Genomic DNA, 48,817 nt, shown 5'->3' with positions numbered 1-48,817 from the left:
CCCCGGGTTCCGGGCGTCAGAAGATCCTGGGTGTAGCAACTGGCCGAGGCCACCGAAACCGGAATTCCGGCGAAGGTGGCCGTGGTGGAGTAGTGCAGGTGCCCGGCGAGGATGCTGCGCACATCGGTGCCGCGCAGGACTCGTGCCAGTGGTGTTTGGTCGCGCAGCTCCACCAGCGCGGCCAGATCCTGCACGCTGGGAATCGGCGGATGGTGCATCGCAAGGATGGTGCCGAAAGGTGCGGGTTCGGCCAGTTGCGTGGCGAGCCACTGCAACTGCTCGGGCGCGATCTCGCCGTGGTGATGGCCCGGAACGGAAGTGTCCAAGACGATTACACGTAAACCGGCGACCTGGTAGACCCGGTCCATCGGCGCCATCGTCGGGGCCTCGCGCAACAGGTGTTCGCGCAACGCCGCTCGGTCGTCGTGATTACCCATCACCCAAATGGCCTCAGCGCCAAGGCGATCGGCCAATGGTTCGACCAGGTTGCGCAGCTTGCGATAGGCGTCGGGTTGACCGGTGTCGGCGAGGTCGCCGGTGAAGATCAACGCATCGGGTCGTGTCTGGGAAGCCTCGAGCCGCTCAATCAGCTCGGATAATCGGCCCTCCGCGTCGACGTCGCCGTACAGGTCGCCGTCGCCGGCTATGAGATGGGTGTCGCTGATGTGCGCGATGACGTGGTCCGGCCGCGGGTGCTCCGCGACCCTGGCTCTGTCCACAGGACTGGAGAAGCCTTTCTGACGACTGTGCTCGCGGAAAGGAGCAACCCCATCTTAGCGGAGTAGCCGGGGTGCACCCGCGGACCACGCCACCCAGACGGTGACGTTTGGGCCACTCGCGGCGGGGGTTCCGCACCAGTTGCCCATACAACCAGTACGCTCGAATTGTGCAGCGGCGGATTATGGGCATCGAGACCGAATTCGGTGTCACCTGCACATTCCACGGTCATCGACGGCTGTCGCCGGATGAGGTCGCCCGTTACCTGTTCCGTCGGGTGGTCTCCTGGGGGCGCAGCTCCAACGTTTTCCTGCGCAACGGCGCACGGCTGTACCTCGACGTGGGCAGCCATCCGGAATACGCGACCGCCGAATGCGACAGCCTGGTGCAGCTGGTCACCCACGACCGTGCCGGCGAGCGGGTGCTGGAAGACCTCCTCGTCGACGCCGAGCAGCGGCTCGCCGACGAAGGCATCGGCGGCGACATCTATCTGTTCAAGAACAACACCGATTCGGCCGGCAACTCATACGGCTGCCATGAGAACTACCTGATCGTGCGGGCGGGCGAGTTCTCCCGCATCTCCGATGTGCTGCTGCCGTTCCTGGTCACCCGCCAGCTCATCTGCGGCGCAGGCAAGGTGCTGCAGACCCCGAAGGCCGCCACGTTCTGCCTGTCGCAACGCGCCGAGCACATCTGGGAGGGCGTCTCGTCGGCCACCACCCGTAGCCGGCCGATCATCAACACCCGCGACGAGCCACATGCAGACGCCGAGAAGTACCGGCGCCTACACGTCATCGTCGGCGACTCCAACATGTGCGAGACCACCACCATGCTCAAAGTCGGCACCGCCGCGCTAGTGCTGGAAATGATCGAAGCGGGCGTGGCGTTCCGCGACTTCTCGCTGGACAACCCCATCCGGGCCATCCGTGAAGTCAGCCACGACGGCACCGGCCGACGGCCGGTGCGCCTGGCCGGCGGCCGTCAGGCCAGCGCCCTGGACATCCAGCGGGAGTACTACGCGCGCGCCGTCGAGCATCTGCAGACCCGCGAAGCCAACGCGCAGATCGAGCAGGTCGTCGACCTGTGGGGTCGCCAGCTCGACGCCGTGGAAAGCCAGGACTTCGCCAAGGTCGACACCGAAATCGACTGGGTGATCAAGCGCAAGCTGTTCCAGCGCTACCAGGACCGCTACGACATGGAGTTGTCCGACCCGAAGATTGCCCAGCTGGATCTCGCCTACCACGACATCAAGCGCGGCCGCGGCGTCTTCGATCTGCTGCAACGCAAGGGTTTGGCGTCGCGCATCACCACCGATGAAGAAATCGAGGAAGCCGTCGATCGGCCGCCGCAGACCACCCGCGCGCGGCTGCGCGGCGAATTCATCAGCGCAGCCCAGGCTGCCGGCCGGGATTTCACCGTGGACTGGGTGCACCTCAAACTCAACGATCAAGCCCAGCGCACCGTGCTGTGCAAGGACCCGTTCCGATCGGTCGACGAGCGAGTCAAGAGACTGATCGCCAGTATGTAGCCCGACGACGATGCAGCCCGCCCGCAGGGCAGGGTCGGGCAATGAATGTGGTCGGCTTCACCGGTTCAAAGGTCTGGTCGTGACGGCATCTCGGGCCGCATTTGGCCTTCGCGGATGAGCTCAGTGACGGCCTCATCCCAGCGTCTGAGCTGGGCCGGGGTGAAGAACGGTTCGGGGATGTGGCGCTCGATGTGGACCCGAAGGATGACCGCGCCCAGGCGCAGCATGAGCGGATTGAGCGCGACCCAGACAGGGTCAAGATCGGGGTCGACCTGGTTTCGTTCAGTGAGTAGCCGCTCTTGGGCCCTACTGATGCCAACCAGAGCGTCGAAGATCTCCGACCCGATCGAGTCGCCCTCCACTAACGCTCGCCCCAGGTAATCGAAGACTTCGGGCTGTGCAGCCATCGCTGTTGTCAGCCTGCGGCCCATCTCGGCCAGGGGATCTTCTGGCGGCGCGGGCAGCGGGGCCGATTCCACAGCATCACTGATGACCTGAATGACGTAGTTGTCAACGGCGGCAATCAACGCGGCTTTCGTGCCGTAGTAGTGCTGTACCAACCCGATCGAAGTACCCGCGGCCTCGGCGACCGTTCGTAGCGACGTAGCTGCGATGCCATGTGCGGCGAAGCTCTTCAGGGCAGCATCGCGAATCCGCTCCGTGCTCGACGGCTCGGTTCGGGCAGATTGACGCGGGACCAAGAACCGCTTCACGGCTGATTCAGCAATGGAAGCAATTTAGCAGTATTGTGTAACAATATGTACGTATCGGATCACGATATGGTTATATCGGTCGGGCTGGCAACAGCCACGCTGGCCCGATTCGGCCATGCCATCGGTCATCCAGATCGCCATCGGCGCCAAGGCGACGCTGGCGCTCGCTTAGGCGAGCTGTCATGTGCAGTGGCCGCCCTGTCAAACGCGACGAGGGAGGAGTGAACGTGCCCAAGATGGTCGATATGTCTCGCTCGCTGGCAAAGCCGCCTTGCCTCGATGACGCAGACCGCTGGGTCGACGGCGGCGACGACCCGGAACTGAAGGTGTTGTGCCGCGCCTGCCCGCGGCGATGGCTCTGCGCCAAGGAAGCGCTGGAGACCCCTGGCGCCCTGGGCATGTGGTCGGGTGTGAACATCCCCGAACACGGACGTGATCGCGCGTTTGCGATGCGCCAGCTGCGCTCCCTTGCGGCCTACGGCGGGCTGCGGCCGCGACGGTGATCGCGTCGGCGGACTCTCCCCGATCACGGGCACCTGCCGTGGAGTGCTGTGGTCCGTTGACGTTCCCGCGCAACGCGGTGCCCTAATCTCGTAGAGGTGGCGGTTTCCAAAGTCGAGCGCTTGCTGAACCTCGTTATCGCGCTGCTGTCCACGCGCGGCTACATCACCGCCGAGAAAATCCGGGCGAGCGTGGCGGGCTATTCGGATACCGCGAGCGACGAAGCGTTCTCGCGAATGTTCGAGCGGGACAAGAACGAACTGCGCGATCTGGGCATTCCGCTGGAAACCGGCAAGGTGTCGTCGTTCGATCCGGTCGAGGGTTACCGCATCAACCGCGAGGCGTACGCCCTGCCGGCCGTCGAGCTGACCGCCGACGAGGCGGCAGCCGTGGCCGTCGCCACCCAGCTGTGGGAGTCGCCGGAACTCATCACCGCCACCCAGGGTGCGCTGCTCAAGCTGCGTGCCGCCGGCGTCGACGTCGACCCCGACGCGCAGGTCGCGATTGCGTCGCCGGCCGGGACCCTGGGACTACGCGGCTCGGAGGACGTTCTCGGAGCGTTGCTGTCGGCGATCGATTCCGTTCAGGTCGTGCAATTTCCGCACCGGCCATCACGCGCCGAGCCGTACACCGTGCGAACGGTCGAGCCGTGGGGCGTCGTAACTGAGAAGGGCCGCTGGTATCTCGTGGGGCACGACCGCGACCGCGGCGCCACCCGAACGTTCCGGCTGTCCAGGATCGGCGACGAGGTGACTCTGATCGGCTCACAAGGTGCCTTCATGAGGCCCGAGCACGTCGACCTGCGCAAGATCGTGGCCGAGGCGACGGGAGACGCGCCGACGGGCGTGCGGGCTCAGGTCTGGGTCGCCGCCGGGCGGGCCACCGCGCTGCGGCGTGCCGGGACCTCGCTGGGGCCGCGGCAATTGTCCGGCCGCGACGGCGAAGTCATCGAGCTCGACATCGGAACCACTGACCGGCTGGCGCGCGACATCACCGGTTACGCCGCCGACGCCGTCGTGCTGGAACCTGCCACGTTGCGCGACGAGGTGCTGGATCGGTTGCGCGCCCACGCCGGGGAGGAGCGGCGCATATGACGCGCGCCGGCGACGATGCAGAGCGAAGCGATGAGGAGGAGCGGCGCATATGACACCCGTGTCCACGCGGCTGGTGCGGCTGCTCAACATGGTGCCGTACTTCCAGGCCAACCCACGCGTCACCCGTGCGCAGGCCGCCGCTGACCTCGGCGTTTCGGTCAAGCAGCTGGGCGAGGACCTTGACCAGCTGTGGCTGTGCGGCCTGCCCGGTTACGGCCCAGGCGACCTGATCGACTTCGCATTCGAGGGCGACACGGTCGAGGTGACGTTCTCGGCCGGCATGGACACGCCGCTCCAGCTGAGTTCCCCGGAAGCCACCGGCCTGCTGGTGGCCCTGCGAGCGCTGGCGGACATTCCCGGTGTGGTCGATCCGGAGGCCGCACGCAGCGCGATCGCCAAAATCGAAGCAGCGGCCGGGGCCGCTGGACACGGGCCTGACGTCGCCGCGGTGGACGAGCCCGCGCCGGTCGAGAGTCAGGCCGCGGCCGCGGTGCGGTCCGCGGTCGTCGACGGTCGCGCGCTGAGCATCGACTACTACGCGGCCTCGCACGACACGCTGTCCACCCGGATCGTCGACCCGATCCGGATCGTGCTGGTCGGCGACCACAGCTACCTGGAGGCGTGGTCGCGCGACGCCGAAGGGGTGCGGCTGTTCCGGTTCGACCGCATTGTCGACGCGGCCGCGCTCGACGAGCCGTCCGCGCCGCCGGAACCAGCGCTTGCGGCGCCGCCGGACACCTCGCTGTTCGACGCCGATCCATCGCTGCCGTCGGCCACGCTGCGGCTGGCGCCGACGGCGTCGTGGATGTTCGAGTACTACCCGATGCGTCTGCTGCGCGAGCTGCCCGATGGCTATTGCGAGGCGGCAATGACCTACGCCTCGGAGGAGTGGATGGCCCGCCAAGTGCTCGGCCTGGGGTCGGCCGTCCGCGTCCTGGCGCCTGAGTCGCTGGCCAAGCGGGTGCGCGACGCCGCCGCGGCCGCACTGGAGTCGTACCAAGCCGCGGCGCGCTCCGGCTAGTCGCACGGCTGCTGCGGTAGCATCATGGGGACGTCTGGAGGTGACCAAAGTGAACGCTCTTACCCCGGGCCACTTGGCGATTATTGCGGTCGTGTTGACCGTGCTGTTCGGCGCCAAGAGGCTCCCCGATGCGGCACGTTCGCTGGGTAAGTCGCTACGGATCTTCAAGTCTGAGGTTCGTGAGCTGCAGGGCGAAAACAAATCGGAGACGCCTGCCGCGCCGGCCACACCGGTGCAGTCTGAGCGGGTCGAACCGCCTGCTGCTGACGGACGATCGGCCTAGCCTGGCATCGCCGCCGCGGCGCCCGAGCGCCTATTGACTGTGCGCACCACCGGTTTATTCAGGCGGCTAGATCCGCGACTTCGTCGCAGCCGCACCAATCCCGACGGCACCATGTCGCTTGTCGATCATCTGACCGAACTGCGGGCTCGGCTGTTGATCTCGCTGGCGGCCATCGCGGTGACCACGATCTTCGGGTTCATCTGGTATTCGCACTCGGTGTTCGGGCTGGAAAGCCTCGGCGAATGGCTTCGGCATCCCTACTGCTCGCTGCCACCGTCGGCGCGGGCGAATCTCAGCGCCGACGGCCAGTGCCGCCTGCTGGCCACCGCACCCTTCGACCAGTTCATGCTGCGGCTGAAGGTCGGGCTGACCGCCGGGATCGTGCTGGCCTGCCCGATGTGGTTCTACCAACTCTGGGCGTTCATCACGCCGGGCTTGTACAAGAAGGAGCGCCGTTTCGCGGTGGCATTCGTCATCCCGGCGGCGATGCTGTTCGTCACCGGGTCGGTGCTGGCCTATCTGGTGCTGGCCAAAGCGCTGCACTTCCTGTTGACCGTAGGCAGCGACGTGCAGATAACCGCGCTGTCCGGCGACCGGTACTTCGGCTTCTTGATCAACCTGCTGCTGGTCTTCGGCATCAGCTTCGAGTTCCCGCTGCTGATCGTGATGCTCAACTTCGTCGGCGTGCTCAGCTACGTACGGCTACGGTCCTGGCGACGCGGGCTGATATTCGTGATGTTCGTGTTCGCAGCGGTTTTCACGCCGGGTTCTGATCCGTTCTCGATGACGGCCCTGGGACTGGCGCTCACGGTGCTGCTCGAATTGGCCATCCAGATCGCCCGGATACACGACAAGCGGAAAGCCAAACGCGAAGCGCTCACTGCCATCCCCGACGACGAAGCCTCGGTGATCGACCCGCCGTCCGCGGTCGGGGCACCGTCGAGCATCGCCGGACTCCATGACGACGTCACCTGATCCCCCCGCGACGACGCAGAGCGAATTGGCCCGGTTCGCTGCGGACCTCGCGTTCGGACTCGACGGCTTTCAGCAGCAGGCCTGCGCGGCGCTGGAAAGCGGCCACGGTGTTCTGGTGTGCGCGCCAACCGGAGCCGGCAAGACCGTCGTCGGCGAGTTCGCAGTGCATCTGGCACTGGCGGCCGGCGGCAAATGTTTTTACACGACGCCGTTGAAGGCGTTGAGCAACCAGAAGCACACCGATTTCGTCGCCCGTTACGGCAAGGATCAGATCGGATTGCTCACCGGCGACCTGTCAGTCAACGCGAACGCCCCGGTTGTGGTGATGACCACCGAGGTGCTACGCAACATGCTTTACGCTGATTCGCCTGTGCTGCAAGGACTTTCCTATGTCGTGATGGACGAGGTACATTTCCTCGCCGATCGCATGCGTGGTGCGGTGTGGGAGGAGGTCATCCTGCATCTGCCCGATGAGGTGCGCCTGGTCAGCCTGTCGGCAACGGTGAGCAACGCCGAGGAGTTCGGCGGCTGGATCCAGACCGTTCGCGGCGACACGACGGTGGTCGTCGATGACCACCGACCGGTCCCGCTATGGCAGCACATGCTGGTGGGCAAACGCATTTTCGACTTGTTCGACTATGCCGCCAACGGAGCGGGCGACCGGCGGCAGCCGATCGTCGACCCGAATCTCTTGCGCCACATCGCCCATCGCCGCGAGGCTGATCGGCTCTCGGATTGGCGTGGCCCGCGCCGCCAGGCGGGAAGGGGAGGTCCGGGACGCTCGGGCCGGCCGAGTTTCTACCGACCGCCGTCGCGGCCCGACGTGATTCAGCTGCTCGACTCCGAGGGCCTGCTGCCGGCGATCACCTTCGTGTTTTCCCGCGCTGGTTGCGACGCCGCGGTCGCGCAGTGCCTGCGGTCGCCGTTGCGGCTGACCACCGAGGAGGACCGGGCAAAGATCGCTGAGGTGATCGAGCACCGCTGTGGCGACCTGCAGGACACCGACTTGGCCGTACTCGGCTACTACGAGTGGCGGGAGGGACTGCTGCGCGGTATTGCCGCCCACCACGCGGGGCTGCTGCCGGTATTCCGGCACACGGTCGAGGAGCTGTTCACTGCGGGGCTGATCAAGGCGGTCTTCGCCACCGAAACCCTGGCGCTCGGCATCAACATGCCGGCCCGCACCGTGGTGCTGGAACGGCTGGTGAAGTTCAATGGCGAAGAGCACGTCCCGCTGACGCCGGGGGAGTACACCCAGCTCACCGGGCGGGCCGGCAGGCGGGGCATCGACGTCGAAGGCCACGCCGTGGTGCTCTGGCACCCCGGTGAAAGCACCAGCGAACCGGCAGAGGTCGCCGGCCTGGCCTCCACCCGCACCTTCCCGCTCCGTAGCTCGTTCGCCCCGTCGTACAACATGACGATCAACCTGGTGAACCGGGTAGGCCCCGAGCAGGCTCACCGGCTGCTGGAACAGTCGTTCGCGCAGTATCAGGCCGACCGGTCGGTGGTGAGCCTGGTCCGCGGCGTCGAGCGCGGACAGCGGATGCTGGACGAGGTCGCGGCCGAGCTCGGTGGAGATGACGCGCCGATCCTCGAGTACGCCCGGCTGCGGGACCAGATCAGCCAGCACGAGCGGGCCCAGGCCCGCGCGTCGCGACTGCAGCGCCGGCAGGCGGTCAACGACGCGTTGACGGCGCTGCGGCGCGGCGACATCATCACGATCACGCACGGCCGCCGGGGCGGCCTGGCCGTCGTGCTGGAACCTGCCCGCGACGGCGATGACCCGCGGCCGTTGGTGTTGACCGAAAACCGCTGGGCCGGCCGGATTTCGTCGGCCGACTATTCCGGTGCGTCGGCGCCGGTGGGCTCGATGACATTGCCCAAGCGGGTCGAACACCGACAGCCCCGAGTTCGCCGCGATCTGGCTTCGGCGCTACGTTCGGCGGCCGTGGGATTGCGGATTCCCGACGGCCGCCGCGGCGGCGGCCGCCACACCGAACAGCGCGATCTCGACCCCGAGCTGGTCTCGCTGCGCGACCAGATGCGCCGTCATCCCGCGCATCTCGAACCCGATCGGGAGACCCAAGTCCGGCTTGCGGAGCGCTATCTGCGCATCGAACGGGACAACGAAGCGTTGCAAAAGAAGGTGGCCGCCGCCACCAACTCGTTGGCCCGGACCTTCGACCGGATCGTCGGGCTGCTGACCGAGCGCGGATTTATCCGCGTCGACGATGGCGACCCCACGGTGACCGACGACGGGCGATTGCTGGCCCGGATTTACAGCGAGAGCGACCTTTTGGTGGCCGAATGCCTGCGCACCGGCGCCTGGACAGGTCTGCGCGACCCCGAGCTGGCCGCCGTGCTCTCGGCGGTGGTGTACGAGTCGCGCGGCGGCGACGGCCCGGGGCCACCGCGAAACGCCGAGGTGCCGACCGCGCAGTTACGGCAGGCGCTGCACCGCACGCGTCGGTTGTCGGCGGAGTTGCGCGCCGATGAGCAGCAGCATCGCATCGCGCTGAGTCGCGAGCCTGACGATGGTTTCGTCGCGGCCATCTACCGATGGGCCAGCAATGGAGACTTGGTCGCCGCCTTGGCCGCCGCTGACTCGGAGAACAGCGGTTCACCGCTATTGCCGGGGGATTTCGTGCGCTGGTGCCGACAGGTGCTTGATTTGCTGGACCAGGTCCGCAACGCCGCCCCGCAACCGGAGTTGCGGGCGACGGCAAAACGCGCGATCGACGCGATTCGGCGCGGCGTCGTAGCAGTTGACGCCGGGTAGGCTGAGCCGAAGCTACGGTTGCATTCGACGACCGATGCGAGCACGGCAATCAGGACGGAAGGGACAGACACACGATGAGCGGACCGCAGGGGCCCGATCCGACGAACCCGTGGCAGCAGCCGCCGCAGGGTGAAGGTCAGCAATCCGGCGAGGACTCGACCCAGCACGTGTCACCTTGGCAGCAGCCGTCCGGCGAGCAGACGTGGCAGGCCGCCGGGGAGCAGCCGACTTGGCATCCGCCTGCGTACACGCCCACGGAATACGGGCAGTACCAGCAGCCGCCCGCGCAGTACTACCCGTCTCAGCCGTTCCCGCAACCCACGGGCTACCCGCAGCAAGACCAGTACGGCGCCCCGACCGGCGAGTACGGCGCGCAGACCGCTCACTACGGCCAACCCGGCGCCTACCCGCAGCCCGGTCAGTACGGTCAGCCGGGTCAGTACGGTCAGCCCGGTCAGTACGGTCAACCCGGTCAGTACGGCCAGTACCCGGGATCTTATGGTCAGCCGCCCGCGGGCGGCCCGAAGCGGTCGCGGGCGGTCATCGGCACGGTGGCCGGCGTGTTCGCCGCGATCCTGGTGGCGGTCGTCTTGGTGCTGGGCTTCTGGGCGCCCGGGTTTTTCGTCACCACCAAGCTGGACGTCAGTAAGGCGCAAGTCGGTGTGCAGCAGATCCTCACCGACGAGACCAACGGCTACGGCGCGAAGAACGTCAAAGACGTTAAGTGCAACAACGGGCAGAATCCGACGGTCAAAAAGGGCAGCACCTTCGACTGCGACGTCAGCATCGACGGCACCAAGCGTCAGGTCACGGTGACTTTCCAGGACAACAAGGGCACTTACGAGGTGGGGCGGCCCAAGTAGCACGGTTAGGTCACGACGCGGGCAGCGCGTCGAGCGCCTTCTGCAGCCGCGCGATCGGTGACCCGACCCCGAGCCGGGTCGCCAGCTCCGCGGTACGCCTCGGGTGGGCCGCGACCAGCGGCATGGCGTCGGTCGGCGTCGACAGCGTGACGGGCGCGTCGGTGGCCACCCGTACCACCGGGCCGGCGGCCTCGATGTAGTCGGCGGCCTTGCGCAGCTTGGCCCGCACGCCCTTGGACAGCGAGGATTTGGGGTCGTCGACGGCAGCCAGGACGCCCGCCAGGGAGCCGTGCTGCGCGAGTAGCGCCGCGGCGGTCTTCTCGCCGATTCCGGGCACGCCCGGAAGTCCGTCGGACGGGTCCCCGCGCAGCAGCGCCAGCTCGGCATAGCCGACGCCGGCCCGATCGGCGGGCACGCCGTATCGTTCGGCCACCTCGCGCGGACCCATCAGCGTGGCGTTGGTCAGCCCGCGGCCGAGGTAGAGCACCCGAACAGGCACCGGATCGTCGCCGACCACCTGCAACAGGTCGCGGTCCCCGGTGACGACGATGACCGGGTCACGCCGTTCCTGAGCGGCCAGAGTGCCGATCACGTCATCGGCTTCGAAGCCCGCTGCGCCGCCGGTGCAGATGCCGAACGCGTCGAGGATCTCCCCGATCATTTCGACCTGAGGAGACAACTCGTCGGGCACCTCCTCGACATCGGTTTGCCCATCGGGGTGCTCTTCCTCGACGCGATGCGCCTTGTACGACGGGATGCGGTCCACCCGGAATTGGGGGCGCCAGTCCAAGTCCAGGCACACCACCAAGCGGCCGGGGCGCTGTCGGGTGATCAGCATGGCCACCGAGTCCACGAATCCGCGGACCGCGTTCACCGGCCGGCCGTCAGGCGATGTGATCGAGGACGGGACGCCGTAGTAGGAGCGAAACCACATGCTGGCGCCATCAAGCAGCAGCAGCGGCGCGGACATGCCCGCCATCCTGCCAGCACGGGCCCGGCTAGGTCCGATTGCCGGGCTCGCCCCCTCGCCGCCGCGCGGCTGGGGGTGCCCCCACCTCATCGCGCTGCGCGCTCTGCATCGTCGCCCGGCTAGCCTGAATGCCATGGGTTCTCACCGATTCGATGCAGGGGTATACAGCCGCCGGATCGCGGCCGCGACGGCTGCCACCGCCGAGGCCGGCCTGGCCGGTTTGGTGATCACCCCGGGCTACGACTTGCGGTATCTGCTCGGCTCGCGCGCGCAGACCTTTGAGCGGCTCACCGCGCTGGTGCTGCCGGTCTCCGGTGACCCGACCGTGGTAGTGCCGCGATTGGAGCTGGCCTCGCTGAAACAATCCGCTGTCGCGGAACTGGGCCTGACGGTACGGGATTGGGTCGACGGCGACGACCCATACACACTGGTCGCCGCAGCCATGGGGGGTGCGCCCGCGGCGACTGCCGTGACCGATTCGATGCCTGCCATGCACCTGTTGCCTTTGACCGACGTCCTCGGTGTCCTGCCGGTCTTGGCCACCGGCGTGCTGCGGGGACTGCGGATGGTCAAGGATGCTTCCGAGATCGACGCGCTGCGCAAGGCCGGCGCGGCTATCGATCGCGTGCATTCCCGGGTGCCGGAGTTCCTGGCCCCCGGTCGAACGGAGGCCGACGTTGCCGCGGATATCGCTGAAGCCATTGTCGCCGAAGGACATTCGGAGGTGGCATTCGTCATCGTCGGTTCCGGGCCGCACGCTGCGGACCCGCATCACGAGTACTCGGATCGGGAACTTCGGGTGGGTGACATCGTCGTCGTCGACATCGGCGGTGCGTACCAGCCCGGATACCATTCCGACTCGACGCGTACCTACAGCATTGGTGAGCCCAGCGCGGAAGTGGCGCAGCAGTATTCAGTGCTGCAACGGGCGCAGCGGGCGGCCGTCGACGCGGTGCGTCCTGGGGTGACCGCCGAAGATGTGGACGCCGCGGCCCGCGACGTGCTGGCCGAGGCCGGGCTCGCCGAATATTTCGTGCACCGCACCGGGCACGGCATCGGATTGTCGGTGCACGAAGAGCCCTACATCGTTGCGGGCAATGCCTTACCGCTACAAGCGGGGATGGCGTTTTCGGTTGAGCCGGGGATCTATTTCCCCGGCCGGTGGGGGGCGCGTATCGAAGACATCGTGGTGGTGGCTGAAGACGGCGCTCTGCCGGTCAACCACCGTCCGCACGAGCTGATCGTCGTCCCCGTTTAGCCATCGCAGCGGGTGCCACGCGCTGACCCTCGCCCGCGTATTACGCTCGTGCGATGACCGACCACGACCGCGCCGCCGCCCGCCGAGAAATCACCGACGCCCTGCTCACCGCGCTGGAACGTCGACACGAGGTGCTCGACCTAATCGTGGAAGCCGACGACCGGCCATCGGCGGTCGACGGCATCGTCACCTTGCTCAACACGTCACGGCTGGGTGCCGAGGCGGTGATCGGCATGTCGTTCGATCAACTGACCAAGAACTCGCGTAAGAAGATCGCCGCCGAGCTCGAAGACCTGAACAACATATTGAGCTTCACCTTCAAAGACCGACCCGCCAGCTCAGGCGACACCTTGGTGCTCCGCCCGTTTTCCGGCACTTCCGACCGCGATATTTTCGCCGCACGTACCGAGGACATCGGCGCCAAGGGCGACGGCTCCGGCGCCCCGGCGGGTGGTCTCGATGACGAGATCCGCGCCGCAAAGGAACGGTTCCACGCCGAAGAGGCCGCCTGGTTCGTCGCGGTCGATGGCGACGACAAGGTCGGCATGATCTTCGGTGAACTCGAAGGCCAAGAAGTCCATGTCCGGATCTGGATTCATCCTGACTACCGGCACCGCGGCTATGGCACCGCCGCGCTGGCCAAATCGCGACCGGAGTTGGCGGCCTACTTCCCGGCGGTGCCGCTGGTGATTCGGGCGCCCGGCGCCACGCTCGTCTAGCGGCCGGCCGCCGGCAGCTAGACGGATTTTCGACTCAGCAGATCCGAGGACCCCAGCACCCGCTCCACCTGCACCTCGATGACCACGCGTCGGGGGTTGACTCGCGGTGTTCGGTAGCGCTGCGCATAGCGCAATTCCGCGTCGCGCACGGCGTCGACCTGGCTGTTGACGCTGGCGCGTCCCTCCAGCGACAGCCAGCGGGCGCCGTCGACCTGGCTGAGCACCGCGACCCCGCCACGGTCGGCGTTGACCGCCTTCTGCGAGCCGCCGGTGGTGATCACCCGTGCGATGTGTGTCTTGGGGTCGAAGGTGAAACCCACCGCCACCACGTGCGGGGAATTGTCGATGCGCAGCGTGGTCAGCATGGCCAGATGGCGCTCCGTGAGAAACGCCAGTGCGTCGTTGGTCAGCCGCGCGGTGGTGTTTGCCATCACCGCCCACGCTAGCGCAGGAGATAATCGCAGCCGTGAATGACACGGGCGCCGCGACGGTGCTGATCCTCGGCGGCCGCAGTGAGATCGGTATTGAACTCGCGCGGCGCCTGGCTGCCGGGGCGACGGTGATACTGGCGGCCCGCAAAGCCGACGAGCTGGCCGACCAGGTCGCGGCCCTGGTCAGCGCCGGCGCGACGGGCGTGCACACCAGGGAGTTCGACGCGGACGACCTCGACTCGCACGGACCGCTCGTCGCGTCCGTCATCGCGGATCACGGTCCCATTGACACCGCGGTGCTGGCCTTCGGAATCCTCGGCGACCAGGCCCGCGCCGAGACCGACGCCGCGCACGCGGTGGCCGTCGTCCACACCGACTACGTCGCGCAGGTCAGCCTGCTTACCCATCTTGCGGCGGCCATGCGTGTGGCCGGCCGAGGATCGCTGGTGGTGTTCTCCTCGATCGCCGGGGCGCGCGTGCGTCGGGCGAACTACGTGTACGGCTCGGCCAAGGCCGGGTTGGATGGCTTCGCCAGCGGGTTGGCCGATGCGCTGCATGGAACCGGCGTGCGATTGTTGATCGCTCGGCCAGGGTTCGTGATCGGGCGGATGACACGGGGTATGACGCCCGCCCCGCTATCCAGCACGCCTGACCAGGTGGCCGCGGGCACCGCCCGAGCGCTCGCCAAAGGCCGGCGCACCGTGTGGATCCCCTGGGCGTTGGGGCCGGCGTCCGTCGCGATGCGGTTGCTGCCGCAATTCGTGTGGCGAAGGATGCCGCGATGATCATCATCGTTGGCATCGGGGCCGACGGCATGGCCGGGCTTTCGCGGCCGTCACTTAGCGAACTACAAAGGGCCACAGTGATTTACGGGTCCAAGCGGCAGCTTGACCTGCTCGACGAAACAATCGCAGCGCCCCGTCGGGAGTGGCCGTCGCCCATGCTGCCCGCATTGCAAAGCTTGCTCGACGACCACCCCGAGGACATCCACGTCGTGGCCAGCGGTGACCCGTTGATGCACGGCATCGGCGGCACGCTGCTCCGATTGTTCGGGCCCGATCAGGTCACCGTCTTGCCGCAGGTGTCTTCGGTGGCGCTGGCCTGCGCGCGGATGGGCTGGACCGGGCAGGACATCGACGTGATCAGTTTGGTGACCGCCGCGCCGCAGACCGCTGTGCGCCGCGGCGGCCGGGCGATCGTGCTCTCGCGCGACCGGTCCACGCCCACGACGCTGGCGAAGCTGCTCGACGCATACGGCCGTGGCGACTCGGAGCTCACCGTGCTCGAGCAACTCGGGGGTCCCAGAGAGCATCGTCACGAAGGCACTGCCCAGCAGTGGGCCGCCCACCCGCCCCCCGGCGTCGACGATCTCAACGTGATCGCGGTCCGCTATTTGCCCGACGAGCGGGTGTCTTCGTTGCCCGACGACGCCTTTGTCCACGACGGGCAGATCACCAAACACCCGGTTCGCGCCCTCACATTGGCGGCGTTGGCGCCGCGGCCGGGGCAGCTGTTGTGGGATGTCGGCGCCGGCTCGGGCAGCATCGCCGTGGAGTGGTGTCGCAGCTGGCCCGACTGCACCGCGGTGGCGTTCGAACGCGACGAGTCGCGCCGCGCCAATGTGGGATTCAACGCCGCGGCCTGCGGTGTCAGCGTCGAGCTGCGCGGCGAAGCGCCCGCCGCGTTCGACGGCGCCGCAGCGCCATCGGCGATCTTCATCGGTGGTGGCCTCACCCAGCCTGGCCTGCTGGACGCCTGCCTGGCGCAGCTGCCCGTCGGTGGACGGCTGGTCGCCAACGCCGTCACCGTGGAATCAGAAGCCATTGTGGCGCAGGCGTATTCGCGGCTGGGAGGCGAGCTGCAGCGGTTCCAGCACTATCACGGGGAGCCGTTGAGCGGCTTCACCGGCTGGCGACCGCGGCTGCCGATCACGCAGTGGGAGGTGACCAAGCGGTGACGGTGTACTTCATCGGCGCCGGCCCCGGCGCGGCCGATCTGATCACCGTCCGTGGGCAGCGGCTGCTCAGCCGGTGCCCGGTATGCCTGTACGCCGGATCGATCATGCCGGATGACCTGTTGGCGCTCTGCCCGCCCGATGCACGAATCGTCGACACCGGCCCGCTGCGCCTGGAGCAGATCGTCATTGAGATCGCGGACGCCGACTCCGCCGGCCATGACGTGGCCCGGCTGCATTCCGGCGACCCGTCGCTCTACAGCGCGCTGGCCGAGCAGTGCCGCCGACTCGATGCGCTGGACATCGGTTACGAAATCGTGCCTGGCGTACCGGCTTTCGCCGCCGCCGCCGCGGCGCTGGGCCGCGAGCTTACCGTGCCCGGCTTGGCGCAGACGGTGACGCTGACCCGAATCGCGACGTTGTCGACGCCCATGCCCGCCGGTGAAGACCTGACCACTCTTGCGCAGTCGGGGGCGACCCTGGTGTTGCACCTTGCCGCCGCCCAGATCGACGTCATCGTGCCCGCGTTGCTGGCCGGCGGCTACCGGCCTGAAACACCGGCGGCGGTAGTGGCTTACGCCAGCTGGCCGCAACAGACGGTGCTGCGCGGCACGCTGGCCGATATCGCTAATCAGATGCACGACGCGGCGATCACCAAGACCGCGGTCATCGTCGTCGGCGATGTGCTGGCCGCCGAGGGATTCACGGACAGCTACCTGTATTCCGCCGGACGCAGCCGGGGCGGTAGACACTGATGCGGGTGTTGTTGCTCGGCGGCACCGCCGAGGCGCGCGCACTGGCCGCGCGGCTGCACTCCCACGTCGACGTCGTCAGTTCGTTGGCCGGACGCGTCCCGGATCCGGCGCTACCGATGGGCGCTGTGCGAATCGGCGGGTTCGGCGGAGTCGACGGGCTGCGAAAGTGGCTGCGCGAGGAGCATATCGACGCCGTCGTCGACGCCACCCACCCTTTCGCGGCCACCATCACCGCGCATGCGGCTGAAGCCTGCGGGGAGTTGCGCCTAGCCCATCTGCTGCTGGCTCGCCCGGCTTGGGATCCCGGTGGCGCCATCGTGGTGACATCCGATGTCCAGGCAGCCGAAGTCGTTGCTCGTCAACAGTTCTCACGGGTATTTCACACCACGGGCAGATCCGGTGTTGCGGCGTTCGCCGACAGCGATGCGTGGTTTTTGATCCGCGCAGTCACCGCGCCGAACCCAGATATGTTGCCGCGTCGCCACCAGCTGGTGTTATCTCGCGGTCCATATCGCTACGACGGGGAATGCGCCCTGCTGCGCGAGCACCGCATCGACGCGTTGGTGACGAAGAACAGCGGCGGTGAGATGACCCGGCCGAAGCTGGATGCCGCGGCGACACTTGATATCCCGGTCGTGATGGTGAGTCGCCCGCCGCTGCCGCCCGGAGTGGCGACGGTAGGCAGTGTCGATGAGGCGGTCGAATGGGTTGCTAGACATGCGCCGATGGGTAACGGCGCGGGGTGAAGACCCGATCCGTCGAGCCGACCAGGTGCCACTGCGTCTGCGAGGACCCGACGATCAGCAGGCAGCGCATGTCGACATCGGCCGCGTCGAGCTCATCCAGCCGGACCACAGTCATCCGCTCAGCGGGCCCAGACACATCCCGCCCGATCACCACCGGAGTGCCCGGGTCACGATGGGCCAGGAGCAAGTCCCGCATGGCCCCGACCTGCCAGGTCCGCGTCTTCGACGCCGGGTTGTAGATGGCCAGCACCAGGTCGGCGGCGGCCGCCGCGGCGAGGCGCTCGGCGATCACACTCCACGGCTTGAGCCGGTCTGACAGCGAGATCACCGCGTAGTCGTGACCCAGCGGTGCGCCGACCCTGCTCGCGACAGCCTGCGCGGCGGTCATCGCTGGAACCACTCGCACCTGCACTTCGGGCCACTGTTTGGCCTCCTCGAGAACGGCGGTAGCCATCGCGAACACCCCGGGATCACCCGAGGACACCACGGCGACCGCGTGTCCCTGCTCGGCGAGTGCGCAGGCCAGCCGTGCCCGGGCCGGTTCGTCGGTGTTGTCGCTGGGGTGACGACGCTGACCGTCCCGGGCGGGGATGCGCTCGAGGTAGGGCCCGTAGCCGATCAGGTCGGTGGCTGCGGCCAGCTCACGTCGGCTTTCCGGTGTCATCCAGTCGCTGTGTCCCGGGCCCAGACCGACCACCGCCACGCCGGCGCGCCGGGTCGCCGGTGGCCGGCCTCCGGGCAGCAGTGCCAGCGAAAAGTACGGCACGGTGGCGGCGTCGACGTCGGCCGCGGGCAGCACCCGCTGCCCGGCGGTGCTGGCCCGTTCCACATACAGTGCGCCGTCAAGCTGGCCGGCTGCCGAAAGCGCCTCCCGCACGGCCGGATACGAGCGTCCCAGTTTGAGTATCACGGCGGCGTCGGAGTCGGCGAGCCGGCGAGCCAATTCCTCGGGCGGCAACGTTCCCGGCAGCACCGACAGCACCTCGTCACCGGCGACCAGCGGCGTCGCGATCGCGGCTGAGGCCGCGCTGACCGACGTCACCCCCGGCACGATCACGGCGTCGAACCGCTGCGTCAGCCGGGTATGCAGATGCATGTACGAGCTGTAGAACAGCGGATCACCTTCGGCGAGCAGCGCCACGTCACGGCCGGCGTCCAGATGCTCGGCGATGCGCTGTGTGGCACCGGTGTAGAAGTCTTCCATTGCGCCGGCATAGCCGCCGGGATGGTCGGTTGTCTCGGTGGTGACCGGGTAGACCAGGTGCTCCTCGATCTGCCCGGGCCGCAGGTAGGGTTCGGCGATGCCGCGGGCGATGCTGCGCCCGTGCCGGGCGCTGTGGTACGCCACCACATCGGCTTCGCCGATCACCCGGGCTGCCTTGACCGTCACCAGTTCTGGATCGCCGGGTCCCAGCCCGACACCGAAAAGCGTTCCGCGCCTGGTCATTCTGTGCGGGCCGCTATCGCGTTGACGGCCGCGGCGGCCATCGCACTGCCGCCGCGACGGCCCCGCACCACCAGGTAGGACATCCCGCGCGGACGGTCGATGAGTTCTTGTTTGGACTGCGCCGAGCCGACGAAGCCGACCGGCCCGCCCAGCACCGCGGCCGGTGCCGGGTAGCCCTCGTCGACCAGTTCGAGCAGGCGGAACAACGCGGTGGGCGCATTGCCGATGGCCACCACCGCACCGGCCAGCCGATCCGCCCACACCTGGACCCCGGCCGCCGAGCGGGTGGTGTGCAGCCGGTCCGCCAGCTCCGCTGCCCGCGGATCGGCGACCAGCGAGACGACCTGGGTCTGGGCGGGCAGCCGCGAGACGGTGATGCCGGCTGCCACCATCGATGAATCGCAGAGCACCGCAGCGCCCCCCGCCAGCGCCGCGGCGGCGCGGGTGACGACATCGTCGGTGTAGGCGACATGCTCGGCAACGTCAATCTGGCCGCAGGTGTGGATCAGCCGGACCACCACGCGCTCGACGTCGGCCGGGAATCGGCTCAGGTCCGCTTCGGCGCGGATCGTCGCGAACGACTGCCGGTAGATCTCGGCGGCGTCGCGAAGGTAGTCGAGCACGTGCTCACCCTAAGACTTCAGTGGTCGGTATCCGTCCCGGGTAGCGACCAGCACCTCACCGGCCGGCGGGCTGCCGCAGGCGCGTTCGCAGCCGACGAAGTGTCGGTGCACACCAGTGCCGGTGTGCAGCGATTGCGCGGCGTCGGCGCGCACGTCGGCGATCGAGCGCGCACAGCCCGGGCTGCCGACACAGGCGCTGACCGCCAGCCAGGGTGAGTTCTCATCGAAGACCAGGCCCAGCGGGGCCAGCACGCGTAGCGCCGTATCGGCGACGCCGTCGTTCAGGTCACACACCAGCACCGACCGCCACGGCGTGATGATCAACGGCGCCTCGATCGCGGCCAGGTACTCCGCGACGCGTGCCGACAGCACACCCAGCGGCACCGCGGCACCCAACGCGATCCGGCCGTCGTCCTGCTCGATCCAGCCCACCGGCGGCCGGGTGACCGGGGGAAAGCCGCCGCCCAGTTCGGCGCCGGGCCAGAGCCCGGCAACATCGACTAATTCACTTACTCGCCAAGCGTTTCCGCGGATCTCAGTGAACCGCACCGCGGCGCCGACCAACGCCTCGACTACTTCGGGTGCGGCTAACCGGACACCGGTGTCACGGCCGGCGAGCAGCAGGGCGACGCCATCCTCCAGGACATGGACTCCGACGTCAGCGCCCAGGCCCGAGACGTCGCCGCGGCCGTCGTCGAGACTGAACCAAAATCGACCACCCAGCTCCGCGAGCCGGGGTTCGGCGCAGATCGCCGCGTCCAGGTCGGCGACCCAGCCGCGCACGTCGATACGGCCGCCGGCCCGACCGGACAACGGGGACGCGACGATGTTGCGGACCCGCTCATGCGTTGCCGACGGCAATAGTCCGGCCGCAGCGATCGCGTCGGCCACCGCAGCCACGTCCGTGATCGCGCGGATCTGCACGTTGCCGCGCGCGGTCAGCTCCAGGGTTCCGGATCCCAGGCAATCCGACGTCTCGGCCAGGGCCGCTAGCTGGGCCGCAGTGAGGACGCCGCCGGGCAGCCGGATGCGGGCCAGCGCGCCGTCGGCGGCCTGGTGCACCTGCAGTGCACCCGGGCAGGCATCGGTGTCGCGGACCCTGGCCATGCGTCCACGGTAAGGGTCTTTAGCCGCAAATAGGAACGTCGCGACTTCGGCTAACGTTCTTTGAGTATGAATGGCGGTCCTGCCAAGTGGTCGACGGTCTGCACGGTGCTACTGTCCGCCGCCGCGCTGCTTTCAGCGGCGCCAGCGTCAGCAGATCAAACCGACGATGCATTCCTTGCGGCCCTTGCCAAGGAGGGGATCGCCGTTGCTGATCGCAACAGCACGATTGCGATGGCCCATACCGTGTGCGCCGGATTCGACAAAAACAACAAATCGAGCATTATGGCGATGAGGCTGATGAAGGACACCGACCTCTCGCTGAAGCAATCTGGCTACTTCGTCGGCGTTTCCATCGCGGCCTACTGCCCGCAGTACATCGGGCAGACCGACAACTCGACGTACTGGCTCAACCCGGGGCCCGTTTATGTGAAGTAACCAGCGAGCGTCGCCTGGCCAGTGATGAACGTGCATGCCACGGTCCACTCCGACAGACCTGGTCGCAGGCATCGATAAGCCGAGGCCAACGGCGTAACGTGCAGGCCAGCGAGAGGGCCGGGTGGTTGCCATGACGCAAAATCGGTCGCTGAAGATCGCGATAATCGGGGCTGGGATGTCGGGCATCTGCATGGCGGTCAAACTGCAAGACGCCGGCATCGACTCGTTCGAGATTTTCGAGAAGGCCGACGACGTCGGCGGCACCTGGCGCGACAACACATATCCCGGACTTACCTGCGACGTCCCGTCGCGCTACTACTCCTACTCGTTCCGGCCGAACCCCGACTGGTCACACCTGCTGCCGCCGGGTCCTGAGATACAAGCCTATTTCCAGCGGGTGGCCGACGAACGGGGCATCCGTCGGCACATCCGGTTCGGCGCCGACGTCACCGGCGCGCGATACGACGGCGGGAAGTGGCGACTGACCACCGGCGACGGCGAGGAAACGTTCGACGTGCTTGTCACCGCGACCGGAGTCCTGCGGGTACCTCGTTATCCAGACATCCCCGGACGGGACACGTTCGCTGGGCCCGCGTTCCATTCGTCGCGCTGGGACCACTCGGTCTCCCTGCCGGACAAGCGGATCGGCTTGATCGGGACGGGCTCGACCGGTGTCCAGATCGTCGCCGCGCTCGGCGGCGAGGTGCGCCAATTGAAAGTCTTCCAGCGGACCGCGCAGTGGATCTACCCCTTCCCCAATGTGCGTTACTCCCAGCTGACCCGAAGGGTGTTGTCCAGGTGGGCGGCGTTGAACGGTCTGGGTTATCGCTTCTGGGGGTGGTACATCAGGCAAACGTTGGGCCGCGCGACGATCCGTCCGGGATGGCAGCGCCGCCTGATCCAGGCTCAGTGCCGATGGAACCTGCGGCTGTCGGTACGCGACCACCAGTTGCGGGCCAAGCTCACCCCGAAGGATCTGCCGATGTGCAAGCGGCAGGTTCTCGCCGGGCATTTCTATCGTTCCGTGCAGCAACCCGGCGTCGAGGTGATCAGCGACCCAATCGATCACATCGAGTCGCGCGGCGTTGTCACCGGCGACGGCACCCTCCATGAACTGGACCTGCTGGTGTACGCCACTGGGTTTGACGCGCGAGCCTACGTGCGCCCACTGGAGGTGATTGGAGAGGGCGGGCTCACCCTGGACGAGGCCTGGGCCGACGGCCCGAAGGCGTATCGGTCGGTGGCGGTGCCGGGATTCCCCAACCTCTTCATGCTGATGGGTCCGCATTCGCCGATCGGCAACCAGTCACTGGTCCCGATCGCCGAGGACCAGGCCGACTACGCGATGTGGTGGATCAACCAGCTTCGTGATGGTGTTGTGCACGCTGCCGCACCGACCGAAGCGGCAACCAAGGAATACAACGAGAGCATGAAAGCCGCGATGCCTCAGACGATATGGGTCACCGGTTGCAGCAGCTGGTACCTGGGCAAGGATGGTCTGCCCGAGCTGTTCCCCTGGACACCGGAGACTCATCGCCAGCTCTTGCGGCAACCCGTGCTTGCCGACTTCGACGTACGCACCGATTGAGGATCACGACGTACCCGCGCGCCGAGCATAGGCCGCGCGCTTGTCGACGTCGACGTCGGTGGTGAATACGCGGTCCGAACCCAGTGCGCGTCCTATCGCCTCGGACATGCGCTGCGGCAAGTGCCGCTGGGTCGACACGACGACGCCAAACGAACGGGGAACGAACGCCCGTGCCTTCGGTTTGGCGATCACGCTGGCGATTGTCCGCGCCACGTCGTCGGGCTCGGCATTCTTGAAGCCCTTCACGTGTCCGGCGCCGGCGATCATGTCGGTGTTGGTCAGCGTCGGCAGAATGGCCGAGAAGTGGACACCACTGCGACGGTTTTCCATCCGAACGGTGTCGGTGTAGCCGAGCACGGCATGCTTTGTGGCGCAATAGGTTGCGATGCCTTCGACGGGCTGCACGCTACCGACTGACGCGATGTTGATGATATGGCCGTGGCCGCGGGGCAGCATCCGCTTGGCGGCCAGCTTGGTGCCCAGGATCACGCCGTAAACGTTGACGTCGAGCACTCGCTCGGTGACAGCGTCGGCCTCCTCAATGGCGCTGCCGACCGCGACGATGCCGGCGTTGTTCACCAAGACGTCGACGGGCCCCAGCTGATCTTCAACAGTGTCGAGAAAATCGGTGAAGGAGCGCCGATCCGCCACATCCAGCCGGCGGGCGACCTTGAGGCCCAACGTGCTGCCCGCCTCCCTGACAGCCGATCTGTCGATATCGCCGATCGCGACCACGGCGCCCAAACCATGCAGAAGCGTGGCGGTGGCCAGCCCGATCCCGCGCGCCCCACCGGTGATGGCAATGACCTTCTCTGCAACAGACACGCGCTTCATCGCTCAGTGCTCCTCTTGGCCGGGCTTAAAGCTTAGGCGCTCGATGCGGTACGAATGACAGATGGCCGAGCCGACGATCTTGCTGGTGTCCACCTCCGACACCGACCTGATCACCGCCCGCGCCACCGGCGCCAACTATCGGTGGGCCAACCCCGCGCGGTTACTGCCCGGCGAACTCACCGAGTTGATCGACGCCGTCGACATGGTGGTGGTCCGCATCCTGGGCGGCTACCGCGCCTGGCAGGACGGCATCGACACGGTGCTGGCCAGCGGTATTCCCGCCGTCGTGGTCAGCGGCGAACAATCGCCCGATGCCGATCTGACCGAACGGTCGACCGTGCCTGCGGGCGTTGCGCTGCAAGCGCATATCTACCTGGCCCAGGGGGGTGTGTCCAACTTGCGCCAGTTGCACGCCTTCCTGTCGGACACCATGCTGATGACTGGCTTCGGGTTCACCGAGCCGGTGAGCACGCCGACGTGGGGAGTGCTGGAACGCGCAGCCATCGACGTCGCAGGCCCGACGATTGGGGTGCTGTACTACCGGGCGCAGCACCTGGCCGGCAACACCGGCTACGTCGAAGCCCTGTGTCGAGCGATCGAAGGTGGCGGCGGGCGGGCGCTGCCGCTGTACTGCGCCTCACTGCGGACCGCTGAACCGGACATGCTGCACACGCTCGGGCAGGCCGATGCGATGGTGGTCACCGTACTGGCCGCCGGGGGAGTCAAGCCGGCGACGGCATCGGCCGGTGGCGATGACGACAGCTGGAACGTCGCACACCTCGCCGCACTGGACATCCCGATCATGCAGGGCCTGTGCCTGACCAGTTCGCGTTCGCAGTGGTGCGACAACGACGACGGGCTCAGCCCGCTCGACGTCGCCAGCCAGGTTGCGGTTCCCGAGTTCGACGGACGCATCATCACGGTTCCGTTCTCGTTCAAGGAGATTGACGACGAGGGGCTGATCTCCTACGTCGCCGATCCGGAGCGCTGCGAGCGGGTCGCCGGCCTGGCGCTCGCCCACGCCCGGCTGCGGCACGTCGCACCTGTCGACAAGCGGGTGGCGGTGGTGTTCTCTGCCTACCCGACGAAGCACTCCCGGATCGGCAACGCGGTCGGCCTGGACACCCCGGCCAGCGCGGTGGCGCTGCTGAGGGCGATGCGCGACCGTGGCTATCAGGTGGGTGAGTTACCCGGCGTCGAATCCGCCGATGGCGATGCGCTGATCCACGCGCTGATCGAACGCGGTGGACAGGATCCCGAGTGGCTCACCGACGGTCAGTTGGCCGGCAACCCGATCCGGGTGTCCGCCAACGACTATCGGGCATGGTTCGCCACCCTGCCCGCCAAGTTGGCCGACGCCGTGCAGGCGCATTGGGGACCTCCGCCGGGCGAGCTTTTCGTCGACCGTTCCAAAGATCCGGACGGCGAGATCATCATCGCCGCAATGCAATCCGGCAACGTGGTGCTGATGGTGCAGCCCCCGCGTGGTTTCGGCGAGAACCCGGTCGCGATCTACCACGACCCGGATCTGCCGCCCAGTCATCACTACCTGGCCGCCTATCAGTGGTTGGGCCGCGGATTCGGCAACAGCTTTGATGCCGATGCCGTCGTGCATCTCGGCAAGCACGGCAACCTCGAATGGCTGCCCGGCAAGACGCTGGGCATGTCGGCGGCCTGCGGGTCCGATGCCGCCTTGGGCGATCTGCCGCTCATCTATCCGTTTTTGGTCAACGACCCAGGCGAGGGCACCCAAGCCAAACGGCGCGCCCACGCCGTGCTCGTCGACCACCTGATCCCGCCGATGGCACGTGCCGAAACCTACGGGGACATCGCCCGTTTGGAGCAACTGCTCGACGAACACGCCAGCGTCGCCGCGCTCGACCCCGGCAAGCTGCCCGCCATCCGGCAGCAGATCTGGACGCTGATCCGGGCGGCCAAGATGGATCACGATCTGGGACTTGCCGAGCGGCCGGAAGACGATTCGTTCGACGACATGCTGCTGCACGTCGACGGATGGCTGTGCGAAATCAAGGACGTTCAGATCCGCGACGGCCTGCACGTCCTCGCCCAGGTCCCACAAGGCGAGCAGGAACTGGACCTGGTGCTGGCCGTGCTGCGCGCCCGCCAACTCTTCGGCGGCGACCAGTCGGTGCCCGGTTTGCGTCAAGCACTTGGCCTGGCCGAGGACGGCACCGACGAGCGGCGATCGGTCGACGCGGCCGAAGACCAGGCGCGTCAGCTGGTCGCGGCGCTGCAGGCCAGCGGGTGGGACCCGGCCGTCGCCATGCGTCTCAGCGACGATCCCGCGGTCACCTCCGTATTGCGATTCGCCGCCACCGAGGTGGTGCCCCGGCTGGCCGGCACCGCAGGGGAGATCGACCAAATACTGCGGGCATTGGACGGCCGTTTCATCGCCGCCGGACCATCGGGCTCCCCGCTGCGCGGGTTGGTCAATGTGCTGCCCACCGGACGCAACTTCTATTCCGTCGACCCGAAAGCGGTGCCGTCGCGGCTGGCTTGGGAAACCGGTGTGGCCATGGCGGATTCACTGCTGGCCCGCTACCGCGAGGACTACGGAACCTGGCCGCAGTCAGTCGGCCTGTCGGTATGGGGCACCTCGGCGATGCGCACATCCGGTGATGATATCGCCGAAGTCCTTGCGCTGCTGGGTGTTCGACCCGTCTGGGACGATGCCTCGCGACGTGTCGTCGACCTGGCGCCGATCCCGTTGACCGAGCTGGGTCGGCCTCGCATCGACGTCACGGTGCGCATCTCGGGATTTTTCCGTGACGCGTTCCCGCACGTGGTGACGATGCTCGACGACGCGGTGCGGTTGGTCGCCGACCTCGACGAGTCGGCCGACGACAATTACGTGCGCGCGCACGCCCAAACAGACCTGGCACAGCACGGCGACCAACGTCGAGCTACCACAAGGATTTTCGGATCGAAGCCGGGCACCTACGGCGCCGGGCTGCTGCAGCTGATCGACAGCCGCAATTGGCGCGACGACGCCGACCTGGCGCAGGTGTATACCGCCTGGGGCGGCTTCGCCTACGGGCGCGGCCTTGATGGCCGGGCCGCTACCGACGACATGAACCGGCAGTACCGGCGAATCGCGGTCGCCGCCAAAAACACCGATACCCGTGAGCACGACATCGCCGACTCTGACGACTACTTCCAATACCACGGCGGCATGGTGGCCACCGTGCGAGCACTGACCGGACAGGCACCCGCCGCCTACATCGGCGACAACACTCGCCCCGACTCCGTCCGCACGCGCACGTTATCCGAGGAGACCACCCGGGTCTTTCGCGCCCGTGTCGTCAACCCGCGGTGGATGACCGCGATGCGCCGGCACGGCTACAAGGGCGCATTCGAGATGGCCGCCACCGTCGACTACCTGTTCGGCTACGACGCCACCGCGGGGGTGATGGCTGACTGGATGTACGAGCAGCTCACCGAGTCCTATGTGCTGGATCTTCAGAACCGCAAGTTCATGACCGAGTCCAACCCATGGGCGCTGCATGGAATGGCCGAACGGTTGCTGGAGGCCGTCAGCCGCGGGATGTGGGCCGACCCGCAACCGGCCACGCTCGACGCGCTGCGCCAGGTGCTGTTGGAAACCGAAGGCGACCTCGAAGGCCGTTAGACGACTCAGACGAAGTCTGAACCACCGTCTACGTTCACGGTTGCGCCGGTGACGTAGCCGTTGCGGCGGGACGCCAGGTACGCGGTAAGCGACGCGACCTCTTCGGGGAGTCCGGCGCGGCCGAGGTCGCAGGGCTGGTGAAAGTTGTTGTCGATCCAGGTCATAACGTCACGTGGGTCGGTGGCGTCCAAGCCGTCCGCGGCGAGGATATCTTTGAGGTTCTCGGTGAAGCTGGCGGTCACGATGGTGCCTGGGCAGACGCAGTTAACCAGAATGTCGTCCTTGGCGAGGCTCTTGGACAAATTCTTGGTGACGCTGGCCAGCGCCGCTTTTGATGCCGTATAGGCGACAATGCGTGGGCTCTGCCGCTGAATAGAGTGCGCCGACAGCGTCACAATTCGGGCCCAGTCCGCAGACCGCAGCAGGGGCAAGGCGGCGCGGATCGACCGCACCGCCGACATCGTGCCGAGCGCAAACGTGGCGTCCCACTGGCCGTCGTCCATCTGCTCGAAATAACCGTCGCCCGGTCCAATGGTGTGGACCAGGCAATTGAGTTGTCCCCAACGCTCGGCGACCGCGGCAAAGCCGGCGGCGATCGACTCGGCGTCCGCCATGTCCACGCCGATCCCCACGGCGTCCGGCGCCCCGGCTTCGCGCAGCGACGTGACAGCGGCGTCGCGCGCTTGTTGGCCTCGCGCCATCACCGCCACGCGGGCCCCTTCGGCCGCAAGGGTTTCCGCGATGGACAGTCCCATCCCTTTGCTACCGCCCGTGACCACAGCCGTCGATCCGGCGAAGCCTAGATCCATGATTATCTCCCTTAGTCGGTTGGCGTCACACGCCCAGCCCGCGCAGGACGAAATGCAGAATGCGCTGTCGAAGCTCGTCGCGGTCACATTCGCCGGTCGTCCATTGTCGGTCGATGCCGACCCACACCACGCCATGGATGAATTGGGCGCCGGTGACCGGCTCGACGTCGCGAAATACCCCGCTGCGCAGTCCGCGCTGCAGTGCCTGCACAAGCGGTGTGAGCATCTCTGCGTACGCGGGCTGGATCAGACTGGGGGAGGCGAACGTCTGCGACTGAGCCTCCAGCGAGAGGCGCCGCAGATCGGATCCGATGCTCTCGTCGAATGCCAAATCGAGGCGTCCGTCGATCCACGCCGTTACCGCCTCGATCTCCGTCGTGGCAGCGGCCATTCGGCGTCGGAGGCGTCGCTTCTCGACGCGTGCGGCCTCCAGAAACACGGCGGCAACCAGTTCGTCCTTGGATTCGAAATGCCGATAGAACGCCCGGGTGCTCAATCCCGCTCGTTCCAGGACCCCGGCAATGCTGAGCCCGCGAACACCCTGCTCTCGCAACGTTGTTGACGCAGCGGCCAGAATCTCGCGGCGCACAGCGGGATCAGGACCCAGCTTGTCGCGTCGCCGCGCGCGAGGAGCGCTCGCGTCGTCAGCCAGTTGCGTCATAGCGGGCCAGGTAATCAGCGAATCGCTCGCGAACGCTGTCGGGTGTCAGGCCGTAGTCGGCCAGGTCATAGTCGTGTGCGCCGCGCGATCCGGGTTGATGCGCTTGGGCCCACTGGTTGACGGACGCACTTGTCGCCTCGGTGAAGCTCAAACCCAGACGCGCGTAGCTGGTTTGCAGTGTGCCGACCGGATCGCTTTGCAGATCGGCGAAGGATACGTCGGCGAACCGGTCGTCGCCCGTCCGGCTGCGGAAATCCATTGCCCGCCGGACACCTTCAACCCAGCAGTCTACTTGCTCGGCGCCAAGTTCCTCAGCGTCGTTGCGGTCGCTGCTCCAGCTGCGCACGTACTGGATGAGGCTGCACACCGAGCCCATCACCTTGGCCGGATCGCGATGGCTCCAAAGGAATTTGGCGTTCGGGTAGGCCTCGATAAGCGCGTCGAGGGCGAACATGTGCACGGGGGTCTTGAGGTGCCATAACACCGGTGGGCAATGCCACTGCAGCAGCCTGAGCACGCGACGGTGAAACGTGTAGGTCTCGCGCATGTCGCAGTCCATCACCCACGCCAGATACCCGGGTGCGCGCACGGCACCGTCGAAGTGGAAGGTACGGAAACTCATTCCCATCAGGTCTTGGCATTCGGTCGGGGCCCCTGCCTCGGAGTTATGCATCGTCTTCATCAACGGGAACATGTCGTCGAGCATCTTCAGCCCGGCCTCGGCCTGCGCGATGCGTGGATCGGTTTCTTGGGTGGCGCTCTCCGGCGGTGGGGTGGGCGCCTGGGATTCCCACATCCGCAGGGATCGGAATTGTGGATCTGCCGCCACGAGTTGGCTCAACGCGGTGGTGCCGGTGCGGGGTAACCCGATCACGAAGACGGGGCCGCCGACCACCTGATCGTCGATCTCGGGGTGCTGGCGGTAGGTGTGCTCAACCTTCAGGCGCTGGATCAGGGCGTTGCTGACGGTGGCATGCTGGATGACGCTGCCCAAGTCGTTGAGGTCTGCCTCGGTATTCAGCGCTTCAACGATACGTTCGAGTCCCTCGCGATAGTAGGACGAACCGAAATCCTCGAGACCCGTTGCGGCGCAGGCGCCGGCCTCTAATTCGTCCGCATCGAACATCAGTGCCCGAACCTCTCGCGCACGGCGCGGCGTCGTGCCGTAAGGATGGACGACCGCTCTTGTGGAGTGACTCTGGTGGTGTCCGAAGGCAACTCTGCGGCGACTTGCTCGAACGGCACGATGCGGGTGGTCGGTGTCGGTGCGGTCTTGGTGCGCACGCAGCGCAGGATGATCGGACCGTTGCTATGGCCGGCGGTGTCGAGCCAGTTCGCGACCCCAGGGTCCCCCTCGCACAGCACAACTCGCACCAGGCCGTCGGAATCCACCGCTACTTGATGAGCGTTCAGGCTGGATTGATGACGCCCATAGTGAATGGTTTCCCACCACGGGTTGCCAATGGAGAAACTCCAGTAGATTCCTTCGGGTGGTTCAACTTCGACGATGAGTGCCTCGTCGGGGCGCAGCTCCCACCGACCGATCACCGGCTTGTTCTCTGCGGCTGCGCCCATGTCAGTGCGGTCGATGGGTGGCAGGAAACCGTTTAGCGGCGGCGCGGCCCCGAACTGCAAGAAGAATGCCAGGTTGTCATGGACGAAGTCGCCGAGGGCGACGAGTTGACGCGACACCGCGATCTTCCGATCGACCGAGCCGCCGTTGGCTGCCACCGCGTCGCCGAGTCGTTCGATGCGCAGCGACGAAGCCACCTCGATATCCCAGTCGTAGAAGAAGTGCCGCACCGTCAGCGTGGGATGGTCGCCGTCAATCCGCATCCAATTTCCGGCTCGCTCTTCGGCTGACAGCACCACTTCGAAGTTCCCGTCTCCATCCACCTCGAGTTCGTCGACGAGTTCGTTGGCCGTCGCCGCGATTCCGTTCATCGTCTGCAACCCGACGTAGCGGGCGGTCCCGCGATTGCCGAACAGTCGGTAACTCTCCCCGCCGCGCAGCACGGCCCGGGTGTAAATGCAGTCCGGGCATTCCATTCCCCAGGTCACGAGGTCGTCGGTACTGGTCGGTTGGACGCACAGGATCGGATCGGGATCAAAGCGCAACACTTCGTCGATACCCGCGGCGAGCAGCACGAGCAGGTGCCGCATGCCCGCAGCGAGATCGACCCGATTTTGGCTCGCCGGATCGGATTCCACGACCTCCGCCGCCCCGCGAAGGCGGTCCAACAGATACGACCAGGCCCGTGGCAACTCGAGGGTGTGGCCGTCGTCGGAGAAGGCCGACTCGGCTATCGAGAACGGCAACCACGCCATCGGCCGCGTCGGATCGCTCACATTTCCCTCGTTTCGACGAGCACTTAAGTGAAAACGATATTTTCACTTAACGGCGGAGGATGTCAACGTCGAGTTTGTTCACCGGGGTAGGGTTGCGCTGTGTCACCGACTTTCGCCGACGTCGCCAAGGCGCAGTACGTCCTGCTGACCACTTTCACCAAGGACGGCCGGCCCAAGCCGACTCCGGTCTGGGCCGCTCCCGACGGTGACCGCTTGCTGGTCATCAGCGAGGAGAAGGCTTGGAAGGTGAAGCGGATCCGCAACACCGCGCGGGTGACGTTGGCCGTCTGCGATATCCGCGGCCGCGCGAAAAGCGATGCCATCGAGGCGACCGCGGCGATCCTCGACAAATCGCACACTGGCGCCGTTTACGACGCGATCGGCCGGGAGTACGGCCTCATCGGTCGGGTGTTCAACCTTGTCAGCAAGCTGCGCGGCGGCATGCAGAACAACGTCGGTCTGGAACTTCGCTCGGCCGAGTAGCGGCGCATGGCTGCACTTACGTCAAGGGCGCGCGCCACGGTGTCGTGCGCGTCTTGATGTGCCATGAATATGCGGGAGCGATGGCGTAGCCACAGGCGGCCGTGCACAGCAGCGTCCACGTGACTGCGGCCGGATAGCCAGCTATCACGCGTGAAGCTACAACGGAGCTAAGACAACCCAAGTCGATGGTGATGGCGGCGATGTAGATGTTGGCGGTGACGGTCGAGCGTGGGTCGCGCCGCACCACCCACAGCAGTCTCAAGACAGGGATTAATAGATAAGTTGCGCTGGTGCATAGCGCCAGCCAATAAAGAGTCATCCACCCGGTTACCGGAGCCCGGAAAAGATCCGGCCAATGCTTCCCGGGTGTGCCAACGATGAATAGCCCGATAAGCAGCGGCAGCGCGATCGCGATAGGGGCCTCCAGGCGGCGGCGCAAGAACCGTTCCGGGTCATCAAGATTGGTTCGCTTCGCCAGCGTCTGGGCGAGTGTGACGAGCCCGGCCAGATAGGCTAGGTGGCCCAGCAGGTCCTCGATGTTCCACAGCCCGGTGAGATCGTGTAAGGGTGCGGACAATGTAAGGGACAGCGCGGGATTCATCAGGAGGACGCAGGCGAACATTGACGCCGCGGTGATGCTGCTACCCAGCTCCCAGCGACAATTCCATGCGTCACGCCGCACCCATACGCAGTAGCCCGTAATTATGACGGCGGCTATGGTGGCGGCGGCGATCATCTTGATGCAAACCGTCTAAAGGGCCGGAACGTCGGTACGCGGATCGGCATTCCGGAGCTTGGTGGGGCCGGTCACCACCTCCGTGTGAGTTGTGCTCCGTCCAAAATTGGGCTCCGAGCCTACAAAGTCACTCACCGCCTCAGCGGCAACCAGATTGAAGCGGGTCAATAGCCCAATGGGGTTCAGGTCGAAGTGCTTCGCCACCCGTATGACGTTGTCAGCCGTGATCAGGCGACCTTCGTGCCACGCTTTGGTGTAGCCCGACCGACTCAAGCCGAACGCCTGGTAGATTTCGGTGGAACTCAGCCGGCGACCCACCAGGTACATGATGACGACCGCCGGATCCCTGTCGACGTCCTCCATGGTGGGGACAATAGTGCCGCAATCGGGGCCATCACAATACGAAACATAGATGAGTTGTCCACATCTGGTACCTATCGTCTACTTTTCTGGCATAAGGTGACTCTTCCAGAGCACATTTTGCGTAAACGATGGTGGAGCGGTGGCGGCCGTCGACATCCCGGGAGGTCTGTCGGGTGCAAACCGAAAGCCGGCCGAGCTGGCCGATAGTGGCTCGCGACGACGAGTTTCGTCGCGCGTTGGCGGCACTCGACGGCACCACGGAGTGTCACGGCGTCGCGCTGGTCGGTGACAGCGGCGTTGGCAAATCGACACTGGCTCGCGCCCTCGCCCAGGCTGTCGAGTCCCGTGGGCGGACGGTGCGGTTCGTGTTGGGCACTCAAACGGGTTATGCCGTGCCACTCGGGGCCTTCTCTCGGTCGGTGACTGTCAACGGAGCACATGGGCCCGCCGCGATGCTCGCCGCCGCCCATAAGACTCTGGAGCAGGAGGGCGACCTCGTCGTCGTCGATGACGCTCAGTTGCTCGACCCATTGTCGGCCACATTGGTTCATCAGCTGGCGGCCAACGGCAGTGCGCGATTAGTCGTGGCAATCCGGTCGGGAGAACCCGTACCGGACGCGGTGGCCTCGCTGTGCAAAGAGCGGCTGTTGCTCACTTTGCATATTGACCCGCTCACCGGCGAGCAGACCGGCGAACTCGCCCGTCGTGTGCTCGGCGGTGTAGTGGCGCCCCGACTGGTCGACGAGTTACACGGCCGTAGCGGTGGAAATCTGCTGCTGTTGCGTGGCTTGCTGAGCGCAGGCCGGGAAAATGGGGTCCTGGTTCACACCGAAGACGGCTGGCAACTCCGAGGCCCACTGCACCCGGACCGAGAACTCTACGACCTTTTGGAGTTTCGACTGCGGTCCCTTGCTCCAGAAGAGTTGGAAGCAGTAGAGCTGTTGGCGGCTGGGGAGTTGCTGGACTGGGAGATCCTGCGCGGACTTTGCGACGCCGACGCGGCGGCACGACTCGAGCAGCGCGGCTTGATCCAATTGGTTGCCGACGGATCCGCCCTGGTGGCCCAGCTCAATCATCCCCTCATCGGCGAAGCGGCACTCCGACTCGCGGGAGTGGTGCGCACACGGCAACTCAATGGCCGGCTGGCGCAAGCTCTTCGGCAGCACGCGCTGGAGGGACGACGGTCACGGCTGCCCGATGTGCGAGGTCAGATCCGGCTGGCACAGTTCATGATGCGCAGCGACCTGCCGCCGGACCTCGATGTGATCATCGATGCGGCGGCAAACGCAATGGCAATGTCGGATATTGGTGAAGGCGAAGAGCTGTCGCGCTTTGCGTTCGACCGCGGCGGTGGACTGCCGGCCGCGATCCTGCTTGCCGACGCGATGAGTTGGCAGGGGCGCGGCGACGAGGTCGAGGCCGTCCTAGGCGAGTGCGACCTCGAGGGTGCCGATGAGTTTGTAATCGCGCGGTGGGGCTGTCAGCGCGCGCTAAACCTGTTCTTTGGTTGCGGGCAGACGGAGCAGGCACAGCGGCTACTCGCCGGCATTAAGGATCGTGTCGATTCCGAGCCGATGGTCGGCCTCATCACAGCGGCCGAGGCGACCATTGCGTGCTTCTCCGGCGACCTTTCCAACGCCATCGAGGCGGGGCTTACGCTGTTTGCGTCGGATGTGCCGCCGTTGGCGACGGTGTGGGCCGCCGCGTCGACGTGTTGGGCGCTGGCGCTGTCTGGGCAGTTCGGCGAACTTCACCACACAGCTGATCGGGGACTGCGAGCGGCTTCGCTTGCTCAACCGGGAGTCGTGCCTTTTGTCATTGGGTTGGCCGAGGTCACGGCGTTGACGGCGGTCGGTGACCTGTCCGCGGCCGAGCGGGCTTGGCAACGCTACGCCGCGATGGCTGCAGGTGCACATGAGGCGGATGCACTCGTGCACGCGATGCTCGGGCTTGTGGAGCTCGCTCGCGGTGCGCTGCCAGCTGCCTGTATTGCGCTCCAGGACTCGATCTCGGCAATGTCACGCGGTTTCCCGTCGGGCTGGTTGATGCTGGTAGCCGCATGGTCCGCACAGGTCGAGGGCCGCCGTGGAAACGCCAAGGCGGCCGCTGCCGCGCTCCGCAGGTCGGAAGAAGCCTATGGACCGCAGGCCGCCCTGTTCTTGCCTGAACTCGAACTTGCCCGGGCCTGGGAGCGGGCGGCCGCCGGCCAGACCTCGACCGCTCGAATGCATGCTGCGCGTGCCGCGCAGATCGCACGTCGGTCCGGGATGCACGCGGTGGAGATGCGTGCTCTGCACACAACCGTCCGGTTCGGCGATCCTGCGCACGCCGGACGGCTGCAGCAGCTGGCAAAAACCCTCGACACACCCATGTCGGCGACGGTTGCTGCGCATGCGCGTGGGCTGGTCGTCCATGACGGCGCTTTGCTCGACGCCGCGGCTGATCAGTTCGCCGAGATGGGCGCGTTGGGCCTTGCTGCCGACGCGACAGCGCAAGCAGCGCGCATGCACGCGCGCACGGGCAACCACGGCAAGGAGGTGGCGGCGTCGACCCGAGCGGATTGGCTGGCCAGCAAATGCGAAATACGAACGCCGGCAGTTAATGCCGGGGCACGGCCCCTGCCGATCACCGATCGCGAACGCGAAGTCGCGATGCTTGTCGCGGGTGGTTTGTCCAACCGTCAGATCGCTGATCGGTTGTTTGTATCGGTGCGAACCGTGGATGGGCATTTGTACCGAACTTTCGCCAAACTCGGGATCGAACGCCGCGATCAGCTCATCCACCTGGTCAGCGGGGCGCGGTTACCGACCTCGAGCAACGGCTAGTTTATGCAGTGGCCATATTGGCAGCCATACCCGCAGCAATTCATATCTGACGAACAACACTCATCTCTGCATCGGAAATAACCTGACGGGCAAGTTCCTTGCGGTCCTACCGGTGGCCTCACGGGATCGGGCGGAGATGGCGTATACGGGCCAAATGACGGATACGTACACGCCCCATCGATGCAGAACATATTGCCAGGGCAGCATGCGCCATTGCAACAAAATTCATCTTTTTCACAGCATTTTCCCGAACAAACAATTTGGCCACGAGGGCAACACCCCTGCCGTGCATTCGGATCGTCGATCGCCACGCAACTCTCACCCTTGTCGCAACAATTGTCGCCCGGCGAAAAGGGATTGGGAATACCACAGGAGTTCGGGCAACAGTCATCGCTGATGGCGCAATCCGTTATGCATCCCCAGCTGGTTAGATTGCATGTTGCCTGCGCTGCCGCGGCAATGGCAATGGCGGCCGGACATGCGGGTAGGAATATGCAGCCGGCCAACGGTGCTGCAGCAAGTGCGCTGCAGATACCCAAGCTTCTCGCGCAGCTGCCGAGGCACGTGTTGCACGATGCGTTGGTAGTAGTCGGGTGCCTGGCGAGAACTACCGACTGCCCGGCGCCGTCAATCGCCGGCGTAGACCCGTACCGATTTCGCGTCGGAAATAGAGCCGCCTCTGCACTGAAACGTGGAATCATTGCTCATCCTCGAAGATTTAGGTACGGTCGTAAAACGGCGATAGTTTCTTGGCAAGGAATGGAAATTCATCCGTGACATCTACCCTCACGAAATATTGTTCGGTCGTGCCAAATTTGCGGTGGACGTACCCGAAAATCACGTCAACAAGAGCCCGGCCTCCATTAATGGGTGATTCGCGTACCTCCACGCTGCTCAGCGAATAATCTAAAGAAAACTGTTGCGCAGTTTTTGAGTAAATCGCCGGATACCGCATCGCTAGATAATTTAGTGCCCGATGTGGCGGTGTCGACCCCGTGTTATCGCGTATAAGAGTAAGCCTCTCAAACACTTCCTCAGCAACGGGTCGAAACTGTTTTTCCGTAGATCCCTCTGGCACGGGGATTGCTTTGATAAGGGCATCTCGGCTGAAAGAATAGAGTTGGTCGAATACGACGATGGGAAGTGTCAGACCGTTGCACATCTGGGGCGGTGCAATCGGGCCAAGCGTACCGATAGCGACATCTGTGTCCTGGGATCCTGGAACCTCTCGAATCGCTTCAATCAAAATATCGAAATCGGTTAGATCGCGGGGCATGATTATGTAGGTGTCGAGTCCCTGCACGGCAAAGACCCAACAAAGTTGTCGGGCAAGGTATCGATATTCGCGCTTTGAAAGGACATTAAAGTACAGCTGTCGATCGCTCATACCGGAGGAATCGATATGCGCACATACCTGCACAAATTCTTTCTCAACTGAGATGCTAGGAAAGCGCGGGTCCACGCGTCCGATGGCGTACACGTACGATAAACTCTGCGGACGGTCATTTGCAGCAAGAATATCCGCCGGGAGCTCTGCGGGATCAGTTGTATGAGAAGTGCAACCACATCCGCGGTTGCCGCTAGCAATCGCTAAATACTGAGACTCATGACCGTCTGGGCTTTCGTCGAGAGTCGTTGCCGTGCTTTTATCCGTCACTTCACTTCCTTGCGTTGATTCACGAAAGAGTGGGGATAACATTCATCTAGACGGCCGCCCTGTGAATGTAACCCACCGATTGAGTATTTGCGCACGCTTCTCGCAGCCGGAGCATGGTTTAATGCCTAGGGCGTAGGTTGTCTTCTTAACTACATCTCCCAGTCCGATATCGTCGTCGCTGAGCAGTCCTGGCAATCTCAGACGGTGTTTTGGCTTGCTCTCACGATTCTCCTTCCGCTCATTCTCCGAAGAACTGACCGTCATAACCGCTCCCTTCTTTTGTCGTTTGAGGCAATGCTCAAGCGCTTTGCAAGAGGTATTTATAGGATGCTTCGGCATCGAGGATTGGTGGCAGAATTGATGTGCGGCGATGTGACGTGGCGGAAGTTAGTGCGAACTTGATCTCTTCGGGCCGCGCGTGCCGGAATACTGACCACAGCAGCGCGATCGCACCGGTGACGAATGGGACTGCAACACTTGTCCCTGCCAGGCTAATTTGCTTGCCCGACGGCGATATACTTACGATTCCCCTTCCAGGTGCCATCAGTCCGCCGAGCCCAATTGAGGACGCAAGGTTCGATTCTGGTGTCGGCCGTCCCCGCTGATCACATGCCACCACGGGTATTACTGAATGATGTCGAGTTATTACAGAGCTCACGACTCCTCCCTGATTGCCACCGGCTGCCACGACCACCACACCCTTCTTGGCCCCTGCGTCAAGAACTTGTTTAATCATGCGATCCTGGCGGTCGCCGAATTTGGTGAGAGCAGCGCTCAGGTTGATAATCTTCGCGTTATGCTGCATGCATTCGGTCATGGCCTCAGCGAGTTCTTCGGGAGTGGTTTGCGGGATTACGCACGACTCCGCGTCTTTGTCATCGAAGATGGGCCGTATAACGAGTGTGCATCCGGGGCAGATGGCAGGCGCGGAAAACCCACGTTCTGCAGCTAGGATCCCCGCGATAAATGTGCCGTGAATCGCGACGCTTCCTTGCTTTTCGCGGGACGCCGGATAAGTGCTGACGTCGATTGTGTTCTTTCGGTCGAGTATGGAGTTGTTTGCGACAGGGCCGTCGATTAGGCCGATGCGGACCTCGGGTGCCCCCGCCGAACGCGCCATCAGCGGTGTGAGATTGACCAAATCTAAAGGCAGCATGGGATCCTAGGGTGACTCGTGGTCCAGGCCTCCACACCGCCTGTGTTACGGCGGTGACAGGTTGACTATCCCGCCGCCCCGAACCGGCGGGATAGAGTAACCGCATACCTCAATAATCGAAGGGGAGCCGCGAGAATTCGCGTCTTGTGACGGTACGGCGGCAGGCGGCGTCGGTGAACCGGCCCGGCAGGCTAGCTGTTTCGCAGGTGTTCGCCGAAGAACGTGAAGACCCGCGCCCACGCGTCCTCGGTGGCGGCCTGGTCGTAGCCGAATCCGGCGATCCGCAGCAGTGGCTGCGCGGGAAGCTTGTTGGCGAAGCTGTGGCCGGCGTGCGGGTAGACCTTGACGTCGTTGGTGATGCCTTTTTGGTCGAGAACCTGCTGGAGTTTTTCGGGCGCCCCTTTGCCGCCCAGGTCACGGGCGCCGAAGCTGGCCACTACCGGGCATGCCCCGTCCAGGGTTTCGTTGAGCTCGCGCGGCAGCGGAGTGCCGTAGAACGGTGCCGAGGCGCTGAAGCCCTTGGGCGACATGACTAACGCGAACTGGCCCCCCATGCAGAACCCCGCGACGCCGACTCGGCCGGTGCATTGTGGCAGGGCTTGCAGGTGGTCGCGGGCGGCCAGCACGTCATCGAGTGCGGGCCCCCGCTTGCTCGAGAGATCGCGCATGACTTTGATGACGCACCTTGCCCAGCCGCCGCGGGCGAACAAGTTCGGGGTCAGCGCGACATATCCGGCTCGGGCGATCCGGGCGTTGATCGACTCTTTGTCCGATCCGTAGCCGATCGCGTCGTGAATAACCACCACGCCCGGCCAGGGCCCTTGGCCCTCGGGAATATCGAGCAGCGCATCGATGGGGCCGGCCGGGGTATCGATCTCGATGGTCGTCACGTCAGCCATCTAACCGTGCGGCAGCGACTCGCGGAACTTGAGCGGGCGCCCACGACGTTGGCGTCTCATGGTGTCGCGACTGTTTCTGGTCTACGTCGTCGTCGAGCTCGCCGTGGTGGTGGCGCTGGCGTCGACGATCGGGCTGGGCTGGACTCTCTTGGTGTTACTGGCCGCGTTTGCCGGCGGCCTGGCCTTGGCGGGTTCGCAACTAAAGCGCCAGCTCACGCGGCTGCGGTCCGGCCTGAACACCGGGCAGTCACAGCCGGCCACCGACGGCGTGTTGATCGCGCTGGGCACCGTGCTTGTGGTGGTTCCCGGCTTGGTCACCACCACCGCCGGGCTGTTGCTGCTGTTTCCACCGACGCGGGCGGCGGCCCGCCCGGCGCTGACGGCCATGGCTGTCCGCGGCATCGGTCGACGCGCGCCGCTGATCACCGTCACTACTGTCGGCGCGGATCGATACGCCTCGGCGCCCCGATCCCGGCCGGATTACATCGACGGCGAGGTGATCGACGTCACCGATGCCGCTGGTGTCACGGTGGTCGACCCGCCGGCCTTGCCGGGACGGCCTGAGTAAAACCATCCCCGCCCCGTAGGTTTGCTGCGTGAGTCAGGTCCCCACGACGCTGTTGATGCACGGCCGGGTTCACAGCCCGACCCATCCCGACGCGACCGCGATGGCGGTCCGCGACGGTGTCGTGGTGTGGCTGGGCAGCGACGACGTTGGTCGAGGCCAGTTCCAGGGTGCCGAGGTGATCGATCTCGACGGTGGCTTCGTCGCGCCCGGCTTTGTCGACAGCCACATCCATCTGACCGCCACCGGTCTGACGCTGACCGGACTCGATTTGCGGGCCTCGACGTCGCGTCGGCATTGCCTCCAGCTGATCGGCGGCTATGCGGCCGCCCACCCCGGGCAGCCGGTCTGGGGTCACGGTTGGGACGAATCCTCGTGGCCGGAGGATGCCGCGCCGAGCACCGCGGACCTAGACGCGGTGTTGGGTGGCCGGCCCGCCTACCTGGCCCGCGTCGATGTGCACTCGGCGCTGGCCTCGACCGGTCTGCGCGAGCGGGTGGCGGGACTCCCGTCGGCGACCGGATTCGCCGAACAGCAACCCTTGGTCGGCGACGCCCATCACCTGGTCCGCGCCGCCGCGCGCGACCTGTTGACGGATGTCCAGCGCGCCGAAGCGCGTCTGGCCGCACTGGACGCCGCCGCCGCCAGCGGGATCGTCGCGGTACACGAATGCGCCGGCCCCGAGATCGGCGGGCTCGACGACTGGCGGCAACTGTGTGCCGTCAACCACGGCGTCCAGGTCACCGGGTACTGGGGCGAGGCGGTGACCAGCGCCGCGCAGGCACGTGCGCTCGTCGAGGACACCGGTGCAGCCGGGCTGGCCGGTGACCTCTTCGTCGACGGCGCCCTGGGCTCACGCACCGCCTGGCTGCACGAGCCCTATGCCGATGCCCCGGACCGGGTCGGGACCTGCTACGTGGATCCAGAGGTCGTCACCGCCCATGTGAAAGCGTGTACCCAGGCCGGCGTGACGGCGGGTTTCCACGTCATCGGCGACGCCGGCGTCGCGGCTGTCGTCGCCGCTTTTGAGGGCGTCGTCGAAAAACTCGGCGTGGCCGCGGTGGCCCGCTGCGGGCACCGCTTGGAGCACCTGGAGATGGTCACCGCAGATCAGGCAGCCAAGCTGGGGGCGTGGGGTGTCATCGCCAGCATGCAGCCCAATTTCGACGCACTCTGGGGCGGCCAGCGCGGCATGTACGCCCGTCGTCTCGGAGTCGACCGAGCAGCGGCTCTCAACCCGTTTGCGCTGTTAGCATCCCAAGGCGTGGCCCTCGCGTTCGGATCCGACGCCCCGGTTACCGGCCTCGACCCATGGGCGACCGTTCGCGCAGCCGCCAACCACCACACACCGGGCAGCGCGGTGTCGGTGCGAGCGGCCTTCGCCGCGGCGACCCGCGGCGGCTGGCGGGCCGGCGGTGTGAAGGACGGGCTGATGGGCACCTTGGTCCCTGGCGCGCCGGCGTCCTACGCCGTCTGGGACGTCGCCGGCCACAGCGAACTCGAAGCCAGCGCGCCGAGCGACGCCGTCCGGCGGTGGTCTACCGATCCGCGGTCGCGGGTGCCCGGACTGCCGCGTCTGGGCCCGACCAACACGTTGCCCCGTTGTCGGCAAACCGTGCACAGGGGCACAGTCATCCATGGCTAGGGGCATCAGGCGGTTCGACCGCTGGATGCGGCCCGGCGAGGACACCGAGGTCATTCCGGTGGTCGACGACGACGCCACCGGCGAAATCCCCGTGCAAAACGATGACGACCACGATCAAAACGATCAGGACGATCAGCACGCCGAGCTCGAAACCGGCCTCGAGCCGCAGGACGGCGGCACCGACCGCGAGCCAGAGCACGGCGATGATCGGCTTGCGAGGTTCGGCAATCGCGCCCGTGAAGTCGGGGCCGATGTAGGGCAGCGACTGCTCCAGCTGAGCGCTGCGCTGCTGATCTGGCTCGGCAACGAGCTGCGAAAGCGGCTACCGCAGTTCGCCAGGGCCTTGCGGCCGCGCCTGACGCGCCTCGGCGCGGCAAGCCTTGCCGGTTTGCTGCTCTGTTCGAGCTATCCCGGGTTCAACTGGTGGTGGGCCGCCGTCATCGCGTTCGCGGTGCTGGCCTGGGTGCTGACCCGCCCGGCCACCACACCGTTGGGCGGCTTTGGCTACGGCTTCCTGTTCGGCTTGGCGTTCTACCTGCCGTTGATCCACTGGGTCAGCATCCTGGTGGGCGTCGTACCCCTGGTGGCGCTGGTGCTGGTATGCGCGCTGTTTCCGGGGATTTTCGGTCTGCTGGCCGTCGTGGTGCGGCAGCTTCCCGGCTGGCCGATCTGGTTCGCGGTGTTGTGGGCCGCCCAGGAATGGTTGAAGTGCACGGTCCCATTCGGCGGATTCCCCTGGGGCGTGGTGGCCGCCGGCCAGACCGATGGCCCATTTCTGCCGTTGGTCCGGCTCGGCAGCGTTCCGCTGCTGTCGTTGGCGATCGTGTTGGTCGGTTGCAGCGCCACCGCGATCGCGTTGGAGATCGGGTCGTGGCTGGCGTCCCGCCAGCCGCACACCGTTGACCGGCCGCCAGCGGTGGTGCTGCCGGCGATCTGCATCTGCCTGGTGTTTTTCGCCACGGCGGCGATCTGGCCGCAAGTACGCCATTCCGGCACCGGCTCGGGGAACGAACCCGTCGTCAGCGCCGCAGTGGTCCAGGGCAACGTGCCCCGGCTCGGCCTGGAGTTCAACGCGCAACGTCTTGCGGTGCTGGGCAACGACGTCCGGGAGACCCGCCACCTGGCCGACGACGTGCACGCCGGTCGTGCGCCCCAACCCGACTTCGTCGTGTGGCCCGAGGACGCCTCGGAAGTCGATCCGCTGACCAACCCGGACGCGGCGCAGCAGATCGTGCTGGCCGTCGAGGCGATCGGCGCGCCGATTCTGGTCGGTACGGTGCTCGACGTCGCGGGCCGGGCGCCGGACGCCCCGGCGCAGACCAACACGGTGATCGTCTGGAATCCGAAGACGGGACCGGGCGACCGCCACGACAAGCGGATCGTGCAGCCGTTCGGGGAATACCTGCCTTGGCGTGGTTTCTTCCGCCATCTGTCCGGGCTCACCGACTTGGCGGGCTATATCGTCCCGGGCAACGGAACCGGGGTAGTGCGTGCCGCGGGTGTTCCGGTTGGGGTCGCAACCTGCTGGGAAGTGATATTCGACCGCGCGCTGCGCGACTCGGTCCGCAACGGCGCTGAGCTGCTCGCGGTGCCCGCCAACAACGCCAACTTCAACCAGACCATGAGTGAGCAGCAGCTGGCCTTCTCGAAGGTTCGCGCGGTGGAGCTCGACCGCTACGCCGTCGTAGCCAGCAACGTGGGAATCTCCGCCCTGGTGACGCCCGATGGCCGCGAGCTGGGCCGGACGAGGTTCTTCGAGCCGGCCTACCTGGACAACCAGGTGCGCCGCAAAACAACGCTGACGCCGGCAGCCGAATGGGGCCCGATCGTGCAGGGAAGCCTGGTCGTGGCCGCTGTCGCGGTCCTTCTCGCGGCAATGCTGCACAATGGATGGTTCACGGATATAAACCGTCGTCTGTCGGAGCTGGCGAAGAACGTCAGCGCAGCGAAGGAGAAATCCGACGACGAGCCGCTCGGCGACGATGAAGTAGCCGACGAAAACGACGTAGACGACACAGTAGCCGACCCCGAGCTTGTCGATGACGCCGCTCTCGACGGGGGCGGCCGACACTCAGCCTCCATACTTGACCAGCGGAAAGAAAAAGGAGAAACATGACCACCGGCGATCCGGTGTCGCGGGTTGCGGGCGATCGCCCCACCCAGCGCACCCTGGTGATCATCCCCACCTATAACGAGCGGGAGAACCTCCCGCTGATCCTCCAGCGCCTCCAACACGCCCGTCCTGACGTGCACGTGCTGGTCGTCGACGACAACAGCCCGGACGGCACCGGACAGCTCGCCGAAGAGCTGGCCTCGGCCGACCCCGACCGGATCCATGTCATGCACCGCACCGTCAAGGATGGTCTGGGTGCGGCATACCTGGCGGGCTTCGCCTGGGGGCTGAGTCGGAACTACTCGACGCTGGTGGAGATGGACGCCGACGGTAGTCACGCGCCCGAACAGCTGCATCTACTGCTGGACGCGGTCGATGCCGGAGCCGACTTGGCCATCGGTTCGCGCTACGTCGACGGCGGGGACGTACAGAACTGGCCGTGGCGGCGCTGGGCGCTGTCCTGGACGGCCAACACGTATGCGCGGTTGGCACTGGGCATTGGCATACATGACATCACCGCCGGCTACCGCGCCTACCGTCGGGAAGTTCTGCAAAAGATCGACCTGGACGCCATCGACTCGAAGGGTTACTGCTTCCAGATCGATCTGACCTGGCGCGCCATCAACAGCGGCTTCGTGGTCGCCGAGGTGCCGATCACGTTCACCGAGCGTGAGCTCGGAGTATCCAAGATGAGCGGATCCAACATCCGCGAAGCGCTGGTTAAAGTCGCTCAGTGGGGGATCGACGGGCGCCGCAACCGCAACCGCGCGGTCTCGGTCACCAAGTGAGCTTGTCGGGCGCTGTGATCAGCTGCCGCGACGGCGCGTCCTGATCAAGTCCAGACGCTCCTTGAGCAATTCGTCGAGCTCCTCAACGGAGCGGCGCTCGAGCAGCATGTCCCAGTGCGTGCGGGGCGGCTTCACCTTTTTGGGCTCCGGCAGGTCACCCTCGATCAGGGTGCCTTCCATACCGTTGCGGCACAGCCACGTGCCGGGGATCTCGGCGTCGTCCGCAAACGGTACGTCGAACTCCTCGCCGTTTTCGGTGCGATAACGCGCGATCTGGCGTGGCGCCAAGTCGTGATTGCGGTCGGTCTCGTAACTTACGGCTCCAAGGCGACTGCCTCTTAGGACACGATCAGCCATTGGTACCCACTCCTCTTAACGTCTTCTCAGCAGCTAGCGCTTTGATCAACGCCAGGGCGGTCCGCAGAGTTCCCAGGATTTTCCCGGGCCCATGCGACTCGACGGTCCATGATACCGGGATCCCGGTCTAACCCCGACTAAAGTCGGCCGCGTGACACGTCGCGTCCGCCCGCAGCCGTGCCGTTGGTGCGGACGTGCCATCCTGTCCCGCGATAGCGGTATGGGCCGTCGCCGCCAGTACTGCAGGCAATCGTGTCGGCAGCGGGCCTACGAGCAGCGGACCTCGATCAACGGCGGGCAAGGTGCATCTTTGCCCCCGGACGCGGTGGTGCTGTCCGCTGACGAAGCCGCTGACCTGTCCGACCGCGTCTATCAGGTGCGATGCGCGGCGGAAGATGTTGCGACGGCGCTGGACGAAGGAGCCGAGGCAACCGAACTGCGCGAACTGTGCGATGCGCTGGTACGAGCCGCCGCGGCCGCCGACGGCTGGCGCTGACCGCGTAGACCGGCGAAAGCCGGGTTACCACGCGCTTAACCCCGGCTGACCGTTGACGGGTACAGTCTCGCCATGGATCGCTGGACAACGCCGGAATTGGCTGCGGACCCAGGCCACGAATCGGGTGAGCAAGTCGGCGCGTAGCGCGACTTCTCCGGGTACGAAGCCGGGAGTATCGGAAGTATTGGGAACCCTGTCGAAGTTGGCCACCCACGCCAACGATGTTCTCCGGTCGAAGAGCAGGTACGAAGCCGTTCTGGTCGTTCGTGCCGCGCTTGACCCGGCTCCTGCGCTCAGGGCCGCATTCCGGATTCGGCGACGACCGACGTTAGGCGAGGGGTAACGACATGGCTGACCAACTTCAGCATGCGACTGAAGCATTGCGGAAAGCGCTGGTCCAGGTCGAGCGCCTCAAGCGTAAGAACCGTGCGCTGCTGGAGCGGTCGAGCGAGCCGATCGCGATCGTCGGGATGGCATGCCGCTTCCCCGGTGGAGTGGATTCCCCCGAGGGCCTGTGGGACATGGTGGCCCAGCGCCGCGACGTGATGTCGGAATTCCCGAACGACCGCGGCTGGGATCTGGCCGGCTTATTCGACGCGGATCCCGACGCGCCGCACAAGTGCTATGCGCGTGCCGGTGGGTTCGTCGACGATGTCGCGGGTTTTGACGCAGCGTTCTTTGGCGTGGGGCCATCCGAGGCGCTGGCGACCGATCCGCAGCACCGGATGCTGTTGGAGTTGTCGTGGGAGGCGTTGGAGCGGGCGGGGGTTGACCCGACCACGTTGCGGGGGAGCGCCACCGGTGTATTCGCCGGAATCATCGCTCAGGGCTACGGCATGCTCGCCGAGGAGATCGAGGGCTACCGACTGACCGGCATGACGTCCAGTGTGGCCACCGGCCGGGTGGCGTATGTGCTGGGGTTGGAGGGCCCCGCGGTGTCGGTGGATACCGCGTGCTCCTCGTCGCTGGTGGCCCTGCATATGGCGGTGCAGTCGTTGCGGTCGGGGGAGTGCGACCTGGCGCTGGCCGGCGGTGCGACCGTCAACGCCACGCCAACCGTGTTCGTCGAATTCAGCCGGCACCGCGGCTTGTCGCCGGATGGCCGGTGCAAGCCCTTTTCTTCGGCTGCCGACGGTGTCGGCTGGTCCGAGGGCGGCGCGATGCTGGTGGTGGAGCGGCTCTCGGATGCGCAGCGGTTGGGGCATCCGGTGTTGGCGGTCGTCCGGGGTTCGGCGGTCAATCAGGACGGGGCGTCGAATGGGTTGACCGCGCCGAATGGTCCGTCGCAGCAGCGGGTGGTGCGCGCGGCGCTGGCCAATGCCGGACTTTCGGCCGCCGAGGTCGATGTGGTGGAGGGCCACGGCACGGGCACCACGTTGGGTGATCCGATTGAGGCGCAGGCGTTGTTGGCGACCTATGGGCAGGACCGTAGCGCGCCGCTGTGGTTGGGGTCGATCAAGTCGAACATGGGTCACACCCAGGCCGCGGCGGGGGTGGCCGGGGTGATCAAGATGGTGCAGGCGATGCGCCATGAGACGTTGCCGGCAACACTGCATGTGGACGCGCCTTCTCCGCATGTGGATTGGTCGGCGGGGTCGGTGGAATTATTGGCCGAACCGCAGCCATGGAAGGCCGAGTCGGCCAATGGTCGGGGTCGTCGTGCGGGGGTGTCGTCGTTTGGGATCAGTGGCACCAATGCGCATGTGATTATCGAGGCGCCCCCAGCCGTCGAGGTGGCATCGGAGCGGGCGGCCCAGCCGCCGATCGTGCCGTGGGTGGTTTCGGCGAAGAGCGCGGGGGCGCTTTCGGCTCAGGCATCGCGGTTGGGTGAATTCTTGGCTGCCCGTGAGCAGTTGGACGCCGTTGATGTGGGCTGGTCGTTGGCGGGGCGCTCGACGTTTGAGCATCGGGCGGTGGTGCTTGGTGCCGACCGTGAGGATTTGCTGGCAGGGTTGGCTGAGTTTGCTGATGGGCTGCCGGGTGGTTCGGTGGTCTGCGGGCACAGCGCCCCGGCGGGCAAGACCGTGTTCGTCTTCCCCGGCCAAGGCTCCCAATGGCTCGGCATGGGCGTTGAATTACTTGACACTGCACCGGTTTTCGCTGATCAGATCAACGCATGCGCGGAGGCATTCACCGAATTCGTCGACTGGTCACTGATCGACGTGCTGCGCGGCGCGCCGGGTGCGCCGGGTCTGGACCGCGTCGACGTGGTCCAACCGGTGCTGTTCGCGGTGATGGTCTCGCTCGCCGAATTGTGGCGATCGATCGGCGTACGTCCCGACGCCGTGATCGGCCATTCTCAAGGCGAAATCGCCGCCGCCTACGTCGCGGGGGCGCTCTCGCTGCGCGACGCCGCGCGGGTGGTGACACTGCGCAGCAAACTGCTGCTGGCGCTGGCCGGACGCGGCGGCATGGTATCGCTGGCGTGCGGTCCCGAGCGAGCTCGAGAGTTGTTGGCTCCCTTCGGGGAAAAGATCAGCATCGCCGCGATCAATGGACACTCCGCCGTTGTGGTGTCCGGTGATGTCCCCGCACTCGACGAGCTGGTGCAACAATGCGCCGAAATTGAGCTCCGTGCCCGCAAGATCGACGTCGACTACGCCTCACACTCCGTTGACGTCGAGGGCATCCAGGAGCAGCTTGCCGACGTCCTTTCCGGCCTCGAGCCAGGTGCCTCGCGCGCCGCGTTCTTTTCCACGCTCACCGGCGGTCTGCTGGACACCGCAGGGTTGGACGCCGACTACTGGTATCGCAACATTCGCCAAACCGTGCAATTCGACCAGGCCGTGCGCGGCGCATGCCAACAGGGCTACCGCACCTTCATCGAATGCAGCCCGCATCCCGCACTGATTGCCGGTATCGAGGACACCTTCAACGACTGCGTCGACAGCGGTGCCGAACCGATCGTCATTCCCACCCTTGGCCGAGACGACGGTGGCATCCGGCGGTTCCTCACCTCGGCCGCGCAGGCCTTCGTGTCGGGCGTGGGCGTCGATTGGCGTGCGGTGCTGCCCGGGGCTGAATATGTCGAGTTGCCGACGTATGCCTTTGAGCGGCGGCGGTTCTGGCTCTCCGGTGACGGCGCTGCTCTCGACGCCGCGGGCCTGGGGTTGGGCGCCAGTGAACACGCGTTGCTGGGTGCGGTGGTGGAGCTGCCGGACACGGGTGGGGTGGTGCTGACTGGTCGGCTCTCGCCGGCATCGCAGGGATGGTTGGGCGACCACGCCGTTGACGGCCTGGTGGTGTTCCCGGGTGCCGGATTTGTCGAGCTGGCGATCCGCGCCGGCGACGAAGTCGGCTGCTCGGCCGTCGACGAACTGACGTTGCAGTCGCCGTTGATGCTGCCGGCTTCGGGTCCGGTTGCGGTGCAGGTGGTCGTGGGACCAGCCGACGAATCCGGCCAGCGCGACGTGTCCGTGTACTCCCGCGCCGATGCCAATTCCGACTCGGGTTGGACCTGCCACGCCGCCGGGCAGTTGGGTCCGAAATCGATTGAGCCGGGCGCGGATTTGTCGGTATGGCCGCCCGAAGGCGCGGCTCCGGTCGATCTGGCTGATGGTTACCAGCGGTTGGCCGCGCGCGGGTATGACTATGGCCCGGCGTTTCAAGGGTTGACCACGCTGTGGCGTCGCGGCGACGAGCTTTTCGCCGAGGTTACGCTGCCGGAGGCGGCTGGGGGCGTAGGCGGATTCGGTGTGCATCCGGTGCTATTGGATGCGGCGCTGCACGCGGCGGTGATGGCCCACGACGCGGCCGAGGTTGCCTTGCCGTTCTCTTGGCAGGGCGTGTCGTTGCATGCGGCGGGGGCGTCGGCGGTGCGGGCGCGGATTGCGCCGTCGGGTCCGTCGTCGGTGTCGGTGGAGTTGGCCGACGGGTTGGGGTTGCCGGTGTTGTCGGTGGCGTCGATGGTGGCTCGTCCGGTGTC

General features: G+C 66.0%; 41 protein-coding genes and 1 pseudogene. 24 read left to right on the top strand and 18 right to left on the bottom strand.

Going from position 1 to position 48,817, the window contains the following annotated elements; genetic code table 11:
* Positions 1-719: phosphodiesterase (locus VNW74_RS13555; protein ID WP_325677587.1), on the bottom strand; the 719-nt coding region annotated here is incomplete at its 3' end.
* Positions 720-886: 167 nt separating this feature from the next.
* Between VNW74_RS13555 and pafA the strand changes: the two genes are divergently transcribed.
* Complete coding sequence (gene pafA, locus VNW74_RS13550) at positions 887-2,245, top strand: Pup--protein ligase (protein WP_325677585.1); 1,359 nt, start codon at positions 887-889, stop codon at positions 2,243-2,245.
* Positions 2,246-2,310: 65 nt separating this feature from the next.
* Here pafA and VNW74_RS13545 read toward each other — a convergent pair whose 3' ends face one another.
* Positions 2,311-2,958, bottom strand: coding sequence for a helix-turn-helix domain-containing protein (locus tag VNW74_RS13545; RefSeq protein ID WP_325677583.1), 648 nt, complete (start codon positions 2,956-2,958; stop codon positions 2,311-2,313).
* 236 nt (positions 2,959-3,194) lie between these two features.
* Here VNW74_RS13545 and VNW74_RS13540 point away from each other — a divergent pair, with 236 nt between their 5' ends.
* The 7 genes from VNW74_RS13540 to VNW74_RS13510 all read left to right on the top strand — a co-directional run bounded on the left by VNW74_RS13540 (position 3,195) and on the right by VNW74_RS13510 (position 10,474).
* Positions 3,195-3,461 (top strand): WhiB family transcriptional regulator, encoded by a 267-nt coding sequence (locus VNW74_RS13540; protein WP_325677595.1) that lies wholly within the window; start codon positions 3,195-3,197, stop codon positions 3,459-3,461.
* Between the two features lie 96 nt (positions 3,462-3,557).
* Positions 3,558-4,553, top strand: a complete 996-nt coding sequence (locus tag VNW74_RS13535) for a YafY family protein (RefSeq protein ID WP_325677581.1) — start codon at positions 3,558-3,560, stop codon at positions 4,551-4,553.
* 49 nt (positions 4,554-4,602) lie between these two features.
* Positions 4,603-5,574, top strand: coding sequence for a YafY family protein (locus VNW74_RS13530; RefSeq protein ID WP_325677579.1), 972 nt, complete (start codon positions 4,603-4,605; stop codon positions 5,572-5,574).
* A gap of 49 nt (positions 5,575-5,623) precedes the next feature.
* Entirely contained in the window at positions 5,624-5,857 is a 234-nt protein-coding gene (gene tatA, locus VNW74_RS13525) for a Sec-independent protein translocase subunit TatA (protein WP_325677577.1), read from the top strand.
* Positions 5,858-5,896: 39 nt separating this feature from the next.
* Positions 5,897-6,832: a twin-arginine translocase subunit TatC gene (tatC, locus tag VNW74_RS13520; RefSeq protein ID WP_325677575.1), complete on the top strand. Its 936-nt coding sequence runs from the start codon at positions 5,897-5,899 to the stop codon at positions 6,830-6,832.
* Complete coding sequence (locus VNW74_RS13515; RefSeq protein WP_325677573.1) at positions 6,816-9,611, top strand: RNA helicase; 2,796 nt, start codon at positions 6,816-6,818, stop codon at positions 9,609-9,611. Before tatC ends, VNW74_RS13515 begins: the two co-directional genes overlap by 17 nt.
* Positions 9,612-9,685: 74 nt before the next feature.
* Entirely contained in the window at positions 9,686-10,474 is a 789-nt protein-coding gene (locus VNW74_RS13510; protein ID WP_325677571.1) for a DUF4333 domain-containing protein, read from the top strand.
* Positions 10,475-10,484: 10 nt separating this feature from the next.
* Here VNW74_RS13510 and VNW74_RS13505 read toward each other — a convergent pair whose 3' ends face one another.
* The gene (locus tag VNW74_RS13505) at positions 10,485-11,444 is read right to left on the bottom strand and encodes a 5'-3' exonuclease (RefSeq protein WP_325677569.1); all 960 of its coding nucleotides are present in this window, start codon (positions 11,442-11,444) and stop codon (positions 10,485-10,487) included.
* 133 nt (positions 11,445-11,577) lie between these two features.
* Between VNW74_RS13505 and VNW74_RS13500 the strand changes: the two genes are divergently transcribed.
* Positions 11,578-12,702, top strand: a complete 1,125-nt coding sequence (locus tag VNW74_RS13500; protein ID WP_325677567.1) for a Xaa-Pro peptidase family protein — start codon at positions 11,578-11,580, stop codon at positions 12,700-12,702.
* Positions 12,703-12,755: 53 nt separating this feature from the next.
* On the top strand, positions 12,756-13,421 hold the full coding sequence (locus VNW74_RS13495; protein WP_325677565.1) for a GNAT family N-acetyltransferase: 666 nt from the start codon (positions 12,756-12,758) through the stop codon (positions 13,419-13,421).
* Between the two features lie 17 nt (positions 13,422-13,438).
* Here VNW74_RS13495 and VNW74_RS13490 read toward each other — a convergent pair whose 3' ends face one another.
* Positions 13,439-13,852: a F420-dependent biliverdin reductase gene (locus VNW74_RS13490; protein ID WP_325677563.1), complete on the bottom strand. Its 414-nt coding sequence runs from the start codon at positions 13,850-13,852 to the stop codon at positions 13,439-13,441.
* 35 nt (positions 13,853-13,887) lie between these two features.
* Between VNW74_RS13490 and VNW74_RS13485 the strand changes: the two genes are divergently transcribed.
* From VNW74_RS13485 to VNW74_RS13470, 4 genes are read left to right on the top strand one after another with little or no spacing between them, the layout of a single operon-like run.
* Positions 13,888-14,637 (top strand): SDR family NAD(P)-dependent oxidoreductase, encoded by a 750-nt coding sequence (locus VNW74_RS13485; protein WP_325677561.1) that lies wholly within the window; start codon positions 13,888-13,890, stop codon positions 14,635-14,637.
* On the top strand, positions 14,634-15,809 hold the full coding sequence (gene cbiE / locus VNW74_RS13480) for a precorrin-6y C5,15-methyltransferase (decarboxylating) subunit CbiE (protein WP_325677559.1): 1,176 nt from the start codon (positions 14,634-14,636) through the stop codon (positions 15,807-15,809). Before VNW74_RS13485 ends, cbiE begins: the two co-directional genes overlap by 4 nt.
* Complete coding sequence (cobM, locus tag VNW74_RS13475; protein ID WP_325677557.1) at positions 15,806-16,561, top strand: precorrin-4 C(11)-methyltransferase; 756 nt, start codon at positions 15,806-15,808, stop codon at positions 16,559-16,561. Before cbiE ends, cobM begins: the two co-directional genes overlap by 4 nt.
* Positions 16,561-17,307, top strand: coding sequence for a cobalt-precorrin-6A reductase (locus VNW74_RS13470; protein ID WP_325677555.1), 747 nt, complete (start codon positions 16,561-16,563; stop codon positions 17,305-17,307). The genes cobM and VNW74_RS13470 overlap by 1 nt, the downstream gene beginning before the upstream one ends.
* Here the strand turns inward: VNW74_RS13470 and VNW74_RS13465 are convergent.
* Genes VNW74_RS13465 through cobG form a run of 3 tightly spaced genes read right to left on the bottom strand, consistent with a single transcriptional unit; the run spans position 17,273 to position 20,484 of the window.
* Positions 17,273-18,754 carry a precorrin-2 C(20)-methyltransferase gene (locus tag VNW74_RS13465; protein ID WP_325677553.1) on the bottom strand — a complete coding sequence of 494 codons (1,482 nt, stop codon included), beginning with the start codon at positions 18,752-18,754 and terminating at the stop codon, positions 17,273-17,275. The genes VNW74_RS13470 and VNW74_RS13465 overlap by 35 nt on opposite strands.
* Positions 18,751-19,377 carry a precorrin-8X methylmutase gene (locus VNW74_RS13460; protein ID WP_325677551.1) on the bottom strand — a complete coding sequence of 209 codons (627 nt, stop codon included), beginning with the start codon at positions 19,375-19,377 and terminating at the stop codon, positions 18,751-18,753. Before VNW74_RS13460 ends, VNW74_RS13465 begins: the two co-directional genes overlap by 4 nt.
* A gap of 9 nt (positions 19,378-19,386) precedes the next feature.
* Positions 19,387-20,484 (bottom strand): precorrin-3B synthase, encoded by a 1,098-nt coding sequence (cobG, locus tag VNW74_RS13455; protein ID WP_325677549.1) that lies wholly within the window; start codon positions 20,482-20,484, stop codon positions 19,387-19,389.
* A gap of 105 nt (positions 20,485-20,589) precedes the next feature.
* On the opposite strand from cobG, the gene VNW74_RS13450 reads away from it, so the two are divergent.
* On the top strand, positions 20,590-20,919 hold the full coding sequence (locus tag VNW74_RS13450) for a DUF732 domain-containing protein (RefSeq protein ID WP_414686677.1): 330 nt from the start codon (positions 20,590-20,592) through the stop codon (positions 20,917-20,919).
* A gap of 130 nt (positions 20,920-21,049) precedes the next feature.
* Positions 21,050-22,507 carry an NAD(P)/FAD-dependent oxidoreductase gene (locus tag VNW74_RS13445; protein WP_325677545.1) on the top strand — a complete coding sequence of 486 codons (1,458 nt, stop codon included), beginning with the start codon at positions 21,050-21,052 and terminating at the stop codon, positions 22,505-22,507.
* A 3-nt stretch (positions 22,508-22,510) separates the two neighbouring features.
* Here the strand turns inward: VNW74_RS13445 and VNW74_RS13440 are convergent, their stop codons facing one another.
* Positions 22,511-23,341 carry an SDR family oxidoreductase gene (locus VNW74_RS13440; RefSeq protein WP_325677543.1) on the bottom strand — a complete coding sequence of 277 codons (831 nt, stop codon included), beginning with the start codon at positions 23,339-23,341 and terminating at the stop codon, positions 22,511-22,513.
* A 61-nt stretch (positions 23,342-23,402) separates the two neighbouring features.
* On the opposite strand from VNW74_RS13440, the gene cobN reads away from it, so the two are divergent.
* Entirely contained in the window at positions 23,403-26,990 is a 3,588-nt protein-coding gene (cobN, locus tag VNW74_RS13435) for a cobaltochelatase subunit CobN (protein WP_325677542.1), read from the top strand.
* 5 nt (positions 26,991-26,995) lie between these two features.
* On the opposite strand, the gene VNW74_RS13430 is transcribed toward cobN, so the two are convergent.
* The 4 genes from VNW74_RS13430 to VNW74_RS13415 are packed head-to-tail and all read right to left on the bottom strand — an operon-like array spanning position 26,996 to position 30,788.
* Positions 26,996-27,799, bottom strand: a complete 804-nt coding sequence (locus VNW74_RS13430) for an SDR family NAD(P)-dependent oxidoreductase (RefSeq protein ID WP_325677541.1) — start codon at positions 27,797-27,799, stop codon at positions 26,996-26,998.
* A 25-nt stretch (positions 27,800-27,824) separates the two neighbouring features.
* Positions 27,825-28,460: a TetR/AcrR family transcriptional regulator gene (locus VNW74_RS13425; RefSeq protein ID WP_325677540.1), complete on the bottom strand. Its 636-nt coding sequence runs from the start codon at positions 28,458-28,460 to the stop codon at positions 27,825-27,827.
* Positions 28,444-29,589, bottom strand: coding sequence for a sulfotransferase (locus tag VNW74_RS13420; protein WP_325677593.1), 1,146 nt, complete (start codon positions 29,587-29,589; stop codon positions 28,444-28,446). The genes VNW74_RS13425 and VNW74_RS13420 overlap by 17 nt, the downstream gene beginning before the upstream one ends.
* The gene (locus tag VNW74_RS13415; RefSeq protein ID WP_414686679.1) at positions 29,586-30,788 is read right to left on the bottom strand and encodes a hypothetical protein; all 1,203 of its coding nucleotides are present in this window, start codon (positions 30,786-30,788) and stop codon (positions 29,586-29,588) included. Before VNW74_RS13415 ends, VNW74_RS13420 begins: the two co-directional genes overlap by 4 nt.
* A 120-nt stretch (positions 30,789-30,908) precedes the next feature.
* On the opposite strand from VNW74_RS13415, the gene VNW74_RS13410 reads away from it, so the two are divergent.
* Positions 30,909-31,292, top strand: a complete 384-nt coding sequence (locus tag VNW74_RS13410) for a PPOX class F420-dependent oxidoreductase (RefSeq protein WP_325677536.1) — start codon at positions 30,909-30,911, stop codon at positions 31,290-31,292.
* A 16-nt stretch (positions 31,293-31,308) separates the two neighbouring features.
* Here VNW74_RS13410 and VNW74_RS13405 read toward each other — a convergent pair whose 3' ends face one another.
* A complete protein-coding gene (locus VNW74_RS13405; protein ID WP_325677534.1) occupies positions 31,309-32,028 on the bottom strand; it encodes a hypothetical protein in 720 nt (239 codons plus the stop codon).
* A 15-nt stretch (positions 32,029-32,043) separates the two neighbouring features.
* The gene (locus VNW74_RS13400; RefSeq protein ID WP_325677532.1) at positions 32,044-32,391 is read right to left on the bottom strand and encodes a hypothetical protein; all 348 of its coding nucleotides are present in this window, start codon (positions 32,389-32,391) and stop codon (positions 32,044-32,046) included.
* A 206-nt stretch (positions 32,392-32,597) separates the two neighbouring features.
* On the opposite strand from VNW74_RS13400, the gene VNW74_RS13395 reads away from it, so the two are divergent.
* Positions 32,598-35,216 (top strand): helix-turn-helix transcriptional regulator, encoded by a 2,619-nt coding sequence (locus VNW74_RS13395; protein ID WP_414686678.1) that lies wholly within the window; start codon positions 32,598-32,600, stop codon positions 35,214-35,216.
* A 718-nt stretch (positions 35,217-35,934) separates the two neighbouring features.
* On the opposite strand, the gene VNW74_RS13390 is transcribed toward VNW74_RS13395, so the two are convergent.
* The 3 genes from VNW74_RS13390 to VNW74_RS13380 all read right to left on the bottom strand — a co-directional run bounded on the left by VNW74_RS13390 (position 35,935) and on the right by VNW74_RS13380 (position 38,919).
* Entirely contained in the window at positions 35,935-36,873 is a 939-nt protein-coding gene (locus tag VNW74_RS13390) for a hypothetical protein (RefSeq protein ID WP_325677530.1), read from the bottom strand.
* A gap of 298 nt (positions 36,874-37,171) precedes the next feature.
* Complete coding sequence (locus tag VNW74_RS13385; RefSeq protein ID WP_325677528.1) at positions 37,172-38,029, bottom strand: S8 family peptidase; 858 nt, start codon at positions 38,027-38,029, stop codon at positions 37,172-37,174.
* A 191-nt stretch (positions 38,030-38,220) separates the two neighbouring features.
* On the bottom strand, positions 38,221-38,919 hold the full coding sequence (locus VNW74_RS13380) for a dienelactone hydrolase family protein (RefSeq protein WP_325677589.1): 699 nt from the start codon (positions 38,917-38,919) through the stop codon (positions 38,221-38,223).
* Positions 38,920-38,986: 67 nt separating this feature from the next.
* Here VNW74_RS13380 and VNW74_RS13375 point away from each other — a divergent pair, with 67 nt between their 5' ends.
* The 3 genes and pseudogenes from VNW74_RS13375 to lnt all read left to right on the top strand — a co-directional run bounded on the left by VNW74_RS13375 (position 38,987) and on the right by lnt (position 44,039).
* Positions 38,987-39,496 (top strand): FxsA family protein, encoded by a 510-nt coding sequence (locus tag VNW74_RS13375; RefSeq protein ID WP_325677526.1) that lies wholly within the window; start codon positions 38,987-38,989, stop codon positions 39,494-39,496.
* A gap of 28 nt (positions 39,497-39,524) precedes the next feature.
* The gene (locus VNW74_RS13370) at positions 39,525-41,138 is read left to right on the top strand and encodes an amidohydrolase (protein ID WP_325677524.1); all 1,614 of its coding nucleotides are present in this window, start codon (positions 39,525-39,527) and stop codon (positions 41,136-41,138) included.
* A gap of 292 nt (positions 41,139-41,430) precedes the next feature.
* A pseudogene (gene lnt, locus VNW74_RS13365) lies at positions 41,431-44,039 on the top strand (apolipoprotein N-acyltransferase).
* 18 nt (positions 44,040-44,057) lie between these two features.
* Here the strand turns inward: lnt and rbpA are convergent.
* Positions 44,058-44,396: an RNA polymerase-binding protein RbpA gene (gene rbpA / locus VNW74_RS13355; RefSeq protein ID WP_325677518.1), complete on the bottom strand. Its 339-nt coding sequence runs from the start codon at positions 44,394-44,396 to the stop codon at positions 44,058-44,060.
* A 151-nt stretch (positions 44,397-44,547) separates the two neighbouring features.
* On the opposite strand from rbpA, the gene VNW74_RS13350 reads away from it, so the two are divergent.
* Positions 44,548-44,892, top strand: a complete 345-nt coding sequence (locus VNW74_RS13350) for a hypothetical protein (protein ID WP_325677516.1) — start codon at positions 44,548-44,550, stop codon at positions 44,890-44,892.
* Positions 44,893-45,239: 347 nt separating this feature from the next.
* On the top strand, positions 45,240-48,817 hold a 3,578-nt coding region (locus tag VNW74_RS13345), incomplete at its 3' end, for a type I polyketide synthase (protein WP_325677514.1).

It is taken from the genome of Mycobacterium sp. (genome assembly GCF_035570115.1).
Taxonomy (GTDB): domain Bacteria; phylum Actinomycetota; class Actinomycetes; order Mycobacteriales; family Mycobacteriaceae; genus Mycobacterium.
Note: the sequence above shows the minus strand (reverse complement) of the source record. Positions and strands in the feature narration are given on the sequence as shown.

What these genes read in the sequence shown, in the direction of transcription:
- VNW74_RS13540 (WP_325677595.1), top strand. Translation starts at nt 3,195, where the DNA reads ATGGTCGATATGTCTCGCTCGCTGGCAAAGCCGCCTTGCCTCGATGAC.
- VNW74_RS13530 (WP_325677579.1), top strand. Translation starts at nt 4,603, where the DNA reads ATGACACCCGTGTCCACGCGGCTGGTGCGGCTGCTCAACATGGTGCCG.
- VNW74_RS13515 (WP_325677573.1), top strand. Translation starts at nt 6,816, where the DNA reads ATGACGACGTCACCTGATCCCCCCGCGACGACGCAGAGCGAATTGGCC.
- VNW74_RS13510 (WP_325677571.1), top strand. Translation starts at nt 9,686, where the DNA reads ATGAGCGGACCGCAGGGGCCCGATCCGACGAACCCGTGGCAGCAGCCG.
- VNW74_RS13505 (WP_325677569.1), bottom strand. Translation starts at nt 11,444, where the DNA reads ATGTCCGCGCCGCTGCTGCTGCTTGATGGCGCCAGCATGTGGTTTCGC.
- VNW74_RS13500 (WP_325677567.1), top strand. Translation starts at nt 11,578, where the DNA reads ATGGGTTCTCACCGATTCGATGCAGGGGTATACAGCCGCCGGATCGCG.
- VNW74_RS13495 (WP_325677565.1), top strand. Translation starts at nt 12,756, where the DNA reads ATGACCGACCACGACCGCGCCGCCGCCCGCCGAGAAATCACCGACGCC.
- VNW74_RS13490 (WP_325677563.1), bottom strand. Translation starts at nt 13,852, where the DNA reads ATGGCAAACACCACCGCGCGGCTGACCAACGACGCACTGGCGTTTCTC.
- cbiE (WP_325677559.1), top strand. Translation starts at nt 14,634, where the DNA reads ATGATCATCATCGTTGGCATCGGGGCCGACGGCATGGCCGGGCTTTCG.
- VNW74_RS13470 (WP_325677555.1), top strand. Translation starts at nt 16,561, where the DNA reads ATGCGGGTGTTGTTGCTCGGCGGCACCGCCGAGGCGCGCGCACTGGCC.
- VNW74_RS13465 (WP_325677553.1), bottom strand. Translation starts at nt 18,754, where the DNA reads ATGACCAGGCGCGGAACGCTTTTCGGTGTCGGGCTGGGACCCGGCGAT.
- cobG (WP_325677549.1), bottom strand. Translation starts at nt 20,484, where the DNA reads ATGGCCAGGGTCCGCGACACCGATGCCTGCCCGGGTGCACTGCAGGTG.
- VNW74_RS13445 (WP_325677545.1), top strand. Translation starts at nt 21,050, where the DNA reads ATGACGCAAAATCGGTCGCTGAAGATCGCGATAATCGGGGCTGGGATG.
- VNW74_RS13440 (WP_325677543.1), bottom strand. Translation starts at nt 23,341, where the DNA reads ATGAAGCGCGTGTCTGTTGCAGAGAAGGTCATTGCCATCACCGGTGGG.
- cobN (WP_325677542.1), top strand. Translation starts at nt 23,403, where the DNA reads ATGGCCGAGCCGACGATCTTGCTGGTGTCCACCTCCGACACCGACCTG.
- VNW74_RS13430 (WP_325677541.1), bottom strand. Translation starts at nt 27,799, where the DNA reads ATGGATCTAGGCTTCGCCGGATCGACGGCTGTGGTCACGGGCGGTAGC.
- VNW74_RS13425 (WP_325677540.1), bottom strand. Translation starts at nt 28,460, where the DNA reads ATGACGCAACTGGCTGACGACGCGAGCGCTCCTCGCGCGCGGCGACGC.
- VNW74_RS13415 (WP_414686679.1), bottom strand. Translation starts at nt 30,788, where the DNA reads ATGGCGTGGTTGCCGTTCTCGATAGCCGAGTCGGCCTTCTCCGACGAC.
- VNW74_RS13405 (WP_325677534.1), bottom strand. Translation starts at nt 32,028, where the DNA reads ATGATCGCCGCCGCCACCATAGCCGCCGTCATAATTACGGGCTACTGC.
- VNW74_RS13400 (WP_325677532.1), bottom strand. Translation starts at nt 32,391, where the DNA reads ATGGAGGACGTCGACAGGGATCCGGCGGTCGTCATCATGTACCTGGTG.
- VNW74_RS13385 (WP_325677528.1), bottom strand. Translation starts at nt 38,029, where the DNA reads ATGCTGCCTTTAGATTTGGTCAATCTCACACCGCTGATGGCGCGTTCG.
- VNW74_RS13375 (WP_325677526.1), top strand. Translation starts at nt 38,987, where the DNA reads ATGGTGTCGCGACTGTTTCTGGTCTACGTCGTCGTCGAGCTCGCCGTG.
- rbpA (WP_325677518.1), bottom strand. Translation starts at nt 44,396, where the DNA reads ATGGCTGATCGTGTCCTAAGAGGCAGTCGCCTTGGAGCCGTAAGTTAC.